This is a genomic window from Streptomyces sp. T39 (genome assembly GCF_008042045.1).
Taxonomy (GTDB): domain Bacteria; phylum Actinomycetota; class Actinomycetes; order Streptomycetales; family Streptomycetaceae; genus Streptomyces.
On sequence record NZ_RDBP01000012.1, the window covers coordinates 2141076 to 2186637 of the forward strand.

Annotated in this window: 42 protein-coding genes and 1 riboswitch; of the genes, 26 read left to right on the plus strand and 16 right to left on the minus strand. The window is 72.7% G+C overall.

Going from position 1 to position 45562, the window contains the following annotated elements:
- Window positions 1-32: 32 nt before the first annotated feature.
- The gene (rocD, locus tag EAO77_RS10750) at window positions 33-1250 is read right to left on the minus strand and encodes an ornithine--oxo-acid transaminase (protein ID WP_147987779.1); all 1218 of its coding nucleotides are present in this window, start codon (window positions 1248-1250) and stop codon (window positions 33-35) included.
- A gap of 94 nt (window positions 1251-1344) precedes the next feature.
- Window positions 1345-1433, plus strand: a riboswitch (ZMP/ZTP riboswitch).
- 40 nt (window positions 1434-1473) lie between these two features.
- Between rocD and glyA the strand changes: the two genes are divergently transcribed.
- The 4 genes from glyA to EAO77_RS10770 all read left to right on the plus strand — a co-directional run bounded on the left by glyA (window position 1474) and on the right by EAO77_RS10770 (window position 5701).
- The gene (glyA, locus tag EAO77_RS10755) at window positions 1474-2742 is read left to right on the plus strand and encodes a serine hydroxymethyltransferase (protein ID WP_147987780.1); all 1269 of its coding nucleotides are present in this window, start codon (window positions 1474-1476) and stop codon (window positions 2740-2742) included.
- Window positions 2743-2874: 132 nt separating this feature from the next.
- Entirely contained in the window at window positions 2875-3885 is a 1011-nt protein-coding gene (gene trpS, locus EAO77_RS10760) for a tryptophan--tRNA ligase (protein ID WP_147989070.1), read from the plus strand.
- A 207-nt stretch (window positions 3886-4092) separates the two neighbouring features.
- A complete protein-coding gene (locus EAO77_RS10765; RefSeq protein WP_147987781.1) occupies window positions 4093-4674 on the plus strand; it encodes a 2'-5' RNA ligase family protein in 582 nt (193 codons plus the stop codon).
- A gap of 76 nt (window positions 4675-4750) precedes the next feature.
- The gene (locus tag EAO77_RS10770; protein WP_147987782.1) at window positions 4751-5701 is read left to right on the plus strand and encodes a YihY/virulence factor BrkB family protein; all 951 of its coding nucleotides are present in this window, start codon (window positions 4751-4753) and stop codon (window positions 5699-5701) included.
- Here EAO77_RS10770 and EAO77_RS10775 read toward each other — a convergent pair.
- On the minus strand, window positions 5649-7091 hold the full coding sequence (locus EAO77_RS10775; protein WP_261993859.1) for a D-alanyl-D-alanine carboxypeptidase: 1443 nt from the start codon (window positions 7089-7091) through the stop codon (window positions 5649-5651). The two genes, EAO77_RS10770 and EAO77_RS10775, sit on opposite strands and share 53 nt — an antisense overlap.
- On the opposite strand from EAO77_RS10775, the gene EAO77_RS39920 reads away from it, so the two are divergent.
- Together EAO77_RS39920 and EAO77_RS10780 are read left to right on the plus strand one after the other, a co-directional pair.
- On the plus strand, window positions 7030-7275 hold the full coding sequence (locus tag EAO77_RS39920) for an SCO4848 family membrane protein (protein WP_261993860.1): 246 nt from the start codon (window positions 7030-7032) through the stop codon (window positions 7273-7275). The two genes, EAO77_RS10775 and EAO77_RS39920, sit on opposite strands and share 62 nt — an antisense overlap.
- A gap of 21 nt (window positions 7276-7296) precedes the next feature.
- Window positions 7297-8796 carry a metallophosphoesterase gene (locus EAO77_RS10780; RefSeq protein ID WP_147987783.1) on the plus strand — a complete coding sequence of 500 codons (1500 nt, stop codon included), beginning with the start codon at window positions 7297-7299 and terminating at the stop codon, window positions 8794-8796.
- Here EAO77_RS10780 and EAO77_RS10785 read toward each other — a convergent pair.
- From EAO77_RS10785 to EAO77_RS10795, 3 genes are all read right to left on the minus strand, one after another.
- The gene (locus EAO77_RS10785; protein ID WP_147989072.1) at window positions 8787-9521 is read right to left on the minus strand and encodes a TetR family transcriptional regulator; all 735 of its coding nucleotides are present in this window, start codon (window positions 9519-9521) and stop codon (window positions 8787-8789) included. The two genes, EAO77_RS10780 and EAO77_RS10785, sit on opposite strands and share 10 nt — an antisense overlap.
- 80 nt (window positions 9522-9601) lie before the next feature.
- Window positions 9602-10015 carry a thiol-disulfide oxidoreductase DCC family protein gene (locus EAO77_RS10790; RefSeq protein WP_410088372.1) on the minus strand — a complete coding sequence of 138 codons (414 nt, stop codon included), beginning with the start codon at window positions 10013-10015 and terminating at the stop codon, window positions 9602-9604.
- Window positions 10012-10458, minus strand: coding sequence for a hypothetical protein (locus EAO77_RS10795; protein ID WP_147987785.1), 447 nt, complete (start codon window positions 10456-10458; stop codon window positions 10012-10014). The genes EAO77_RS10790 and EAO77_RS10795 overlap by 4 nt, the downstream gene beginning before the upstream one ends.
- Window positions 10459-10609: 151 nt before the next feature.
- On the opposite strand from EAO77_RS10795, the gene EAO77_RS10800 reads away from it, so the two are divergent.
- Window positions 10610-11425, plus strand: coding sequence for an alpha/beta fold hydrolase (locus EAO77_RS10800; protein ID WP_147987786.1), 816 nt, complete (start codon window positions 10610-10612; stop codon window positions 11423-11425).
- Between the two features lie 6 nt (window positions 11426-11431).
- Here EAO77_RS10800 and EAO77_RS10805 read toward each other — a convergent pair whose 3' ends face one another.
- From EAO77_RS10805 to EAO77_RS10830, 6 genes are all read right to left on the minus strand, one after another.
- Complete coding sequence (locus EAO77_RS10805) at window positions 11432-12016, minus strand: hypothetical protein (RefSeq protein ID WP_147987787.1); 585 nt, start codon at window positions 12014-12016, stop codon at window positions 11432-11434.
- 154 nt (window positions 12017-12170) lie between these two features.
- Window positions 12171-12929 (minus strand): succinate dehydrogenase iron-sulfur subunit, encoded by a 759-nt coding sequence (locus EAO77_RS10810; protein WP_147987788.1) that lies wholly within the window; start codon window positions 12927-12929, stop codon window positions 12171-12173.
- Complete coding sequence (sdhA, locus tag EAO77_RS10815) at window positions 12929-14683, minus strand: succinate dehydrogenase flavoprotein subunit (RefSeq protein WP_147987789.1); 1755 nt, start codon at window positions 14681-14683, stop codon at window positions 12929-12931. The genes EAO77_RS10810 and sdhA overlap by 1 nt, the downstream gene beginning before the upstream one ends.
- 24 nt (window positions 14684-14707) lie before the next feature.
- The gene (locus EAO77_RS10820) at window positions 14708-15187 is read right to left on the minus strand and encodes a succinate dehydrogenase hydrophobic membrane anchor subunit (RefSeq protein WP_147987790.1); all 480 of its coding nucleotides are present in this window, start codon (window positions 15185-15187) and stop codon (window positions 14708-14710) included.
- Between the two features lie 8 nt (window positions 15188-15195).
- Window positions 15196-15576 (minus strand): succinate dehydrogenase, cytochrome b556 subunit, encoded by a 381-nt coding sequence (gene sdhC / locus EAO77_RS10825; RefSeq protein WP_147987791.1) that lies wholly within the window; start codon window positions 15574-15576, stop codon window positions 15196-15198.
- Window positions 15577-15743: 167 nt separating this feature from the next.
- On the minus strand, window positions 15744-16196 hold the full coding sequence (locus tag EAO77_RS10830) for a 2-oxo-4-hydroxy-4-carboxy-5-ureidoimidazoline decarboxylase (protein ID WP_410088373.1): 453 nt from the start codon (window positions 16194-16196) through the stop codon (window positions 15744-15746).
- Between the two features lie 511 nt (window positions 16197-16707).
- Here EAO77_RS10830 and EAO77_RS10835 point away from each other — a divergent pair.
- The 5 genes from EAO77_RS10835 (at window position 16708) to EAO77_RS10855 (ending at window position 22716) form a co-directional block, all read left to right on the plus strand.
- Complete coding sequence (locus EAO77_RS10835) at window positions 16708-18300, plus strand: beta-N-acetylhexosaminidase (RefSeq protein ID WP_147987793.1); 1593 nt, start codon at window positions 16708-16710, stop codon at window positions 18298-18300.
- 558 nt (window positions 18301-18858) lie between these two features.
- A complete protein-coding gene (locus tag EAO77_RS10840; RefSeq protein ID WP_147987794.1) occupies window positions 18859-19695 on the plus strand; it encodes a DUF4328 domain-containing protein in 837 nt (278 codons plus the stop codon).
- Window positions 19696-19861: 166 nt separating this feature from the next.
- A complete protein-coding gene (locus EAO77_RS10845; RefSeq protein WP_147987795.1) occupies window positions 19862-20422 on the plus strand; it encodes a hypothetical protein in 561 nt (186 codons plus the stop codon).
- Window positions 20423-20689: 267 nt separating this feature from the next.
- Window positions 20690-21295, plus strand: a complete 606-nt coding sequence (gene lepB / locus EAO77_RS10850) for a signal peptidase I (protein WP_147987796.1) — start codon at window positions 20690-20692, stop codon at window positions 21293-21295.
- Between the two features lie 47 nt (window positions 21296-21342).
- Window positions 21343-22716, plus strand: coding sequence for an SMI1/KNR4 family protein (locus tag EAO77_RS10855; RefSeq protein ID WP_147989073.1), 1374 nt, complete (start codon window positions 21343-21345; stop codon window positions 22714-22716).
- Between the two features lie 96 nt (window positions 22717-22812).
- Here EAO77_RS10855 and EAO77_RS10860 read toward each other — a convergent pair whose 3' ends face one another.
- Together EAO77_RS10860 and EAO77_RS10865 are read right to left on the minus strand one after the other, a co-directional pair.
- A complete protein-coding gene (locus EAO77_RS10860) occupies window positions 22813-23091 on the minus strand; it encodes a hypothetical protein (protein WP_147987797.1) in 279 nt (92 codons plus the stop codon).
- A gap of 136 nt (window positions 23092-23227) precedes the next feature.
- Complete coding sequence (locus EAO77_RS10865; RefSeq protein ID WP_147987798.1) at window positions 23228-23722, minus strand: DUF1877 family protein; 495 nt, start codon at window positions 23720-23722, stop codon at window positions 23228-23230.
- 219 nt (window positions 23723-23941) lie between these two features.
- On the opposite strand from EAO77_RS10865, the gene EAO77_RS10870 reads away from it, so the two are divergent.
- The 5 genes from EAO77_RS10870 to EAO77_RS10890 all read left to right on the plus strand — a co-directional run bounded on the left by EAO77_RS10870 (window position 23942) and on the right by EAO77_RS10890 (window position 30674).
- Complete coding sequence (locus tag EAO77_RS10870) at window positions 23942-24832, plus strand: hypothetical protein (protein WP_147987799.1); 891 nt, start codon at window positions 23942-23944, stop codon at window positions 24830-24832.
- A 249-nt stretch (window positions 24833-25081) separates the two neighbouring features.
- Complete coding sequence (locus tag EAO77_RS10875) at window positions 25082-27823, plus strand: cellulose binding domain-containing protein (RefSeq protein WP_410088374.1); 2742 nt, start codon at window positions 25082-25084, stop codon at window positions 27821-27823.
- Between the two features lie 130 nt (window positions 27824-27953).
- A complete protein-coding gene (locus tag EAO77_RS10880) occupies window positions 27954-28517 on the plus strand; it encodes a dihydrofolate reductase family protein (protein WP_147987800.1) in 564 nt (187 codons plus the stop codon).
- Between the two features lie 388 nt (window positions 28518-28905).
- Window positions 28906-29649: an RNA polymerase sigma factor gene (locus tag EAO77_RS10885; RefSeq protein WP_147987801.1), complete on the plus strand. Its 744-nt coding sequence runs from the start codon at window positions 28906-28908 to the stop codon at window positions 29647-29649.
- On the plus strand, window positions 29649-30674 hold the full coding sequence (locus EAO77_RS10890) for a hypothetical protein (RefSeq protein WP_147987802.1): 1026 nt from the start codon (window positions 29649-29651) through the stop codon (window positions 30672-30674). The genes EAO77_RS10885 and EAO77_RS10890 overlap by 1 nt, the downstream gene beginning before the upstream one ends.
- A gap of 520 nt (window positions 30675-31194) precedes the next feature.
- Here the strand turns inward: EAO77_RS10890 and EAO77_RS10895 are convergent.
- Window positions 31195-32079 carry a L,D-transpeptidase family protein gene (locus EAO77_RS10895; RefSeq protein WP_147987803.1) on the minus strand — a complete coding sequence of 295 codons (885 nt, stop codon included), beginning with the start codon at window positions 32077-32079 and terminating at the stop codon, window positions 31195-31197.
- Between the two features lie 178 nt (window positions 32080-32257).
- Here EAO77_RS10895 and EAO77_RS10900 point away from each other — a divergent pair, with 178 nt between their 5' ends.
- Both EAO77_RS10900 and leuE read left to right on the plus strand, forming a co-directional pair.
- Window positions 32258-33838, plus strand: a complete 1581-nt coding sequence (locus tag EAO77_RS10900; protein ID WP_147987804.1) for a methylmalonyl-CoA mutase — start codon at window positions 32258-32260, stop codon at window positions 33836-33838.
- A gap of 101 nt (window positions 33839-33939) precedes the next feature.
- On the plus strand, window positions 33940-34596 hold the full coding sequence (gene leuE / locus EAO77_RS10905) for a leucine efflux protein LeuE (protein ID WP_147987805.1): 657 nt from the start codon (window positions 33940-33942) through the stop codon (window positions 34594-34596).
- Between the two features lie 96 nt (window positions 34597-34692).
- Here the strand turns inward: leuE and EAO77_RS10910 are convergent, their stop codons facing one another.
- Together EAO77_RS10910 and EAO77_RS10915 are read right to left on the minus strand one after the other, a co-directional pair.
- Window positions 34693-36057 (minus strand): polysialyltransferase family glycosyltransferase, encoded by a 1365-nt coding sequence (locus tag EAO77_RS10910; RefSeq protein ID WP_147987806.1) that lies wholly within the window; start codon window positions 36055-36057, stop codon window positions 34693-34695.
- The gene (locus EAO77_RS10915; protein ID WP_147987807.1) at window positions 36057-37040 is read right to left on the minus strand and encodes a glycosyltransferase family 2 protein; all 984 of its coding nucleotides are present in this window, start codon (window positions 37038-37040) and stop codon (window positions 36057-36059) included. Before EAO77_RS10915 ends, EAO77_RS10910 begins: the two co-directional genes overlap by 1 nt.
- 187 nt (window positions 37041-37227) lie before the next feature.
- On the opposite strand from EAO77_RS10915, the gene EAO77_RS10920 reads away from it, so the two are divergent.
- The 7 genes from EAO77_RS10920 to EAO77_RS10945 all read left to right on the plus strand — a co-directional run bounded on the left by EAO77_RS10920 (window position 37228) and on the right by EAO77_RS10945 (window position 45346).
- Window positions 37228-38544 carry a DUF6716 putative glycosyltransferase gene (locus EAO77_RS10920; protein ID WP_147987808.1) on the plus strand — a complete coding sequence of 439 codons (1317 nt, stop codon included), beginning with the start codon at window positions 37228-37230 and terminating at the stop codon, window positions 38542-38544.
- A complete protein-coding gene (locus EAO77_RS39925; protein WP_261993861.1) occupies window positions 38541-38663 on the plus strand; it encodes a hypothetical protein in 123 nt (40 codons plus the stop codon). Before EAO77_RS10920 ends, EAO77_RS39925 begins: the two co-directional genes overlap by 4 nt.
- On the plus strand, window positions 38660-39871 hold the full coding sequence (locus tag EAO77_RS10925) for an acylneuraminate cytidylyltransferase (RefSeq protein WP_147987809.1): 1212 nt from the start codon (window positions 38660-38662) through the stop codon (window positions 39869-39871). Before EAO77_RS39925 ends, EAO77_RS10925 begins: the two co-directional genes overlap by 4 nt.
- A gap of 12 nt (window positions 39872-39883) precedes the next feature.
- Window positions 39884-40807 (plus strand): N-acetylneuraminate synthase family protein, encoded by a 924-nt coding sequence (locus tag EAO77_RS10930; RefSeq protein WP_147987810.1) that lies wholly within the window; start codon window positions 39884-39886, stop codon window positions 40805-40807.
- Between the two features lie 687 nt (window positions 40808-41494).
- Window positions 41495-42523: a hypothetical protein gene (locus EAO77_RS10935; RefSeq protein ID WP_147987811.1), complete on the plus strand. Its 1029-nt coding sequence runs from the start codon at window positions 41495-41497 to the stop codon at window positions 42521-42523.
- A gap of 251 nt (window positions 42524-42774) precedes the next feature.
- Window positions 42775-44049, plus strand: a complete 1275-nt coding sequence (locus EAO77_RS10940) for an amidohydrolase (protein WP_147989075.1) — start codon at window positions 42775-42777, stop codon at window positions 44047-44049.
- Window positions 44050-44293: 244 nt separating this feature from the next.
- Window positions 44294-45346: a BMP family protein gene (locus tag EAO77_RS10945; RefSeq protein WP_147987812.1), complete on the plus strand. Its 1053-nt coding sequence runs from the start codon at window positions 44294-44296 to the stop codon at window positions 45344-45346.
- Window positions 45347-45562 lie beyond the last annotated feature (216 nt).

Genomic DNA, 45562 nt, shown 5'->3' on the forward strand with positions numbered 1-45562 from the left:
GGGCCCCACGCCCCCGGGTGCCCCGCCGGGCCTCACGGCCCGGGCGCCTCCGTCAGCACCGCGCGCAGCCGGTCGAGCCCCCAGTCGAGGTCCTCCTGCGAGATGACCAGCGGGGGCGCGATCCGGAGCGTCGCGCCGTGGGTGTCCTTCGCCAGCACGCCCCGTTCCATCAGCCGCTCCGAGATCTCGCGCCCCGTTCCCCGGGACGGCGCGATGTCGATCCCGGCCCACAGCCCCCGGCCCCGTACCGCGTCCAACGCCCCGCCGCCGACCAGCGCGCCCAGCTCGCGGTGCAGGTGCGCGCCCAGCTCGGCGGCCCGCTGCTGGAACTCGCCGGTGCGCAGCATCGCGATCACCTCCAGCGCCACCGCGCACGCCAGCGGGTTCCCGCCGAAGGTCGAACCGTGCTCGCCGGGCCGGAAGACGCCCAGCACCTCGGACGAGGAGACCACGGCCGACACCGGCACCACGCCGCCGCCCAGCGCCTTGCCGAGCACGTACACGTCCGGGACCACGCCCTCCTGCCGGCACGCGAAGGTGGCGCCGGTGCGGCCGAGGCCCGACTGGATCTCGTCGGCGACGAAGAGCACCCCGTGCTTGCGGGTCAGCTCGCGCACGCCCTGGAGATAGCCGGGCGGCGGCACGATCACCCCGGCCTCGCCCTGCACGGGCTCCAGCAGCACGGCCACGGTGTTCGCCGACAGGGCGTTCTCCAGCGCCGTCAGGTCGCCGAAGGGCACGATCTCGAAGCCGGGCGTGTAGGGGCCGAAGTCCGCCCGGGCGTCGTGATCGGTCGAGAAGCTGACGAGCGTGGTGGTGCGGCCGTGGAAGTTGTTCCCGGCGACGACGATCTTCGCCTGGCCCTGGGGGACGCCCTTGACCCGGTAGCCCCATTTGCGGACGGTCTTGACCGCCGTCTCCACGGCCTCCGCGCCGGTGTTCATCGGCAGCACGGCCTCCATCTCGCACAGCTCGGCGAGCTGGGCGCAGAAGTCCCCGAAGCGGTCGTGGTGGAAGGCGCGGGAGGTGAGGGTGACCCGGTCGAGCTGGGCCTTGGCCGCCGCGATCAGGCGCCGGTTGCCGTGTCCGAAGTTCAGCGCGGAGTAGCCGGCGAGCAGGTCGAGGTAGCGGCGTCCCTCCACGTCGGTCATCCAGGCGCCGTCCGCCGAGGCGACGACGACCGGAAGCGGGTGGTAGGTGTGCGCGGTGTGCGCCTCCGCGGCGGCGAGGGCGGACGTCGTGGTGGACACGGGTGCTCCGATCGTCGGGCGCTGGCCTTCCCTCCATGGTCGCTCGCCATGCGGACGCCTACATCCGCCACACGCCGGGGGGCGCTAGGGTGCTGAAGGGTACGGCGACTGGCGCGCGGGGAATCGACCCCGGGGGAGCCGTACGAGGAAGTGCACGTGGTGCCGTCCGCCTGGGCACCCCGGGACAACGACCGATCGTCACGGACCGTCCCGGAGGACACCCATGACCCTTCCGCTCCCGCACCCCGCCCTCGCCGCCACCGACCCCGAACTCGCCGCCCTCGTCGGCGCCGAGGAACTGCTCCAGGCCGAGACCCTGCGGCTCATCCCGAGCGAGAACTACGTCTCCGCCGCCGTGCTGGAGGCGTCCGGCACGGTCCTGCAGAACAAGTACAGCGAGGGCTACGCGGGCCGCCGCTACTACGAGGGCCAGCAGAACATCGACCAGGTGGAGTCCCTGGCCGTGGCCCGCGCCAAAGCCCTGTTCGGCACCGCCCACGCCAATGTCCAGCCCTACTCCGGCTCCCCGGCCAACCTCGCCGTCTACCTGGCCTTCGCCGAGCCGGGCGACACGGTGATGGGCATGGCACTGCCGATGGGCGGCCACCTCACCCACGGCTGGGGCGTCTCCGCGACCGGCTCCTGGTTCCGCGGCGTGCAGTACGGCGTGCGCCGCGACACCGGCCGGATCGACTTCGACGAGGTGCGCGACCTCGCGCTCCAGGAGCGGCCCAAGGTCATCTTCTGCGGTGGCACCGCGCTGCCCCGCACCATCGACTTCGCCGCCTTCGGCGAGATCGCGCGGGAGGCCGGCGCGGTACTGGTCGCCGACATCGCGCACATCGCCGGCCTCGTCGCCGGCGGTGCCCACCCCTCGCCCGTGCCGCACGTGGACGTCGTCTCCACCACCACCCACAAGACCCTGCGCGGCCCGCGCGGCGCGATGCTGATGGCCCGTGAGGAGCACGCCAGGGCCGTCGACAAGGCCGTCTTCCCCGGCCTCCAGGGCGGCCCGCACAACCAGACCACCGCCGCCATCGCCGTCGCCCTGAAGGAGGCCGCCCAGCCGGCCTTCCGCGACTACGCCCACGCGGTCGTGGCCAACGCCCGGGCCCTCGCCGACGCCCTGCTGGAACGCGGCTACGACCTGGTCTCCGGCGGCACCGACAACCACCTGATCCTGATCGACCTGACCTCGAAGGACGTGCCCGGCAAGGTCGCGGCGAAGGCCCTCGACCGGGCCGGGATCGTCGTCAACTACAACACCGTCCCCTACGACCCCCGCAAGCCGTTCGACCCCTCGGGCATCCGCATCGGCACCCCGTCGCTGACCTCGCGCGGCCTGGGGACCGAGCACATGCCCGCCGTCGCGGAGTGGATCGACCGCGCTGTCCGGGCGGCCGCCGCCGGCGACGAGGAGGCCCTCGCCGCCGTCCGCAAGGAGGTCGCCGGCCTGATGGCCGGCCACCCCGCCCCCGGCCTCCCGGCCTGACCGCGCGCCGGTCCTGTGGTCGCGCACCCGGTGCGCGACCGGAGGACCGGCGTCCGCCGTGCACCTGAGAGAATGATGTGCATGGCCTCTGACCCGACCGTCGCCCACCACCAGCAGGGGAATGGCACCGCCATGCAGCAGCGTCCTCGTGTGCTCTCCGGGATCCAGCCCACCGCCGGCTCGTTCCACCTCGGCAACTACCTCGGTGCCGTCCGCCAGTGGGTGGCGCTCCAGGAGACCCACGACGCCTTCTACATGGTCGTGGACCTGCACGCGATCACGGTCCCGCAGGACCCGGCGGAACTGCGCGCCAACACCCGCCTCGCGGCCGCCCAGCTGCTCGCCGCGGGCCTGGACCCCGAGCGCTGCACCCTCTTCGTGCAGAGCCATGTGCCCGAGCACGCGCAGCTGGCGTGGGTGATGAACTGCTTCACCGGTTTCGGCGAGGCCTCGCGGATGACGCAGTTCAAGGACAAGTCCGCCAGGCAGGGCGCGGACCGCGCCTCGGTCGGCCTGTTCACGTACCCGATCCTCCAGGTCGCCGACATCCTGCTGTACCAGGCGAACGAGGTCCCGGTCGGCGAGGACCAGCGCCAGCACATCGAGCTGACCCGCGACCTCGCGGAGCGGTTCAACGGCCGCTTCGGCGACACCTTCACCGTGCCGCGGCCGCACATCCTGAAGGAGGTCGCCAAGATCTACGACCTCCAGGACCCGGCGATCAAGATGAGCAAGTCGGCCTCCACGCCCAAGGGCCTGATCAACCTGCTCGACGAGCCGAAGGCCACCGCGAAGAAGGTGAGGAGCGCGGTCACCGACACCGGCACCGTGATCCGTTTCGACCCCGCGGAGAAGCCCGGCATCAGCAACCTGCTCTCCATCTACTCCACCCTCACGGGTACGGCCGTCGCCGATCTGGAGCAGAAGTACGAGGGCAAGGGCTACGGTGCGCTCAAGACCGACCTCGCGGACGTGATGGTCGATTTCGTCACACCCTTCCGCACCCGTACGCAGGAATACCTGGACGACACCGAGACGCTGGACTCGATCCTCGCCAAGGGCGCGGAGAAGGCCCGCGCGGTGGCCGCCGAGACGCTGGCCAGCACATACGACAAGGTGGGATTCATCCCCGCGAAGCACTGAAAAGCCACCGGGCGGGCAGGGCGCCCGCACCGGAGCCGCAGCGGGCCGTCACCGCGCCGTCACGGAGCCGTCACGGGCCCGCCCGAGTCGAAGGACCTGTGTCCAAGGACTCTGGCCACGAAGTGGGTGCAGCCGCCACACTGGCGGCTGCACCACCACAACCGACCTCGTACCGGACACCCGGTGCACAGACCCGAGGAGAACGACGTGGGGACCGTAACGCTCGGCGTTTCGATCGCGGTCCCGGAGCCACACGGCAGCCTGCTCCAGGAACGCCGCGCGGGCTTCGGGGACCTGGCCGCGTACGGCATTCCGACCCACGTCACCCTGCTGCCGCCCACCGAGGTCGACTCCGCCGCGCTGCCCGCCGTCCGGGCCCACCTCGCCGCCGTCGCCGCCGCGGGCCGGCCGTTCGCGATGCGCCTGTCGGGCACCGGCACCTTCCGCCCGCTGTCGCCCGTGGTCTTCGTCCAGGTCGTCGAGGGCGGCTCCGCCTGCTCCTGGCTCCAGGAGCGGGTGCGCGACGCCTCCGGGCCGCTGGCGCGCGAGCTGCAGTTCCCGTACCACCCGCACGTCACCGTCGCCCACGGCATCGCCGAGGAGGCCATGGACCGGGCGTACGCGGAGCTGTCCGAGTACACGGCCGCCTGGACGTGCGCGTCCTTCGCGCTGTACGAGCAGGGCACGGACGCGGTGTGGCGCAAGCTGAACACCTACGCGTTCGGCGGCGGCGTCCCGGGCGTCCCGGCGCAGGGCTCCCCGGTCGACGAGCACGCCACCACCCTCTGACCTCCCGCCGCGACGGCCGCGACCGAACGCAGGTGCCGCCGGGGCTGCGCGGTCGGTGACCGGGTAGGCGTAGCGCATGGACTGGCTGATCAGGCTCCCCGTCGTGGGCCCCCTCGTCGAACGGCTGATGCGCACCCACGCCTGGCGCAGCTACGAGACGCTGGAGCGCGCGCACTGGACGCGGCTCGCGGCCGCCATCACGTTCCTGAGCTTCCTCGCGCTCTTCCCGCTGATCACCTTCGCCGCCGCGGTCATCGCGGCCGCCCTCGACAAGAGCGCGGTGGACGAACTCAACGACAAGATCGCCGATCAGATCCCCGGCATCTCGGACCAGCTCGACATCAACTCCCTGGTGGCCAACGCCGGCACCGTCGGCGTCGTCTCCGGTGTGCTGCTGCTGCTCACCGGCGTGGGCTGGGTCGGCGCGATGCGGGACTGCCTGCGGGCGGTCTGGGGGACCGACGACGAGGACGAGGGCAACCCGGTCCTGCGCAAGGCCAAGGACGTCGGGGTGCTCGCCGGGCTCGGCGGCACCGGGCTCGCCACCTTCGCGGTGTCCGCGCTCGGCTCCACCACGGTCGACTGGACGGCGGACCGGCTGGGCCTGGAGGAGGGCGGCATCGGCGGCGTCCTGCTGCGGATCGGCGCCCTCGTCTTCGCCGTGCTGGCGAACTTCCTGATCCTGCTCTACCTGCTCACCCTGCTGCCCGGGGCCCACCCGCCCCGCCGCCGGCTCATGGTGGCCGCGCTGATCGGCGCGGTCGGCTTCGAACTGCTGAAGCTGCTGCTCAGCGGCTATCTCAGCGGGGTCGCCTCCCGCAGCATGTACGGCGCGTTCGGCGTGCCGATCGCCCTGCTGCTGTGGATCAACTTCACGGCCAAGCTGCTGCTGTACTGCGCCGCCTGGACGGCGACGCGGAGCAGCGGCGAGACATCCGACGGGGCGGACGGGGCGGACGCGACGGAGCCGTCCGTCACGGACGCGGGGAACGGCGCATCCGGTCGGGCAGCGGCCAGCGGCGCCTGACGAGGAAGCCGCCGGCGGCCAGCAGCACCAGCACACCGCCCATGACGGCGAGCGCGATGCCCATGCCGCCCGAACCGGCGTGCGCGGCGGCGACCGGCTCGGCGGGCGCGCCCTTGCCCTCCTTCACCGGCTGCGAGCCGCCCGACGACGGCAGCTCGGCCGACTTCGGTGCCACGAGTTCACCCACCGGGGTGACCTTGCCCGCGGCCGCGAACCCCCAGTCGAGCAGCCGTGCCGCCTCCTTGTAGACGGCCTGGCCCTCGTCGGACGACGGGTTCATCACGGTCACCAGCAGCACCCGCCCGCCCCGCTCCGCGACGCCGGTGAAGGTGGAGCCCGCGTGCGTGGTGTTGCCGTTCTTGATCCCGGCGATGCCCTGGTAGGGGGAGACGCCGTCCGCGCCGGTCAGCAGCCGGTTGGTGTTCTGGATCGCGAACGTCTCGCGCGGCTTGCCCTTCTTCTGCTCGCCGGGGAACTGCGCGGTCACCGTGGACGCGTACTCCCGGAAGTCCTTCTTCTGCAGACCGCTGCGGGCGATCAGCGTGAGGTCGTACGCGGAGGACACCTGGCCCGGTTCGTCGTAGCCGTCGGGCGAGACGACCGTGGTGTCGAGGGCCTGGAGCTCGTCGGCGTGCGCCTGCATGTCCTCGACGGTCTTCTCGACGCCGTCGTTCATGGCCGCCAGCACATGGACGGCGTCGTTGCCCGAGCGCAGGAAGACGCCCAGCCACAGGTCGTGGACGCTGTAGGTGTGGTCCTCCTTCACCCCCACCAGGCTGCTGCCCTCCCCGACGCCCGCGAGTTCCGCGTCGGTCACCTTGTGCACGGCGTCCTTCGGCAGCTTGGGCAGCAGGGTGTCGGCGAAGAGCATCTTCAGCGTCGACGCCGGGGGCAGCTTCCAGTGGGCGTTGTGCGCCGCGAGCACCTCGCCGCTCTCGGCGTCGGCGACGATCCACGACCGTCCGCTGACGTCCTTGGGGAGCACCGGCGCACCCGCACCGAGGCTCACCTGCGTACCGGGCTTGCCGAGTTGGGCTCCGCCCACGCCGGACATCCGGGCGGGCGGCTGCGGCTGTTTGCCGGGCTTGTCGTCGTGCACGGCCGCGAAGGCGGGTGCGGCGGTCATCGCGGGCAGCAACGCGGCGGCGAGGACCGCCGGCGCGGCCCTTCGCGCGGCGGACCTGAGGGCAGCAGACAGAGCGGACACGGACGAGAACGTACAGTGCCCGGGCAAAAATATGGAGATCGGCCCGCTGACCCGCCGGGCGCGACGCCGGGACGGCCCACCCCGCAGTACCCGGTCGGAGGACACCCGCGATACTTGGCTCATGAAGCTCAGCCGCCCCGTCTCCTGGTTCCTGCTCGCGTTCGGGGTGTGGAGCTGGTTCATCTGGGTCACTTTCGTCAAAAACCTGTGGCAGGACGGCAGCGGGCTCGCTTTCGACGACGCGGGTGACCCGACCGGGTACTTCTGGGTCCATCTGCTGCTCGCCGTCACGTCCTTTGTTCTGGGGACGGTCGTCGGGGCCATCGGGTTGCGCGGTGTGCGCGCCCTGCGCGATGAGCGCACCTGAGAGGGGTAGGGGAAACCGTCCATGGTGGCTGTCGCCGCACTCGTGATCATTCTGGTCCTCGCCCTGCTCGCCGGGGTGCACTGGTACGTGTGGCGGCGTCTGGTCCGTGACACGACGGTGCCGGGCGGGCGTGCCCGGCGGATCGGCACGGTGGCCCTCTGGGCGCTGCCGGCGCTGTCCTTCGGCGCGCTGCTGTCGGCGCGGGTGGGGGCGCCGTTCTGGGTCGAACAGGTGCTGGCCTGGCCGGGCTACCTGTGGCTCGCGCTCCTGCTGTACGTGGTCCTCGCCCTCGTCGTCGGCGAGGCCGTCCGCCCCCTCCTGACCCGCGCCCTGGCCCGCCGGGCTTCCGCGCGGGGCGCGGGGAACGGGCCGGCGGCGTCCGGCGCCGCCCCCGCGGCGGGGGCGGCCCAGGGCTCCGAGGCGCCGGCCGGCACGACCACCCGCGCACCCGGGGCCGCCGCCCCGGCCGGTGCGGCCCTCGCGGGCGCCACCGGATCGGCTCCCGAGGCCGGCGCCGGGGGCACCACCACCACCGCGCCCGCCCCGGACGGTGCCGCCCGCGAAGGCGCCACCGCTGCCGCGCCGGCGGACGGCGCACCGGCGCCGGACCCCTCGGCCCCCGCGTCGGCGCCTGCCGGCGGCGGCACCACGGCCCCCGACGTCGACGCCCCCGAGGCCGATGCCCCCGCCGCGGTCTCGCGGCGGATGTTCGTCTCGCGGATCGTGGGGGGCGCCGCGGCCGCCGCCGCGGTCGGGACCGTCGGGTACGGCACGTACGGCGTGCTGCGCGGCCCCCGCGTCAAGCGGGTCACCGTGCCGCTGGCCAAGCTGCCCCGGGGCGCCCACGGCTACCGCATCGCGGTCGTGAGCGACGTCCACCTCGGTCCGATCCTGGGGCGCGGCCACACCCAGCGCATCGTCGATGCGATCAACGCGGCCCAGCCCGATCTGGTGGCCGTCGTCGGGGACCTAGTGGACGGCAGCGTCGCCGACCTCGGGCACGCCGCCGAGCCGCTGGCGCAGCTGAAGGCCCGGGACGGGTCGTTCTTCGTGACCGGCAACCACGAGTACTTCTCCGGCGCCGACGAGTGGGTCGACCATGTGCGCGAGCTGGGCCTGAAGCCGCTGCGCAACGAGCGCGTCGAGATCGCCGGCGGCTTCGACCTGGCCGGTGTGGACGACATCGCGGGCGAGGACACGGGCCAGGGCCCCGACTTCGCCAGGGCGCTCGGCGACCGCGACCGGTCCCGTGCGGCGGTGCTCCTGGCCCATCAGCCGGTCGTCATCCACGACGCCGTGGACCACGGCGTGGACCTCCAGCTCTCCGGGCACACCCACGGCGGACAGCTGTGGCCGGGCAACCTGCTGGCCGGCCTGGCCAACCCCACGGTCGCGGGGCTGGAGCGCTACGGGGACACCCAGCTGTACGTCTCCCGGGGCGCCGGCGCCTGGGGCCCGCCGGTGCGGGTCGGCGCGGAGTCCGACATCACCGTGGTGCAGCTGGCGTCGCGTCAGGCCTGAGCGGGTCCGGCCCCGGGGCTCCCGGCCGCGGGGCCGCCGCCGGTCCTCCGGGCGGCCACGGTCTGCGCCATGCCCGGCAGGAAGTCGGTGAACAGCTCGTGCACCTCGCGCACGAGCGGGCGCAGCACGCGGAAGCGGGCGAGCGCGACGCCCCTGCTGGTGAGCCGGGCGCCGCGGACGGCGAGGCGCCGGCTGCGCTCGCTGTCCGCGGAGCGGTCGAACACCCAGTACAGGACGAGCCCCATCTGGGAGAGCCACATCAACTCCGGCAGGATGTCCCGCAGTTCCTCGGCGACCTTGGCCCTGGACCCGGCGAGCACCTCCCGGTGCACGTCGATGGCGGCCTCCCGGGCGTGCGCGGACTCGGGGGAGAAGGGGCTGAGCGGTGACTCCGGGTCGGCGGCGTTCTTGAAGAACTGCGCGGCGAACTCGTGGTACGGCGCGGCGATGTCCAGCCAGGCGGTGAGCACCCCCGCCATCCGGGCCTCGAAGTCGGTCTCCTTCTCCAGCACGGGCCGGACCGCCGCGCGGTGTTCCGCGGCGATCCGGTCGTAGAAGCCCTGGACGAGATGTTCCTTGGAGGCGAAGTAGTAGTACGCGTTCCCGACCGAGACCCCGGCCTCCTTGGCGATGGCCCGCATCGTCGTCCTGTCGTAGCCCCGCTCCTGGAAGAGCCGCAGGGCGGTCTCCAGGATCAGCGTGCGGGTCTGCTCGCTCTTCGGCACCTGCGGCGTCTGCGGTGTCTTCGGCGTCCGCGGTGTCTTCGAGGGGGTGGGGGCCTTCGCATCGGTCACGGTGGACGAGCCTAACGGGGTACGGCGCACTGCTCGTCACAGGGCGTGGCGCCCCGCCCGGGGCCGAGGCGCTCGCGGTACCTGGCCGCCGCGAGCATGGTGGCCCGGACGAAGGGGGCCCCGGCGGGGGTGGCCAGCCAGTGCGCCTTCGACCGGTACTCGGCGAGTGCCCACAGGCAGACGACATAGGCGGCCCGGCCGGTGTACACCTGGCCCCCGTCGCCGATCACGGTGATCTCCCGCAGGGTGCGGTGGTGGTCCAGCTCCGGGTACCGGCGGCGTGCCTCGGCGGAGCCCGCCGGGATCGTCCGCAGGGGCACCAGCTGCGGCCGGCGCATCAGCCAGGCGCGCAGGTGGACGCAGAGGGGGCAGCCGGCGTCGTAGAGGACCGTCAGCTCGCGGACCGCGGTGGTCACGGCGCTCACGCCCCGGCCGGGCCGGTGGCGGGCGGGGTCCAGGGGCCGGTGGCCGACTGCTGCCGGGTCCAGCCCTGGGGGCCGACGGGCGGGGTGAGTTCGCGCTCCATGACACCCCGGCGGCGGATCCGGTTGAGCACCCAGACGTTGCCGAGGTGCATGACGCCGAGGACGAGCAGCACCACGCCGATCTTCACGGAGAGGGCCTCGAAGAGGCCCCGGGCGTCGGCGACGGCGTCGGCCGCCTTGAGGTAGAGGGTGACGAATCCGAGGTTGACCAGGTAGAAGCCGACGACGAGAAGGTGGTTGACGGCGTCGGCGAGGGTCTCGTTCCCCTTGAGGACGTCCGCGAGGAAGATCCTCCCGTTCCGGCTCAGGGTCCGCGCCACCCAGACCGTGAGGGCGACGCTGATCAGCAGGTAGACGACGTATGCGACGACAGTGAGGTCCATGCCCCACCCTCCCTTGAACATGTTCAAAAGCTGACGGTGACGACTGTAGACCTCCTTTTGAACATGTTCAAGTCATCGTGTGACGGTCAACGCACCGCCCCGGGCCGGAAATCGGCGGCGTGACCTGGGCTCCTGGCCTAACCTCTGCCGGATGACCCTCTCTTACGACGAGGCCGGCGACGGCCCCGCAGTCCTGCTGCTCCACGCCGGCGTGTGCGACCGGCGCATGTGGGACCCCCAGTTCGACGCCCTGGCCGCGGCCGGCCACCGTGTGGTGCGCGCCGACCTCCGGGGCTTCGGCGCCACCCCGGTCGCCGAGGAGCCCTACACCAACTCGGGTGACGTGCTCGCCCTGATGGACCGCCTCGGCATCGAACGGGCGGCCCTCGTCGGGGCCTCCTTCGGCGGCCGTGTGGCGCTCTTCACCGCGCTGCGCGCCGCGGAGCGGCTGACCGCGCTGGCGCTGCTGAACGCGCCCCTGCCGGGGCAGGGCGGCTGTGCGAGCCCGGAACTGATCGCGTTCGACCGCCGGGAGACCGAGCTGTTCGAGGCCGGCGACCTCGACGCGGCTGCCGCGCTCAACGTGGAGACCTGGATGGGCCCTGAGGCCGGCGAGGCCACCCGGGCGGCCGTGCACGCCATGCAGCTGCACGCCTTCGAGGTGCAGAGCGCCGCCGAGCGTGCCGTGGAGAAGGAGGGCGCGCGGTACGTGCTCTCCGCCGCGGAGGCGGAAGGCCCCTACGACCTGGCAGGCATCGGCATACCCCTGCTGATCGCGTCCGGCGCCCACGACCTGAGCGACTTCCGGGCCGGCGCGTCCCATCTGGCCGCGGCCGTCCCCGGCGCCCGGCACGTCGAACTCCCCTGGGCCGGCCACCTGCCGAGCCTGGAGCGCCCGGACGAGATCACCGCCCTGCTGAAGGACTTCCTCGCCGGTGCCGTGCGCGGCGACCGTGAGCGGGCGTGAGGGCCCTCACAGGGCGCTGAGCGAGCGGGCGTAGGTGATCCGGCCCATCACCTCGGTGAAGGTCTCGGGCCCCTTCGCGGGGATCATCGCCGCATGGTGGAGGCCGCCGCCGGTCACGGTCACCTGCACGAAGCCCGTCGTCCGCTTCTCGTTGAGGAGCAGGAAGAGCAGACCGAGGCCGCAGGCGGCGACGAACAGGACCGCCAGCACGATCGCGTACACCGGGGTCCGGTTCTCGGTGCGCGACAGGTCCACCGCGTTCCACACGGCGCCCCGCAGCGGCATCGTGCCGGCCGGGGTGACCACCGCGTCCGGCAGGACGGTGATGTCGCCGATGGTGACGAGCGGCTGCCCGCCGGGGGCGGGCGCCGGGCCGGCCCCCTGGGCGGGCACGGGCACCCCCGCGCCCACCGTCGGCTGATAGGCGGCCTGGTGGGCGAGCGGCCCGCCGTGGACCTGGGTGGGGTCGCGCGGGACGCCGTACGCCTGCGTGGGCGGGTGCGCGGAGCCGTGCGGGGGCGTCCCGGAGGGCTCCTCCGGGCCCCAGTTGTACTCGGGCTCCCCTTCCCTGTACGCGCCTGGCTCGGTCATGGTGCTCCCCGTTCTGCTGCCGCGCCTGTCCGTCCCACGATCCTGCCAGGTGCGGACCCGGTCGGTGAAGTCCGCGCCGGACGCACGGAAGGGCCCCGGCTCCTCGCGGGAGCCGGGGCCCTTCCGTGTCGTGCGCGGCCGTGGCCGTCGGGTGTCAGAAGCGGCGCGTGATCAGCGCCCGCTTGACCTCCTGGATCGCCTTGGTGACCTCGATGCCGCGAGGGCAGGCGTCCGTGCAGTTGAACGTGGTGCGGCAGCGCCACACGCCGTCCTTGTCGTTGAGGATCTCCAGGCGCTGCTCCCCGGCCTCGTCACGCGAGTCGAAGATGAAGCGGTGCGCGTTGACGATCGCCGCCGGGCCGAAGTACTGGCCGTCGTTCCAGAACACCGGGCACGAGGACGTGCACGCGGCGCACAGGATGCACTTGGTGGTGTCGTCGAAGCGCTCGCGGTCCTCGGCGGACTGCAGGCGCTCGCGCGTCGGCTCGTTCCCCTTGGTGACCAGGAACGGCATGACGTCCCGGTACGCCTGGAAGAACGGCTCCATGTCCACGACCAGGTCCTTGAGGACCGTCAGGCCCTTTATGGCCTCGACCGTGATCGGCTTCTCCGGGTTGATGTCCTTGATCAGCGTCTTGCAGGCGAGCCTGTTCTTGCCGTTGATCCGCATCGCGTCGGAGCCGCAGATGCCGTGCGCGCAGGAGCGGCGGAAGGTCAGCGTGCCGTCGACGTCCCACTTGATCTTGTGGAGACCGTCGAGCACGCGCTCCTTCGGGTCGATCTCGATCTGGAAGTCCTCCCAGACCGCGTGCTCCGACACCTCGGGGTTGTAGCGGCGGATCCGGAAGGTGACCGTGATGAGGTGGGAGGCCGCTGCTTCCTTCTCCACCTTGTCCATGACGGGGGTAGCCATCAGTACTTACGCTCCATCGGCTGGTAGCGGGTCTGGACGACCGGCTTGTAGTCGAGACGGATCGACTCGGCGCCGTCGTCGCCCACCTCGCGGTACGCCATGGTGTGGCGCATGAAGTTGACGTCGTCGCGGTTGGGGAAGTCCTCGCGGTAGTGACCGCCGCGCGACTCCTTGCGGGCCAGTGCGGAGACGGCCATGACCTCGGCCAGGTCGAGCAGGTTGCCCAGCTCGATGGCCTCCAGCAGGTCCGTGTTGAACCGCTTGCCCTTGTCCTGGACGGACACGTTCTTGTAGCGGGCCCGCAGCTCGGCGATCTTCTCGACGGCCGTCTTGATCGTCTGCTCGGTGCGGAACACCATCACGTTGGCGTCCATCGTCTCCTGGAGCTCCGTGCGGAGTGTGGCCACCCGCTCGTTGCCCGTGGAGTTCCGCAGCCGCTCGACCTGCTCCTCGACCAGCGAGGCCGGGTTCTCGGGCAGCTCGACGTAGTCGTTCTTCGCGGCGTACTCGGCGGCGGCGATGCCGGAGCGGCGTCCGAAGACGTTGATGTCCAGCAGCGAGTTGGTGCCGAGACGGTTGGCGCCGTGCACGGAGACACAGGCGACCTCGCCGGCGGCGTACAGGCCCGGGACGACGGTGGTGTTGTCCGCGAGCACCTCGCCCTCGACGTTGGTCGGGATGCCGCCCATGGCGTAGTGCGCGGTCGGCTGGATCGGGATCGGGTCCGTGTAGGGCTCGATGCCGAGGTAGGTCCGCGCGAACTCGGTGATGTCCGGCAGCTTGGCGTCCAGCTGCTCCGGCGGCAGGTGGGTCAGGTCCAGGTACACGTGGTCGCCCTCGGGGCCGCAGCCGCGGCCCTCGCGGATCTCCGTGTAGATGGAGCGCGAGACGACGTCACGGGACGCGAGGTCCTTCATGACCGGCGCGTACTTCTCCATGAAGCGCTCGCCGTCCTTGTTGCGGAGGATGCCGCCCTCACCACGGGCGCCCTCCGTCAGCAGGATGCCCATGCGCCAGATGCCCGTCGGGTGGAACTGGAAGAACTCCATGTCCTCCAGCGGCAGGCCGCGGCGGTAGCAGGCCGCCTGCCCGTCACCGGTCAGGGTGTGCGCGTTGGAGGTCACCTTGAAGAACTTGCCGGTGCCGCCGGACGCGTAGATCACGGCCTTCGCCTGGAAGACGTGGATCTCGCCGGTGGCCAGCTCGTAGGCGACCACGCCGGCGGACTTCTTGACCCCGTCGACCTCGGTGATCAGCTGGTCCAGGACGTAGAACTCGTTGAAGAACTCCACGCCCTCCTTGACGCAGTTCTGGTACAGCGTCTGGAGGATCATGTGACCGGTGCGGTCCGCGGCGTAGCAGGACCGGCGGACCGGGGCCTCGCCGTGGTTGCGGGAGTGGCCGCCGAAGCGGCGCTGGTCGATGGTGCCGTTCGGGGTCCGGTTGAACGGCAGGCCCATCTTCTCCAGGTCGAGGACGGCGTCGATGGCCTCCTTCGCCAGGATCTCGGCGGCGTCCTGGTCGACCAGGTAGTCACCGCCCTTGACCGTGTCGAAGGTGTGCCACTCCCAGTTGTCCTCCTCCACGTTCGCCAGCGCGGCGGCCATGCCGCCCTGCGCGGCGCCCGTGTGGGACCGGGTGGGGTAGAGCTTCGTCAGCACCGCGGTGCGGCTGCGCTTCGTCGACTCGATGGCGGCGCGCATGCCGGCGCCGCCGGCGCCCACGATGACGGTGTCGTACTTGTGGATCTTCATGGGTGGATTACCTCAGCCCCGTGCCTAGCGGATGTTCGGGTCGAAGGTGAAGATCACCAGCGTGCCCAGAAGGATGGTGAACACCGTGGCGGTGTACAGCAGGCCCTTGAGCCACAGGCGCGTGTGGGGACGCTCCGCGTAGTCGTTGATGACGGTACGGAGGCCGTTGGCGCCGTGCAGCATGGCAAGCCACAGCATCAGCAGGTCCCAGGTCTGCCAGAACGGGGACGCCCAGCGGCCGGCCACGAAGGCGAAGCCGATCTTGGAGACGCCGCCGTCGAGCACCAGCTGGATCAGCAGGTGGCCGATGACCAGGACGACGAGCACCACGCCCGACAGGCGCATGAACAGCCAGGCGGCCATCTCGAAGTTGCCCCGGGTCGACTTCGGGGTCTTCTTGGTGCGCTTGCGCGGTGCCTCGATGTACGGGGCCGGGTTGTCGACGTCGAAGACGCGCTCGCCCTCGACCTCGCCGATCGCGGAAGGGGTTACCTCAGTGGACATCTCTCGCCTCAGCTCCCGAACAGTTCACGAGCGGCGTGGCCGAGCACCGGGTACAGCGCGCCTGCCATCAGCACGACCCAGATGCCCATCACGGTCCAGAGCATCTGCTTCTGGTAGCGGGGGCCCTTGGACCAGAAGTCCACGGCGATGACGCGCAGGCCGTTGAGCGCGTGGAAGAGGATCGCGGCGACGAGGCCGTATTCCAGAAGCGCGACGAGCGGCGTCTTGTAGGTGGCGACGACCTCGTCGTACGCCTCGGGGGAGACGCGGACGAGGGCGGTGTCCAGCACATGTACGAACAGGAAGAAGAAGATGAGGACGCCGGTGACTCGATGAGCCACCCAGCTCCACATTCCTTCCCGGCCGCGGTACAGCGTTCCAGCCGGCACGGAAGAACCCTCCGGGAGCGGGGACTGGGGCCTGCCGGCTTGGGGTGTCGGTCGGGCCCGGCCGGGTACGGTCCACCGGCCCTCGCCATCGTAGCGACGTGTTGTCGGTTCGTTCGCCCGGGGTGCACCGGTGTGATCAAACAGGCAATCAATCAGCCACGGACGGGCTACTGTCCGGGGCCCGAGGCGCCTGTTTCCGGATGGTTGGCCACTACATGTGCCACTCGGGAGCGGGCCAGGGCCCGCAGCTCGTCCGCCGAGACGGATCTCTCCTCGTCCGGTTCGTGGGCGAGTCGCCGCCGGATGCCGGCCAGTACCTGGTCCAGCCACTCCTCGGGGCGGTGCGCGTCGAGGCAGATGACGAACGCATGTCCGAATCTGCTCTCGTAGGCGGCGTGCGCCGCGGCCAGCGCGGTCCGGGCCGCCGGGGGCGCCCCCGGCGCGAGACCCGCCGAGCACTCGTGGGCCAGGGCTTCGTGCACGTCGGCGGGGGTCAGGTCGTATCCGGCCTCGTCGCAGGCGGCGAGCAGGGAGGCCAGGTCGGGGTAGGGCCGGTGCGCCGCGACACGCCGGGCCCACCGGTGGCTGCCGCAGCAGTCGAGCAGGAGCGCCTCGGCCACGGGGGCGGGCGCGGTGTTGAAGGCGGCGAGTCCGGGCAGGCTGCCGGGCCGGGACGGTATGACCTCCGGGAAGAGCGCGCTCCCGGCGTGTCCGCGTGAGACGTGTCGGACGGCCGGCGGTCGCTCGGGGGTACCGGCGGGGGTGTCGCTGGACAGCGGGACTCCTCGAAGGGCCAGCAGGGACGGCTGGGAAGGGAGAGAGGGATGAGCCGTAACGCTATCGATCTGTGTCGAAACCTGTCCGAAGGATGCGCGAATTTCACCCGGACGGGAGAGTTTGGACCCATGTGATGGACGTGGTGGGTGGACTCTGGAGGGAGTGTTTCACCCTGGTTTCGCCCTTGAGGGGGCGTTTCCTCCGATCCGGGCCCGACCGGCGCCGCCCGCCCGGGCACCTCCGGCTCCGGCCCGCCGGACCGCACCCGGCCCGGCACCCCGCGGGGCCGCGCCCCGACGACGCCATCTCGCCCGGCCGGCCGACAGGCCGGACCGGACCACGGAAGGTTCGCCCATGACCCGGCGCTCACGCAGGACGCACGCCACCGGCGCGATAGCCGCCGCCCTCGCCGTCTTCTCGGTCACCCTGGCCGGCTGCTCCGACGACTCCCCGCAGGACCCGGGCAGCGCCGCGCCCGACCAGGCGGCCCCCACCACCCCCAGCCCGACGCGCAGCTACCCCCTCTCGCAGCCGCCCGCCACCGTCCCCGCCGTGCGCGAGCACGACGCCGCGCGCGGCCCCGGCTGGAAGGCCGCGGCGGGCGGCGCGGTCGTCGTCGCCAAGGGCAGCGAGGAGCTCGCCGACGAGGGCCGCCTGATCGCGCAGGAGCTGAAGCTCGACTACCGCGGCACGAACACCGCCCGGTCGGGTGACGTGGAACTCGCGCTCTCCTCCGGCGGCGGGGCGCCCGAGTCCTACACCGTGACCACCCGCGACGGCCGGGTCCGCATCACCGGCCCCGACGAGGCGGGCGTCTTCTACGGCACCCGCACCCTCAAGCAGTCCGTCGCCTCCTCCGGCGCCATGCCGGAGGGCGTCGTGCGCGACCGGCCGGCCCGCCCCCAGCGCGGCTTCAACCTGGACATCGCGCGCAAGCACTTCACCGCGGACTGGATCGAGGCCCGGATGCGGGAGATGGCCGACCTCAAGCTCAACCAGCTCGGGCTGCACTTCTCCGACGACCAGGCGTGGCGCATCGAATCCACCTCGCACCCCGAGATCGTCACCGATCCGCATCTGACGACGGCGGAGGTGAAGCGCATCCTGGCCCTCGGTGAACGCCTGCACATCGACGTCTTCGGCGAGATCGACTCGCCCGGACACCTCGGCGCCGTGATGCGCGCCTACCCGCAGCTCCAGCTGCGCAACGTGCAGGGCGTGCCGCGGCAGGGCGCGATCGACATCTCGAAGCCGCAGTCGGCGGAGCTCGTCGACGACCTGCTGCGCGAGTACACGGGCCTCTTCGGCGGCCGGTGGTTCCACATCGGGGCCGACGAGTACCAGGCGCTGACCGTCAGCGACCCCGCGGCCTCCTACCCGCAACTCGCGAGCGCGGCCCGGGAGAAGTACGGCCCGGACGCCGGCGTCCAGGACCTGACCGAGGGCTGGATGAACGACCGCGCGGCCGTGGTGCGCGCAGCGAAGCAGACGCCGAAGGCGTGGAACGACGGCTTCTTCACCGGCGGCACCGTCACCGCCGCGAAGGACATCGAGGTCGAGTACTGGACGGGCAAGGAGATCGGCGCCCGCCCGCCCGTGGAGTACCTCGCCGAGGGGCGCAAGCTGGTGAACCTCAACGACGAGTACCTCTACTACGTGCTCGGCGAGCCCAACCAGTTCACGTACCCGACCGGCCGGCGCATCTACGAGGAGTGGACGCCGCTGGTGCTGCGCGGCACCACGCCCGTCGCGGCGAGGTACTCGGACCAGATCCTCGGCGGCCGGTTCGCCGTCTGGTGCGACCTCGCGAACTCCCAGACCCAGGCGCAGGTGGCCGAAGGCGTCCGCCGCCCCCTCCAGGCCGTCTCCCAGAAGCTCTGGGACGAGCGGGAGCCGGCGCTGTCCTGGGCGCAGTTCCAGGCGGTGGCGGACCGGGCGACCTCCTGAGGCGGGCGGCCGGCGCCGGGGGAGCCGGGGCGCCGCGTGGTCGGCGGCGGTTCACGGGCGGCCCCGCCCCTCGGGACGTACCGGCCGCCGGACGGGTCATCCCGTCCTGACCTGGCCTTTCCACTGGACGGCGGCGGTCGCGCGGACATAGGGTCCGCGCGACCGCCGCCGTCCGTGCGCGGCCGTGTACCCGTGTCGCACCGCTGGGGGGCGGTCGCGACCCTCTGCATCCGTTCCCTGGGGGGTTCGTTCGTCATGCCGTGTTCACGCTGCCAGGAGAGACCCGCGACCGAGGGCGGGCCCCTCTGCGCGGACTGCCGCGCCGCCGCTCCCGAGCCCGCGGCACAGCCGGAGACCGTTGCGCCGGATGCCGCGCCGGCTGCGGTGCCCGCCGCGCCCGAGAGGGCTGCTCACACTGCCGACGCCGCCGCGCCCGGGGCCGCGCCGCCGTCCCTCGCCAAGCCCGCCGCGCCCGCGGAGCCCGCCGTGCCTGCCAAGCCCGCCGTGCCTGCGGAGCCCGCCGTGCCTGCCAAGCCCGCCGTGCCTGCGGAGCCCGCCGTGCCTGCCAAGCCCGCCGTGCCCGCGGAGCCCGCAGCTCCCGCGGAGCCCGCCGTGCCGGTGACGCCGCCTCGTGCGGCGTCCGCCACGCCGAACCTCAGCCCCGTCGTCGTCCGGCCCGCCGCACCCGGGACCTACCGGACGCTGCGCTCCCCGGTCGGACTCGGCCGCGCAGCGGTGATCCTGCTGATCGTCGTCGCCGTCACCGACCTCGCGGCCGCGCTCGCCGCGTTCAACCTCCGCCGCGTGGTGACCGCCATGTCCGACGGCGGCTTCCTCGCCGTGTCGCAGGAGGACGCCGACTTCGCCGACATGCTGATCACTGCCACCTCCGTGGCTCAGATCCTGGCCCTGCCGGCGACGGTGACCGTCTTCATCATCTGGTTCCACCGCGTCCGCTCCAACGCGGGGCTCTTCGCCGGAGACCGCTTCACCCGCGGCACCGGCTGGGCGATCGGCGGCTGGTTCGTCCCCTTCGCCGGCCTCTGGATCCCGCGCGGCATCGCCGCCGAGACCTGGCGCGCCAGCCGCACCGACCCCTACGCGGCGGGCGATCACGAGCGCGGCACCCTGGTGAACGTCTGGTGGGGCCTGTTCGTCGCGTCCTGGCTCGTCACGCGGTACACGGACCGGCGCTACGACCGGGCGGAGTCGCTCCACGAGATCGTGTCCGCCGCCGACGGCATCGTCGTCGCCTGCCTCCTGGACATCGTGGCGGCGGTCGTCGCGGCCCTCTTCGTCCACCGCCTGACGCGCATGCAGCACACCAAGGCCATGAGCGCGGTCGCGTTCCCGGCCCCGGCCGGCGACGACGGCGTCAGGGGGCGCGCGCACTGACGAGCGCCGGCGGGCGGACGACGAGCACCGTGCAGGCAGAGCCGACGAGACGGGCCTCCACTTGCGCCGACGGTAACGTTCCGGCCACGGAGTGACGCATTCGAGCCACCTGGCGCAGAACGAACAGGTACAAGGGTGTGATTCGTCCCGGACGGAAGGCGTGCGCATGACCTCGAAGAGCCTGACGGAACTCCTCGCTGAGGCCGACGCGCGCGGGCTGGCCGCGAGCGGGCTCGGGTGCCTGGACCGGTGCCTGCCGCTGATCGCGCAGGACGACGACGCGCTGCGGCCGCTCTGGGCGGGACTCGCCGGTGGCGAGGAGGGCTGGGCCGGCGAACTCACCGCAGCGCGGCAGGCGCTGGAGGACACGGCGCTCGCAGACGAGGACGCCGCCCTGGTGCGCGCGATGCTCGCCGCGGCACCCTCCGACTGGGCCCCCGACGCCCTGCGCGCCTGGGCCGACGGGTGTTCGGCGTCGGCACTGGAGGTGCACCGGCGCTTCGACGTCGGCGACTGCGACCCCGGCCTCCTCGCGCGCTGCCGCGACAAGGGCCCGGAGGGCGTCGGACCGATGGTGGCCGGGGAACTGCGGCGCCAGACGCAGATCCTGGAGGTCCTCGCCGAGCCGCCCGGCGGCAACGGCCTGCGCCACGCCCTGGAGATCACCACCGAGGGCCGCCGCGTCCTGCGCGCCGTCGTCTCCCGCCGGGCCCGCGTGACGGGCTGACGCCCGCCCCGGGTCCACCGGACACCCGTGCCCGCCCCGTTCCGGGAGCGCCGTGCCGCGCGGAGCCCGCTCCGTGCACGCGAAGGCCCTGTTTGTCCGCCAGGTTGACGTGGTCTCAGCTGACCGTCCGATAATCCGCTGCCACCGGCGCGACCTGGCCTCCTGCCTGCTCGCGTGGTGTGGCACAGCCATGAACGGGCCGGCTGCGACAGGGCGTCCTCGACACCCGTCCCCCGGCTCCTCACCGAACGACGGAGCGGACACACCATGAGAGCGGTCTTCCGGGTACTGGGGGCGATGGGGCTGGTCCTGGCGGTGGGGGCCCTCTGGTACGTCGTCTCCGGGCACACGACGGCCACCGTCGCGGGCGAGTCCATGCGACCGACGTACACGCCCGGTGAGCGCGTCCTCCTGGAGCGCGTCGAACCGGGCGAGGTCCGGCGGGGCGATGTGGTGCTGCACGCGTCGCCCGAGTGGTACGGCGGACTGCCGGCGGTCCGGCGCGTCATCGGCGTCGGCGGCGACCGGATCGCGCAGCGGCCGGGGGAGCCGGTGACCCTGAACGGCAAGCCGCTGGCCGAGCCCTACGTCAAGGACGGCGACCCCTCGGGCACCGGGACCCCCGAGTACGACGTGACGGTTCCCGAGGGACGGCTGTTCCTGCTCGGCGACCACCGGGCCAACTCCAACGACTCCCGGTACTTCCTCACCGACCGGTCCGGCACCGTCCCCGAGGACGAGGTCCGGGCCCGCGCGCTCGACGACCGCTCCGGCCTCGTCGCGGCGGGGCTCACGGCCCTGCTCGGACTCGTCCTCGTCGGCGGCGCGCTCGCGACGGAGATCGCCGGGCGGCGCCGCCTGCCCGTCGGATGACGACCAGGTCTCTGCCGGACACCGCACACGACATCACGGAGGAAGAGTTGTCCTCGGTCCACGACCTCACCACCTGGGAGCCGTTGCTGCGGCTCATGCTCCGGGACAACGCCGGACGGCTCGCCACGCCCGGCGGATACGTGGCGGGGAAGGTCGGCCGCGGTTCCTGGAGCGTGCCGGTGGCCCGTCCGGCATTCCAGCTCGGGCGGGCGGCGCTGGTGAGCGACATGCAGGACGAATGGGACGCGGTCGCAGCGGTGCGAGACGTCCTGGAGGAGGAGGGGGTCGACGAGGTCTCCTTCGTCATGGAGTCGCCCGCCCCCGGTGCGGTCCGCGTCCACTTCATCGACCTCGGCCCCGCCGTCGAGTCCGGTGTCGCCCAGCACATCGGAGCGCTCCTCCTGGTCGAGGGTGCCGTCCCCGAGCCCTGGCGCCGGCTGCCGGACCCGTCACCGGACGCGGTGCCCGCGCCGACCGCCGACCCCGCACTGCTGGGGCGCACGCTCCGCGAGCGGCTGCCGGACGCGATCGGCGCCACCGGCGACGAGATCGCGGCGACGGAATCCCGGCTGGGGATCACGCTGCCCGAGGAGCTGAAGGCGCTCTACCGGGTCGTCCGGGCCCGCTGGGAGGACCTCGGCGAGGACTACGGCGCGGCGACGCGCATGACGAAGGCGGTCGGCTGCGAACTCCTCGCACTGGACGAGGTGTACGTCGCGGACAACGCCTCCCGCCCGGCCCCGTGGAAGTACGGGTCGATGGACGCCGTCGAGACCCGGTCCGGCGCGGCCGTACAGGGACTCGTCGGCTCGCCCGGCTGGATCGTCTTCGGGGACACCGGCGGCGGCGACCGGATCGCCGTCGACCTGACCCCCGGGCCGGGCGGACACCTCGGGCAGGTCATCGTGATGAGCCACGAGGAGAACATCGGCGCGGGCCTCGTCGCCGACTCCCTCACCGACCTGGTGCTCGACCGGCGCGCCGAGGACGGCCGCGGCGCGGGGACCCGCCCCGGGAAGCCGGCCGTGGCCTGGGTGAACCGCAGCTCCATCCCCAGCGTGGAGGCAGCCGCCCACCCCGGGCTGGAGGCCCTGAGCATCGGTGTGTGGGAGGACGATCCGGTCAGCCTCGAACCGCTCTTCGGCCTTCCGCGCCTGCGCACCCTGACCGCCTACCCGGGCGTCCTCGCCGACCCGCTGGAGATCGCCCGCCTCGGCGGGCTGGAGTTCCTGGACCTGACTCCGGAGGACTGGCGCGTCCTGCTCGACGCGGACGCCGTGCCGCGCGGGCTCCTGGCCGCCGCCATCGAGGTCCACGGCGAGCGGAACCCCCTGGAGATCGCGGAACTCGCCGACGAGATCCTCGCGTTGTGGGACCGGCCGCCGATCACCCGCACGGTGATCGAGGCCGACCTCGGGTAGCCGCCGCTAGACGAAGGACGTCCAGGCGGGAGCCGAGACCGTGACGACCGGGCCGTCGGGCGAGCTGCCCGCATCGGCCGGAGCCCGGCACGAGGCTCAGGGCGCCGACGTACCCGGCGACGCCGCCGGATCACCGGGCGCGTCCATGTCCGGCAGGTAGGCGTCCGGTACGTGGACGGACGGGGCGGGCCGGTCCGGGGCAGGGCGTTCCTCCACGGCGAAGGGGCCCGAGCGGGTCTGCAGCATCACCAGCACGATCACGGTGACGACGACGCTCAGGACGATCAGCACCATCCCCAGCGGGTTGTCCGCGTTGTAGACGTAGCGGTTCGTGCCCCACCTGCTGCGCTTGAGCACGGGCTCGTTCCAGTCCATCGTCTCCGCCCCCTTCGTTCCTCGTCCACCCGACGCTATGCGCCCCGCCGGGTGCTCCGCAGGGTCCCGGCCGGGCAGTCGGCGGCGGTGCGCGGCTGCCGGTGCCGGGCAGTGAACCGGACGGTCACGTCACGCCCTAGTACCGGAACGCCTTGACCACGGCGTGCCGCCGGTCCGCCGCGCCGCGGTAGAAGGCGCGCAGGTCCCTGTGGTGCAGTTCGAAGATCTTCTTGACGTCGGCCTCCTCCCACCTCGCGAACGGCGCGCGGAATGTCGTGCCGGCGCCGTCCCAGAAGGCGTCGAAGGCGATGCCGTCCAGGAAGGCCGCCGCATCCGTCGTTCCCTCGGGGGAGAGGACGGCGAACGGCGGCCGCTCCTCCTCCGGGTGCCTCACCACCTCGCCGCCGAAGACGATCAGTCCGTACGCACCGCCGGCGGTGTCCGGGCCTCCTGCGGCGGTCGCGTAGAAGTCGTCGATCAGCCCGAAGTCCTTCTCGACCGCCGTGGCGATCCCCGCGGCGCGCTCCTCGGCCAGCGCGTCCCAGGCCGTCCCCATGAACGTCGTCAGCCCCTCGAAATCCTGCGGAACCTCCTCGGCCGGCACGGCGCGCAGATGCATGTGGTACGACACGTTCCCCCCGGGCTCCGGGCGGCGGGCCGTCGTCCGGCCACCGCTCGGCGGGAACCTACCGTCCGCCACCGACAGGACCTGTCCTGAGGCCGCGGACCGCGGGAACGGCGCCCGCCCGAGCCCCACGTGTGCCGATTCGTGGAGATTGTCCGCCGGGGCGAGCGGCGGACCCTGGCTGTTGTACAGTCCGGCCCCCGTCACGACGTAAGGAACCACTCCATGCGCACTCGCCCCGGGGGCATCGCCGCGTTCGCCGTCCTCCTGTCCCTCGCTCTCCCCGGCTGCGGCGCACCGGCGGAGGAACCGGCGGGGGCGGGAGGCGCGGCCGCGACCCCCGTGCCGGCGGAGGTGTCCCGGACGAACGAGCCGGCCCCCGAACCGGAGTCGGCGGAGGACTTCCTCGACCTCGCCGAGAAGGCGATGGACGGGGAGTCCGGCTGGAGCTTCTCCGTGCGGGGCGAGGAAGGGCTGACGCTCCAGGGGCGGAAGAGCGCGGCGACCTACCGGGGCGCGGTCGAACGTGCCGTCGGCCGGGCGGCACTGCACACCCAGGGCGTCAGCACCGGCAGCAAGGGCCGGAAGAGGACCGAGGAACTCTATGTCGTCGGCGAGACCGGCTGTCTGAAGGAGGGCGCGGCGGACTGGAAGCCCGTGTCGCCCGCCGACCCCGAGACGCGGAACAAGGCCGACGACCCGCTCGCGGTCCTCGCGGAGTTCCGGTCCTACGCGCAGGCCGCCGGCGGCGACGTCGAGGTGACGACCGGCGCCGGCGGCGCAGACGCGGTCGAACTCCGGGTCGCCAGCGGCGAGCGGAAGCTGAGCGAGGTCCGGGGGAGGGCCTGGGCTCAGAAGGCCCGGCGCGAACTCGCCCCGACGGCCGGGCAACTCCGCGAGGCCGGCATCCCGGTCGAGGAGCGGCAGTTGACGCTCTCCGGCCTGGAGGAGGTCCTGGTCCTGGACGCCGCGACGTACCGGATCAGGAGCCACCGCCTCGACTTCGGTTTCCTGATTCCGCACAGCGGCGGGTCCATCGCCTTCGAACAGCAGGTGACGCACGAGAACCAGGGCCCGTACGAGGGCGCGATCGAACTCCCCGCGGGTGCGTGCTGACGCGTCGGGCCGGCTGTCCGTCAGAGCGCCGACGCCCCCAGCCCATGCCCGTACGGAAGCCCTCCGTACGGGCGGGACGGCTCCCCACGCAACGGAGTTGACGCCTCCAGTCATCCGATGAGTGGCGCACGGCTCTTCTCCCTCACCCGCCGCGCCGCTACCATCGACCACGCCACATGGGAGCGCTCCCATCTCCAAGTCACCCGCACACCGCCTCCGTTGGCGGTCCCGCTCGGAGAGGACTCTTCCGTGCGCCTACGCGCCAGACCAGCCGCCGTCCTGGTGGCGGCCCTCACCATGACGGCGGGGCTGTTCACCGCCGGCCCCGCCTCCGCGGCGCGCCCCGCGCCGCACCCGCCCGCCGCCCCGAAGACGGTCGAGACCGTCGAGGCATCCGATGTGTCGTCGCCGAAGGCGGCCGCAGCCGACCCCTCCTACACCTGGAAGAACGTCCGGATCGACGGCGGCGGCTTCGTGCCCGGCATCGTCTTCAACCGGACCGAGAAGAACCTCGCCTACGCCCGCACCGACATCGGCGGGGCCTACCGCTGGGACGAGTCCGGCAAGCAGTGGAAGCCGCTGCTGGACTGGGTCGACTGGGACCGCTGGGGCTGGACCGGCGTCGCCAGCATCGCCTCCGACCCCGTGCAGCCCGCCAAGGTGTACGCCGCGGTCGGCACGTACACCAACGACTGGGACCCGACCAACGGCGCGATCCTGCGCTCCGCGGACCGCGGCGCGACCTGGCAGGCCACCCAGCTCCCCTTCAAGCTGGGCGGCAACATGCCCGGCCGCGGCATGGGCGAACGCCTCGCGGTCGACCCGAACAAGAACTCCGTCCTCTACTTCGGCGCGCCCAGCGGCCACGGCCTGTGGCGCTCCACCGACTCGGGCGTCACCTGGTCCGAGGTGACGTCCTTCCCCAACCCGGGCGACTACGCGCAGGATCCGTCCGACACCAGCGGCTACGGCAACGACATCCAGGGCGTCGTCTGGGTCACCTTCGACGAGCGCTCCTCGGCCGCCGGCAGTGTCACCAAGGACATCTACGTCGGCGTCGCCGACAAGGAGAACGCCGTCTACCGCTCGACGGACGGCGGCGCCACCTGGTCCCGCGTCGCCGGGCAGCCGACGGGGTACCTCGCCCACAAGGGCGTCCTGGACTCCGGGACCGGCCAGCTGTTCGTGACCCTCAGCGACACCGGCGGCCCGTACGACGGCGGCAAGGGCCGCGTCTACCGCTACACCACCGCGACCGGCGTGTGGACCGACGTCAGCCCGGTCGCCGAGGCCGACACGTACTACGGCTTCAGCGGACTGAGCGTCGACCGGCAGAAGCCGGGCACCCTGATGGCCACCGCCTACAGCTCCTGGTTCCCGGACACGCAGATCTTCCGGTCCACCGACAGCGGCGCGACCTGGAAGCAGGCGTGGGAGTACAACGGCTACCCGAACCGGGTCAACCACTACACCCAGGACGTCTCCTCGGTGCCGTGGCTGACCTGGGGCGGCAACCCGTCCCCGCCGGAGACCGCGCCGAAGCTCGGCTGGATGACGGAGGCGCTGGAGATCGACCCGTTCGACTCCGACCGGATGATGTACGGGACCGGCGCCACGATCTACGGCACCGAGAACCTCACGACCTGGGACACCGGCGGCACCTTCGCCATCGAGCCCATGATCAAGGGGCTGGAGGAGACGGCCGTCAACGACCTGGCGAGCCCGCCCTCCGGTGCCCCGCTGCTCAGCGGCATGCTCGACCTCGGCGGCTTCCGCCACACCAGCCTCGACGCCGTGCCGTCGATGATGTTCCGCACCCCGAACATGAGCGGCACCACCAGCCTCGACTTCGCGGAGGCGAGCCCGAACACCGTGGTGCGGGTCGGCCACGGCGACACCACCCAGAACATCGGCTTCTCCACGGACAACGGTGCCAACTGGTTCCAGGGCTCCCAGCCCTCCGGCGTGACCGGTGGCGGCACGGTGGCCGCCGCTGCCGACGGCAGCGCCTTCGTGTGGAGCCCGGCCGGCACGGGCGTGCACCGCACCACCGGCTTCGGCACCTCCTGGACGGCGTCCACCGGCATCCCGGCGGACGCGATCGTCGAGTCGGACCGCAAGAACCCGCGGAAGTTCTACGGCTTCAAGGCCGGCACCTTCTACGTCTCCACGGACGGCGGCGCGACCTTCACCGCCAGGGCGACCGGCCTCCCGGCCGAGGGGAACGTCCGCTTCAAGGCCGTCCCGGGCATCGAGGGCGACATCTGGCTCGCCGGCGGCAAGGAGAACGGCACCTACGGGCTGTGGCACTCCACCGACTCGGGCACCACCTTCACCAAGGTCACCGGCGTCCAGGAGGCGGACGCCGTCGGTTTCGGGAAGGCGGCCGCGGGCGCCTCGTACCAGACCCTCTTCATCAGCGCCCGGATCGACGGCGAGCGCGGCATCTTCCGCTCCACCGACAAGGGCGCGAGCTGGATCCGCATCAACGACGACGCCCACCAGTGGGGCTGGACGGGCGCGGCGATCACCGGTGACCCGCGGGTCTTCGGGCGCGTCTACATCGCGACCAACGGCCGGGGCATCATCTACGGCGAGTCCTCCGACAGCGGCACCGACCCGACGGACCCGACGGACCCGACGGACCCGACCGATCCCACCGACCCGACCGCCGTCTGCGCGGTGACCTACAAGATCACCAACCAGTGGTCGGGCGGCTTCCAGGCGGACGTCACCCTCACCAACAAGGGCACCACGGCCCTCAGCGGCTGGCAGCTGTCGTGGTCGTTCCCGCAGGGCCAGAGGATCACCCAGATCTGGAACGCGGCACACCAGCAGAGCGGCACCGAGGTCACCGTCTCCAACGCGGCCTGGAACGGCGGCGTGGCACCCGGGGGGACGGCGAGCTTCGGCTTCACCGGAAGCTGGTCGGGCGCCAACGGCGCCCCGGCGGCCTTCACCCTCGGCGGCAAGGGCTGCACCACCGGCTGACCGGATCGGGAGCACCGGCAGCGGTACCGGCGGGCCGCCGCGCTTCGGCGCGGCGGCCCGTCAGACTGTCGGGGAAGGCCGCCAGGGCCGGCGGTCCGGCCGCCGGACCCGCCACCGAGGAGGACCCGCGATGCGCAGCGTGACCTATTCGATGAACGTCTCGCTCGACGGCTGCATCGCCGGCCCGGACGGCGGCTTGGACTGGTCGGGGCCCGACGCGGACGTCTTCCGCTGGTGGATCGACGACATCCGGTCGGTCGGCGTCCACCTGATGGGCCGACGGCTGTACGAGACGATGCTGTACTGGGAGACCGCCGACCGGGACCCCTCGCTCGGCGCCCCCGAGCGCGAATGGACCGCGCTCTGGAAGGCGCTCCCCAAGGTGGTGTTCTCCAGGACGCTCCGGGAGGTGGAGGGCCGTGCCCGGCTTGCCTCCGGCGGCGTGGCGGAGGAGATCGAGCGGTTGCGGGCCGAGCCGGGTGAGGGCGAGATCGCGATCGGGGGCGCGACCCTCGCCGCCGAGGCGGCCGAGGCGGGGCTGATCGACGAGTACCGGGCCATGGTCTACCCGGTGCTGATCGGCGGCGGCATCCCGTTCTTCCCCCGGAGCGAGCGCCGGGTGGATCTCGAACTCCTCGAGACCCGCACCTTCAACTCCAGGGTCGTGTACTTGCGCCACCGCGTGGTGCGGTAGGACGTGTCGCGAAGGCCCTGCCGGGCCCACCGGACGCCCGGCGCACGGGGCCGGGCGTCTCGAAAGCATCACGGATTGCCTACGGTTCGCCGCAGCACCCCGCACATCCGCACCTTCGTGACCACACTCGTCGTGGCGATCATGAAGGACGACCGGGGCCGCCACCCCCCACAGGAGAGGCCCCGGTCGTCGTTCGGACGGGGTGACAGTGGCACCCCGTACTCCTCTCAGCGCCGTGCATGCGTTTTCTGTCACACCGCACCGCGTTGTTAGGTTGTTGCCGGTTGTACTAGGCATGGACGCGCACCCGGAAAAGGCCGTAGCGTGCTGGTTCGCGCAGGGTGGCGCGGCAGTGGTGACCAGCTGTGATGCAGACAGGTATGAGGTAGTGCTGGGGGACGACGCGGAGCTGACCACCGCGGTGCTCGCGGCTCAGGACGGGGACGAGGACGCCTTCCGTACTGTGTACCGCGCCGTGCACCCGCGGCTGATCGGCTATGTACGCACCCTCGTCGGCGATGCGGACGCCGAGGACGTCGCCTCCGAGGCATGGCTCCAGATATCCCGGGACCTGGACCGCTTCAGCGGCGACGCCGACCGCTTCCGCGGCTGGGCCGCCCGGATCGCCCGCAACCGCGCGCTGGACCACATACGGATGCGCGGCCGCCGACCGGCCGTCGGCGGCGACGAGACCGAACTGACCGGGAAGCCCTCCGACTCGGACACCGTCGCCGAGGCGATGGAGTCCATCAGTACCGGCAGCACCATGGCGCTGATAGCCCAGCTCCCGCAGGACCAGGCCGAGGCCGTCGTGCTCCGCGTGGTCGTCGGTCTGGACGCCAAGAGCGCGGCGCAGACCCTCGGCAAGCGGCCCGGCGCCGTACGCACCGCCGCCCACCGGGGACTCAAGCGGCTCGCCGAGCTGCTGGAGAGCGCGCACGGCGCGCCGGTGCCGGTGACCCCGCCCGGCCCCCCGGAACCCCGGCTCGTGGACGGCCCGCCGGCCGGTGACGGCGGTGAACAGCAGGCCGGCGACCTCAACGGACTCCCCCCACAACGCGCCCGCAGCACCGGAGCCCCCACCTCCGCCGGTGTGACGCATTCGCGTACGCGGACGCAGAAGGACATGTGATGGCGGACGAGCGCTACGAGTGGCTTGACAGGGACGCGGCGGAACAGCTGCTGCGTGGCGAACCTGTCGGGGCCGCCGACGAGCACGCCCGTGCGCAGGCGGCCCGGCTGAGCGCCGCACTCCGCGGCGCGGCCGCGTACCGCCACCGCGCCGACGACGGCGAACTGCCCGGCGAGGCGGCCGCCCTGGCGGCCTTCCGCAAGGCGAGGGCCGACACGGCGGATCCGGCGGGCGCCTCGCTCGGCACCATGACCGTCACCCGCGACCACGCACCCGCCCGCGGACTGCGCTTCGGCCGCCCGCTCCGGTTCGGGATCGCGGCGGCGCTCGCGGGCTGTGCGCTCGGCGGCGTCGCGGTCGCGGCGGGCACCGGCGTGCTGCCCACCCCGTTCCACCGTGACCGCACCCCGGCGCCCGCGTCCTCCGTGACGTCGGCCGCGACACCCGGCCCGCTGGAGACGAAGAGCCCGGACGGGCAGCGCGGCGACGGGTTCTCGCTGCCCCCGGCCCCGGTCGGCCCGCCGCCGTCCCCGCCCGCGGCGAGCGGCGGACCCACGCAGGGCTCGCCCGGTGACGGCACCGCCCCCGCCACTCCCGAGGGACCGGGCCGTGACGAGGACACCGGCCCCACGACGCCCGGTTCGTCCCCCGGCAAGGAAACCGACGTACGGCGCAGGATCGTCGAGACGTGCCAGGCGTACCGCAGCGGCCGGATCGACGCCGAGCGCCGCAAGCGGCTGGAGGAACTGGCCGACGGGCCCGACGGGGTGAAGAAGTTCTGCGACCGGGTGCTCGCCGCCGGCTCGTCCGGAGACGGCTGGGGCGACGGCGGCCAGGGCGGCGACGGCTCGTCCGGCGACGGCGACCGTGGTTCCGGTGGCGGGGACTCCAGAAGCGGCTCGGGGAAGGACGGCAGCGGTCTCGTCCCGCCCGTGTCCTTCCGCCCCGCGCCCGAGGCCGTCCCCTCCCGTCCGGTGGACTCCGTGCGGGCCCTGGCGTCGGCCGTGACCGCGCCCCTGCTCTGATCCCTGGGCACTCGCCTCGGCGTTCCGGCGTTCCGGCGTCCCCGTCCCTCCCCGGTCGCGCCCTGTCGTGCCGGGCATCGCGCCGTTCCACGCCCCGGCACGGCCTGCGCCGGGCGGCCGAGTGCGGGTGTGCGCCGGGCGGACGTGCGCGCGGGTGTGCGCCGCAGGGGTGCGGGCGGGGAACCCGGAGACGGGAGAAAGGGCGCGGGCGGGACCGGGGGAACGTGTCCCGCCCGCGCCGGGTGCGCTGAGCCGCAGGTACGGGGGGAACCCCGGCTCTTCGCGCGGCCGATGACCAGTCGGCACTTCATACTGCGCCAGTCGACCGGAAAACGTCACACCTGCCGTGACGGCCCGCGTGTCCCCGGCGGATTTACAGGTCGGATCGTTTCTGCGCGACCCGTGCGTCAGCCCGTGCGGCTACCCGCCCCGCCGCCCGCCGTCCGCCCCGCCGCCCGGCGGACGGACGACGGGCGGGCACGGCGCGCGGACCACCACGCCGTGCCCGCCCGTCGGCGGCTCACCAGTAGATGACGACCTTGTCGCCGGTGCGCACCTGGTCGAAGAGGGCCGCGACGGCGGCCTTGTCCCGGACGTTCACACAGCCGTGCGACGCGCCGTTGTAGCCGCGGGCCGCGAAGTCGGAGGAGTAGTGGACCGCCTGGCCGCCGCTGAAGAACATCGCGTACGGCATGGGAGTGTCGTAGATCGTCGACACGTGGTCGCGGGACTTCCAGCCGACCTTGAACTCGCCCTCACGGGTCGGCGTGTACTGCGAGCCGAACCGGACGTCCATCGTCGACAGCACCTTGCCGTCGATCATCCACGACAGCGTGCGCGTGGTCTTGCTGATGCACATCACGCGGCCTTCCATGCACCGCGGGTCGAGCTTCGCCTTCGGCTTCTCGACGTCCTTGCCGTCGAGCTCCGCACGCGTCGGCTTCGTCGTCATGCCCAGCAGCTTCTGCCAGGTCACCTCGTCCGTGCTGCCGGTCGCGGGCAGCTGCCGCTTGCCCTGGAAGCCCTTGACCGCCGTGGTGGTGACCGGTCCGTACGAGCCCGTCGGCTTGTCGTCGAACCAGCCGATCTGCGCCAGCCGCGCCTGGAGCTCCTTCACCTGCTCGCCCTTCGCGCCGGGCGCCATGAGCACCTTCGCGGGCGGGGCGGAGGAGGACGCGGACGGCGAGGGCGACGCCGACTCCGACGGCGAGGCGGATTCCGACGGCTCGGCCGGCTCCGACGGCGACGCCTCCGGCCCGGGCTGCGAGGTCGTGGGCGCGGCGCTCGGCTTGGCGTCCGTGCCGGCGTCGGTCGCCGCCTGCGCCGTACAGCCGGCGGTCACCGCGGCCACGGTGAGCGCGGCGGCCGCCGCCAGCGTTCTGACCGCGATGTTCTTCCTGAGCATGATCGTCCCCCTTTTTGGTCCTGTGCCTGAAGAGACAGATTTTGCAACGGCCGGGTTGCACGGTCCCGAGCATCATGGGGGTAACAGTTGGGGGACGAGAACGACACGACGCGACGTCCCCGGTCTGTGACACGGGCGTCACGGAGCGGCCGTCGGCTGATCGCGGAGGCACAGGCGGATGACACGTGAGTCCGAGTCGGGGCTGCCGATCGAGCCGGTCTACGGGCCGGACACCGCGGCCGGACGGGACCAGGCCGCACAGCTGGGCGAGCCGGGCGCCTTCCCGTTCACCCGCGGCGTGTACCCCACGATGTACACCGGCCGGCCCTGGACGATGCGGCAGTACGCGGGGTTCGGCACGGCGGTGGAGTCCAACGCCCGCTACAAGGAGCTCATCGCCCACGGCACGACGGGCCTCTCCGTGGCCTTCGACCTTCCGACGCAGATGGGCCACGACTCCGACGCGCCGATCGCGCACGGCGAGGTGGGCAAGGTCGGGGTGGCGGTCGACTCGGTCGACGACATGCGGGTGCTGTTCGACGGGATCCCGCTGGACCGGGTGTCGACGTCGATGACGATCAACGCCCCGGCGGCGCTGCTGCTGCTGATGTACCAGCTGGTGGCGGAGGAGCAGGGCGTGCCGGCGGCGAAGCTGACCGGCACCGTCCAGAACGACGTGCTCAAGGAGTACATCGCCCGGGGGACGTACATCTTCCCGCCCAAGCCGTCGCTGCGGCTGGTCGCGGACATCTTCCGCTACTGCCGGACCGGGATGCCGAAGTGGAACACGATCTCCATCTCGGGCTACCACATGGCGGAGGCCGGAGCCTCGCCCGTGCAGGAGATCGCCTTCACGCTCGCGGACGGCATCGAGTACGTGCGCACCGCCGTGGCCGCGGGCATGGACGTCGACGACTTCGCGCCCCGGCTGTCCTTCTTCTTCGTGGCGCGCACGACGCTGCTGGAGGAGGTGGCGAAGTTCCGCGCGGCCCGGCGGATCTGGGCACGGGTGATGCGGGACGAGTTCGGCGCTCGGGACCCGAAGTCGTGGATGCTGCGCTTCCACACCCAGACCGCCGGGGTGCAGCTCACGGCGCAGCAGCCGGAGGTGAACCTGGTGCGGGTCGCGGTGCAGGGGCTCGCGGCGGTGCTCGGCGGCACCCAGTCGCTGCACACCAACTCCTTCGACGAGGCCATCGCGCTGCCGACGGACAAGTCGGCCCGGCTCGCGCTGCGCACGCAACAGGTGCTGGCGTACGAGACGGACGTGACGGCCACGGTGGACCCGTTCGCCGGCTCGTACGTGGTGGAGGCGATGACCGACGACGTGGAGGCGGCGGCGCTGGCGCTGATGCGGCGGGTGGAGGACATGGGCGGGGCGGTGGCCGCCATCGAGCGGGGCTTCCAGAAGGAGGAGATCGAACGCAACGCCTACCGGATCGCCCGGGAGACGGACGCGGGGGAGCGGGTGGTCGTCGGCGTCAACCGCTTCGCCCTCGACACCGAGGAGCCCTACGAGCCCCTGCGCGTCGATCCCGCCATCGAGGCCCAGCAGGCCGAACGCCTCGCCCGGCTGCGCGCGGACCGCGACGGGCGGGCGGTGGAGCGGGCGCTGACCGCCCTGAAGGAGGCGGCCGCCGGCACGGACAACGTCCTGCCCCCGATGAAGGAGGCACTGCGGGCGCGGGCCACCGTCGGCGAGGTGTGCGGTGCCCTGCGCGAGGTGTGGGGGAGCTACGTGCCCACGGACGCGTACTGACGGACCGGTCCGGCGCACCGGCCCGGGAGGAATCGGAGCGGAAGCCTCCGGAAGTGAGACGGCTGTGCAGGCGCTCGAATCCCTGTGCGACACTCCCGCTCATGCTGGGTGTCACCGATCTGCCGACCTACCTCGTCGGCCTCGTCCTCATCATTCTGCTGCCGGGGCCGAACTCGCTCTACGTGCTCTCCGTCGCCGCCCGTAAGGGCACACGCACCGGATACAAGGCGGCCGCCGGTGTCTTCACCGGCGACACGGTCCTGATGACCCTGGCCGCACTCGGCGCGGCCTCGCTGCTCCAGACCACGCCGGTGCTCTTCATGATCGTGAAGTACGCGGGCGCGGGCTATCTGACCTGGATGGCGATCGGCATGCTGCGCGCCGCCCGGAGCATGTGGCGCTCCCGCGGCGAGGCGCGGGCCGAGGCGGGCGACACCGGACAGCCCGCGGGCCCCGCGGAGAACCCCTACCGCCGCGCCCTGATCATCAGCCTCTTCAACCCGAAGGCGATCCTCTTCCTGATCTCCTTCTTCGTGCAGTTCGTCGACCCGGCCTACGCCTACCCGGCGCTCTCGTTCGTCGTCCTCGGCGGGCTGCTCCAGCTGGGCAGCTTCCTCTACCTGACCACGCTGATCTTCAGCGGCACCCGCCTCGCCGCCGCCTTCCGGCGCCGCAGGAGGCTGTCGGCGGGCGCGACATCGGCCGCGGGTGCGCTCTTCCTCGGCTTCGCGGTGAAGCTGTCGCTCAGCAGCGCGTGAGACGACGCCCCGCGAAGGCGCGGGGCGGCGGCACGGCACCGGGCCGGCGGGTCCACCCGCCGGCCCGGTGCCGTCAGCCTCACCCGCGGACCGCACTCACCGCAGCACCGCCCGCTTGAGATGCCGCGCACGCCGCACCACCCGCCGCACCGCCTCGTTGCGCGGCACCGGGAGCCCTCCCGGCAGGCCGAGCACGGTCAGCCGGCGGCGCTTGAAGTAGCGCAGCGTGCGGGAGTTCAGCGAAGCGGCCAGGAAACGCTCGGCCGCCGGCCGCAGGTCCGGACGGATCTGCGGCTGCATCGCGAAACCGACCGCCTCCAGCAGACCCGTCAGATACGCGTCCGGCGGACCCGGCACGACGGGCGTCCCGGTCTCCAGGTCCGGCACCAGGGCGTCGACGACGGTCAGCGGGACGCGGTTGCTGTTCTGGTAGGGCGTGAGCCGGTCGAGCAGCGGCTCCGTGCCCAGCCGGGCGACCGGGATCCCGTGGAAGGCGGCGGCCGTGAACAGCCCGGTGGAGAAACACCCCGCCACCAGCGACGGACGCAGCTGCCGGTAGAGCACCTCCGCGAGCAGCGGCCGCTCCACCACCGTCAGTTCGACGCCCAGCTCCCGCGCCTCCTCCTCCAGGGTGCGGTTCCAGGAGGCCGGGGCCGTGGGGTGCGGCTTGAAGACCACCCGGCGGTGTCCGTGGGAGGCCACCCCGCGCAGCATCCGCACATGCAGCTGCTCCTCCTCGTCGCGCGTGATGATGTCGAGCGCGGCCAGGTACTGGCCGAGGATCACCGCCGGCCCGTCCCCGGCACCCGCCGGGCCGCCCGGCTCACCGGGCGCGGTACCCGCCGCCACCCCCGGCACCGCGTCCGGGACCGCGTCGGACAGCTCGGCGACCACCTTGACGAACGCTTCGGTGGGCACGACCTCCGGCACGGCGCCGAACTCCGCCAGCAGCAGGGGCCGCAGCCCCGGCACCAGGTCCAGGTGGAGCAGCCGGCGCACCCGCTCGCCCACCAGCGGATCGATCTTGTTGCGGGTGGGGCCGTAGCTCATCAGCCCGTCCGCGTACACGCACAGGGCCGCGTCCGGGAAGAGCTGGGCGACCGCGAGCGCCGGAACCACCTGCACCGACTCCACGGCCAGTTCGACCCGGTCGTCGCCCAGGTCCCACAGCCCGCGCAGGTACCTCTCCCACAGCGGGACGTCGTCGGGACGCGGCGACCAGCCGCCCGGATGGAACGGCGCGATGGCCCCGTTCCACGAGATCACCCCGTCGAAGCGGTCGCGCAGCCGCTCGAAGCCGGGCATCTCGTCCAGCGCCGGCGTGGTCTCGGGCGTGGCCGCGTTGTTGCTGACGAGCAGCAGCCGCCGGTCCGCGGCGGCGAAGCAGCCGCTGTCGAGCGCGGCGGCGACCGTGGCGGCGCCGTAGAGGGAGGAGGCGAAGAAGATCTGGGTGGTGGGCATCAGGCCGCCGCCTCCACGCTCATCGGGGCGGGACGGCGACGCAGCCGGCGCAGCCGGGAAGCGCGCTCGACGTCCATGGAGGCGAGCGCGTCGTCGAGCACCGCCTGCGGCATCCGCCGCAGCGCCGCGGCGCTCATGGCGCGCAGTTTCCGTGCCACCTGCGGTTCGAACCGTTCGATGGAGCCCAGATGATGGGAAATGACGGCGCAATAGGTGCGGACCGCCTTCGGAAGCAGTTTCTCCGCGTCCCGGTCCGCCGCCGTCTCGTCGAGGACCTGATCGAAAGCACGGATGAAATCGAGCTGGCGGATGTCGCCGATCTGCGTCAGGGAGGAGGCGACACCACGCCGGTAGAAGATTCCCAGCCGGCTGATCACCGCGAAGGACTCGGCGTCCCGGTGCAGCCGCCAGATCCACGGCCGGTCCTCCGCGGTGCGCAGTCCGTGCGTGAAATGCAGCAGCCCCTGGTCGGCCAGCCTGCGGTGGTACATCCCGGCCCATGCGAACGGATAGTCGACGCCCGTCGAACGGTCCGCCGGCAGGATCCAGTCCCGCGGCCGCAGCACCTCCCCGCGCGGGCCCACCGGCACCCGGTGCACACTGCGCGCCCGCGCGGTGCACTGCACATGATCGGTGCGCACGAAGTCGCAGCCCAGCTCCTCCAACGGGGCCAGCAGCCCCTCGAAGTGACCCGGCGCCAGCCAGTCGTCGCCGTCGAGGAAGGCGATGTACTCGCCGCGGGCCGCGTCCAGACCGGTGTTGCGCGCGGTGGCCAGCCCCCCGTTCCTTTCGTGCCGGATGAGCCGCGCCCCCGGAATCTGCCGCTCGGCCCGTTCCAGGATCTGAGGCGTCCCGTCCGTCGAGCAGTCGTCGACGAAAAGGAACTCGAAGTCCTCCCGGGCATTCGCCCGCAGGCTTCTGAGTGTGTCGGGGGCGTATGTCTGCACGTTGAAGAACGGCACGATGACGGAGAGCTTGACCACCCGCACGACGCTAGGCGGCGGCTCGTCATTCGCGCTGACGCACAGCGGTATGGCAGGTGAACGCTGGGCGTCGGGGCCCTTAACCGGTCCGGCACCCGGTCCTTTCCCCCGTTCGTAGGTGCGCTGTTAACCCGCTGTTGCAGTCGAGTTGGGCCGTGAAACCACATGCCTTCCTAGCGTCCTCGACGTGCCAACACGTACCAACGAGGCCGTACGGGCAGCCGTACTCGCCGACTCCGACACCCGGTGGAAATGGGGTGCGCTGACCGCACGCCGGATCACCCCCAGCACCTCCGTGGAGCTGAGCGGTTTCCTGCTGCGCGGCCGCGCCACCCCCACCCCGCGCCAGCTCGCCGAGGTCGGCGTCGCCGCCGACGACCTGCGCGAGGTGACCGGGAACGGATTCCTGCGCGAGATCGCGGACGGCTCCTACGACATCGTCGTCCTCGCCCTCGTCGGCGGAGGCGTGCAGGCGATGCTCCACGGCCTCGCCGCCCTCGGCCTCGCCCGCCGGCCCGTCGTCGTCACCGGATACGTCGGCGTCGTCTACGAGAAGCTCTCCGACGGACTGCTGCTGCGGCACGGCGCCGATGTCGTCCTCGCCAACTCCCGCCACGACGCCGAGCGCTTCCGCGCGGTCTACCGCGGGGTCGGTGCCGACCCCGCCGCCGTCACCGAGGCCGCGCTGCCCTTCCTCGGCGGGGCGCCCCACAGCCCCGAGGAGGGCCGCGACACCGTCGTGTTCGCCGCCCAGCCCTCCGTGCCGGACAGCCGCGCCGACCGCACCTACCTGCTGCGCCGGCTCGTCGAGCACGCCCGGCTCCACCCGGGCCGCGAGGTGCTGCTCAAGCTCCGCTCCCGGCCGGGTGAGCACACCACGCACCTGGAGGAACTGCCCTACCAGAAGCTGGCGCAGAAGCTGCCCGGCGGCCTGCCGCCCAACTTCCGCCTGGTGTACGGGAACATGGGCGAGGTCCTGGACCGCACCGACCTGCTGGTCACCGTCTCCTCGACCGCCGCGCTCGAATCCCTGCACCGGTCGATCCCCACCGCGGTCCTCACCGACCTCGGTGTCCGCGAGCCGCTCGGCAACCACCACTTCCTCGGCTCGGGCCTGCTCACCTCCTGGGACCGGCTCGACGGCGGCCACCGGCCCGTCCCGGACCCCGACTGGCTCGCGCGCCAGGGCGTCGCCGCCGACGGGGCGTACGAGAGGGCCTTCGACGAGGCCCGCCACCGGGTCGCCGAACTGCTGCTCGCCGCCGAACGGCCGCCCCTCGCCCCGTACTACACGCCGGCCACCGCCCCCGGCTACCTGCCGCCGCTCCTCGCCCGCCACCACCTCGCGCCCGACGGCACCCCGCTGCCGGGCACCGCCCCCGCGGCCGCGCCCACCGGCATCCGGCGCGTGGTGCGCGAGGCGGTCCGCGAGGCAGCCCGCGGCGCCTACCGCCACGGTGTGCAGCGCGTCGCCCCGGTGATCCGGCGGATGGGCGAGCTGTGACGACCGCCGGCCCCGCGCACCCGCGCGCCGTCCCGGCCGCCGGCGTCCGTCACCCGGCCGCCCACGGCACCGCCGTCGTCCACGCCGTCCCCGTCGTCCCCGCACTGGAGCCCCGATGAACGTACTCGCCGTGATCCCCGCCCGGGGCGGCTCGAAGGGCGTCCCCGCCAAGAACCTGGCACCCGTCGCCGGGGTGCCGCTCGTCGGCCGGGCCGTGCGCGCCTGCCTCGACGCCCCGCTGGTGACGCACGTCGCCGTCTCCACCGACGACGCCGACATCGCCGCCGCCGCCCGCGCGGCGGGCGCCGACGTCGTCCTGCGGCCCGCCGCCATCGCCGGCGACACCGCCACCAGCGAGTCGGCCGTCCTCCACGCCATGGACACCCACGAGACGGTCCACGGCACCCCCGTCGACGTCGTCCTGCTCGTCCAGTGCACCAGCCCCTTCCTGACCCGCGACGACGTCGACGGCGTGGCCCGCGCCGTCGCCGAGGACGGCGCCGACACCGCCGTCACCGTCGCCCCGTTCCACGGCTTCGTCTGGCGCGAGGACGACGCGGCGGACGGCGCCGGGGAGGGCGTCAACCACGACCGGTCCTTCCGGCCCCGCCGCCAGGACCGCCCCCAGGACTTCCTGGAGACCGGAGCCGCCTACGCGATGGACGCGGCCGGCTTCCGGGAGGCGGGTCACCGCTTCTTCGGCCGCACCGCGCTCGTGCGCACCGACCCCGCCCGGGTGCTGGAGGTCGACGACCCGCACGACCTCGCCCGGGCCCGGGCGCTCGCGCCGCTGCTCGACACCGCCGCGCTGCCCACCCACGAGGACGTCGACGCCGTCGTCCTCGACTTCGACGGCACCCAGACCGACGACCGCGTCCTCATCGACGCCGACGGCCGCGAGATCGTCGCCGTGCACCGCGGCGACGGACTCGGCGTGGCACGGCTGCGCGGGGCCGGGCTGGAACTGCTGATCCTGTCCACCGAGCAGAACCCCGTCGTCGCCGCCCGCGCCCGCAAGCTCCAGGTCCCCGTCCTGCACGGCATCGACCGCAAGGACATCGCCCTGAAGCAGTGGTGCGACGAACGCGGCATCGCCCCCGAGCGGGTGCTCTACGTCGGCAACGACGTCAACGACCTCCCGTGCTTCCACCTCGCCGGCTGGCCCGTGGCCGTGGCGAGCGCGCACGACTCCGTACGGGCCGCCGCGCGTGCCGTCACCGCCACGCCCGGAGGCGAGGGCGCGATCCGCGAGATCGCCGCCTGGCTCCTCGGCCCGCACCTCGACACCCCTGAGACCGCCCGCACGTCCCCCTCCTCCGAGAAGTAAGGAAACACCCCCATGAGCACCACCCGTCTGCGCACCTTCGGCACCAAGACCGCGGGCCCCGGCCGGCCCGTCTACATCACCGGCGAGATCGGCATCAACCACAACGGTGACCTGGACAACGCGTTCAAGCTGATCGACGCCGCCGCGGACGCCGGCTGCGACGCGGTCAAGTTCCAGAAGCGCACCCCCGAGATCTGCACCCCGCGCGACCAGTGGGACATCGAGCGCGACACGCCGTGGGGCCGGATGACGTACATCGACTACCGCCACCGGGTCGAGTTCGGCGAGGACGAGTACCGCGCGATCGACGAGTACTGCCGCCGCCGCGGCATCGACTGGTTCGCCTCCCCGTGGGACACCGAGGCCGTCGCCTTCCTGGAGAAGTTCGACGTCCCCGCCCACAAGGTCGCCTCCGCGTCCCTCACCGACGACGAGCTGCTGCGCGCCCTGCGCGCGACCGGGCGCACCGTCATCCTCTCCACCGGCATGTCGACGCCGAAGCAGATCCGCCACGCCGTCGAGGTCCTCGGCAGCGAGAACATCCTGCTCTGCCACGCCACCTCGACGTACCCGGCGAAGGCCGAGGAGCTCAACCTGCGCGTCATCAACACGCTCCAGGCCGAGTACCCCAACGTCCCGATCGGCTACTCCGGCCACGAGACCGGCCTCCAGACCACCCTCGCCGCCGTCGCCCTCGGCGCCACGTTCGTCGAGCGCCACATCACCCTGGACCGTGCCATGTGGGGCTCCGACCAGGCCGCCTCGGTCGAGCCCCAGGGCCTCGCCCGCCTGGTGCGCGACATCCGCGTGGTCGAGGAGTCCCTCGGCGACGGCGTGAAGAAGGTCTACGACAGCGAGCTCGGCCCGATGAAGAAGCTCCGCCGCTTCGCGGGCGTCGTCGCCGAGGCGGGCGACCGCGAACCGGCCACCGTCTGACCCCGGCCCCCCGGGGGCCGGTCACCCGGCCCCCGCCCGTCCGGGCACACCCGCGCGCCGCACGCGCCAGGGCGCACCGCACGCAGCGCACGGGCCCCACGCACGGCGTGGCGCACCCCGTGCCGCCAGGCGCACCGCACGACCCCGCCGCAGGTTGCGGCCCCGCACCCGCCAGGGTGCATCGCACCACATGCCGCGTGGCGCGCCCCGCGCCGCCAGGCGCACCGCACCACCCGCGCCGCCGAGCGCAGCCCCGCCCCCAGCGGGGGCACCACTGCGCGTGCGGCAGGCGCACCGACCTGCGCTCCCCCCGGGGCGCACGTACTCCCGCCGTGAGGCGCGACCGCACCCGCCAGAGTGCACCGGCCCCACGCGCCGCGAGGCGCACCCCGTGCCGCCAGGCACAGGAACGACCCGCACCGCACCACCCGCGCCGCCAGGCGCGACCCCGCACCCGCCAGGGYGCACCGCACCACCCGCCCCCCGGGGCGCACCGCACCACCCGCGCCGCCAGGCGCGACCCCGCACCCGCCAGGGTGCACCGGCCCCACGCGCCGCGGGGCGCACCGCGCCATCCCGCGCCGCCAGGCGCGACCCCGCACCCGCCAGGGCGCACCGCACCACCCCCCCGCCCGACGCGCGCCCGCCAGGGCGCCCACCCCCTCAGGAATCACGAGGTGAATCCCAGTGAATCTCGCCTTCGTCGAGAGCCCGGTCCAGCTTCTGAACACCCTGGAGTGGGCCTACGCCGAGGGGACCCCGGCCGACTCGCTGACCGTGGTCGTCCTGTCTCCCACCGACCCCATGTCGCGCGGCCAGCTGCGGCGGATGGCGGAGCTCGCCCGTGACGAGGGGTTCGCCGTCCGCTGGCAGGAGGCGCGGGGCGGTGCCGGTGCGCCGCTGCGGACGGTCCGGGAGCTCGGGCCGATGCTGCGCACGGCCGAGCGGATCGTCATAGGCGACCCGTTCTCCCGCTACGTCCAGCTGCTGCTGACGCTCGTCGGCGGCCGGGACCTGACCGTGGTGGACGACGGCACGGCCACCATGGAGTTCGTCGCCCAGATCGCGCGGGGCGAGCAGCTGGTGCGCTGGCACCGGCGCGGCGGCCGGCGCGGGCCGCGCGAACTGGTGCTCGCGCCCGTCACGTTCGCGGCCCGCAAGCGGCTCACCCCGGCGCCCGGCCGCCCGGTCGAGGTCTTCACCTCGATGCCGGTCGAGCCGCCGCCCGGTGTCGAGGTGACCCCGAACGAGTACGCCTGGACCCGTGCGCGCTTCGGGCCGCCCCTGCTCACCCGGGGAGCCGACATGGTCGGCACCTCGCTCGTGGAGACGGGTGTCGTCGGCCCGGAGCAGTACCTCGACGCCGTCGAGGGACTGGCCCGCACCCACGGGGCCACCCGTTACTTCGCGCACCGCAGGGAGAGCCCGGACAAACTGCACCGGCTCGCCTCCGTGACGGGACTGGAGATCGTCCGGCCGGACCTCCCGCTGGAGCTGATCGCCCGCCGCGGCCCGATCGGCGAGTCCGTCCTCAGCTTCCCGTCGACGGTCGTCCACACCCTGCCGCTCGCGCTCGCCGGCACCGGGATCACGGTCGCGGTGTGCGACATCGCACCCGAATGGCTCAGGGAGACCGCCTCGCCGCGGGCCCGGGGCTTCCTGGCCGTCGTCACCGGCACGGCACGCGGCGTGCACCGGCTGGCCGCACCCGCTTGAAGGGACGGCGCGTGAACCGGGGCGTGAAACACACCACGGCCTGCGGCCCGGCTCCGCACCCGGATCGGGCCTCCGCGACCGCACCCACGGCCCCGCACCACCACCCCCGGAAAAAGGGACTGAGTTTACCCATCACCCACCGCGACCATGCCCCTGCGTGAGCGCTTTCTTCGCCTATGAGGATGATCTTTTGTTGATCGCAAGACAGCCGACCCGCTCGGGGGCATAACCTTCACTGGGTGAACCAGTTGATGTCCCGCGAGTCCGAAGAAGCCGAACGACCCGGCGCAGACGAGCTGCCCGGCACGAGCGACGTGCCGGGCGACGACACCGTGCCCGGCAGGCTGACCGAGCCGCTGCGTTCGGAGCTCATCGCCTTCCGGCGTGACCTCCACATGCACCCCGAGCTCGGGAACCAGGAATTCCGTACGACGGCGGCCATCAAGGCGCGCCTGGAGGCGGCCGGTCTGCAGCCGCGCGTACTCGCCATGGGCACCGGACTCGTCTGTGACATCGGCACCGGTTCCCCCGAGGCCCAGGGCCGCCCGCTGTTCGCGATCCGCGCCGACATCGACGCCCTGCCCATCCCGGACACCAAGACCGGCGTCCCCTACCGGTCCACCGTGCCCGACCGGGCCCACGCCTGCGGGCACGACGTGCACACCACCGCCGCGCTCGGCGCCGGGATCGTGCTGGCCGACCTCGACCGCAGGGGCCTGCTGACCCAGCCGGTGCGGCTGATCTTCCAGCCGGCCGAGGAGGTCCTGCCCGGCGGCGCGACCGACGGGATCCTCGACGGCGTCCTCGACGGCGTCGGCATGATCATCGCCGTGCACTGCGACCCCAAGGTCGACGCCGGCCGCATCGGCCTGCGCGCCGGGCCGATCACCTCTGCCTGCGACCGCCTGGAGGTCACGCTCGACGGCCCGGGGGGCCACACCGCGCGTCCTCATCTGACGACGGACATGGTCACCGCCGCCGCCCGGGTCGCCACCGACGTCCCGGCGCTGCTCGCGCGGCGGGTCGACGCCCGCTCGGGTCTCTCGGTCACCTGGGGCCGCATCGAATCGGGACACGCCCCCAACGTCATCCCCCAGCACGCCGAACTGTCCGGCACCGTGCGCTGCCTCGACCTGGAGGCGTGGCGCGAGGCGCCCGACCTGGTGCACGCGGCGATCGACGAGATCGCCACCCTGCACCGGGCCAAGTCCCAGATCGACTACGTCCGCGGCGTCCCGCCGGTCGTCAACGACCCGGGCGTCACCGAGCTGCTGCGCGACGCGCACGCGGCGCGGCGCGGACCGTATGCGATCGAGGACACCGAACAGAGCCTCGGCGGCGAGGACTTCTCCTGGTACCTGGAGCACGTCCCGGGCGCGATGGCCCGTCTCGGCGTGCGCCCGCCGGGCGACACGAGGACCCGCGACCTGCACCGCGGCGACTTCGACGTCGACGAGGAGGCCATCACCGCGGGCGTGGAGCTGTTCACGGCCGCCGCGCTGATCGACGGCCGCAGGCGGTACTGACCTCCGGGAGCGCGCCCTCTCCGCCGCGACCCGCCGAGGCGTCGGCCGCCGCGACGCGCCCGACACGCCGGGGCGCGGCGGAGAGGTGACCGCACGTGGCACGCCGTGCAAGGTGCGTGGCTTGTTCGCGACGATCCGATAACGACTGATGAACGGGTCTTTAACTGACATCTACGCGCGTTACGATCGCCGCGAACCCAGCGCCGGAAGTGGCGCTTTCGGTCAGGTTTTAAGGAGCCTCCCAGTGCGCCGGATCACCAGGATCGCCACCGCGGGCATCGCGTCCGCGGCTCTCGCACTGTCTGTCACCGCGTGTGGCAGCGACTCGTCGTCCGGCTCTTCGAGCTCGGACGACAACGGCGGCAAGGCCGCCATCGCCTATGACATCGGTGGGCGAGGCGACCAGTCGTTCAACGACGCCGCCTACGCCGGTCTGGTCAAGGCGGAGAAGGAACTCGACGTCAAGGGCACCGAGGCGGAGCCCAGCGAGGGCGAGGGCGACCCCGACAAGGTCCAGCGCCTCACCTCGCTCGCCCGTGCCGACAACAACCCGGTGATCGGCGTCGGCTTCGCCTACGCGCCGGCGGTCGCCGAGGTCGCCCCGAAGTTCAAGGACACCACCTTCGGCATCGTCGACGACACGTCGAAGACCGGACCGAACATCGCCAACCTGGTGTTCAACGAGGAGCAGGGCTCCTACCTGGCCGGCGTCGCCGCCGCCAAGGTGACCAAGACCAACACGGTCGGCTTCATCGGCGGTGTCGAGACCCCGCTGATCAAGAAGTTCGAGGCCGGCTTCGTCCAGGGCGTCAAGGACACCAAGGCGGGCGTCAACGTCAAGGTCCAGTACCTGACGCAGCCGCCGGACTTCGGTGGCTTCTCCAAGCCCGACCTCGGCAAGGCCGCCGCGCAGGGCCAGCTCGACGCGGGCGCCGACGTGATCTACGCCGCCGCCGGTCTCGCCGGTGCGGGCGCCATCGAGGCCACCGCCAAGGCGGGCAAGTGGGCCATCGGCGTCGACTCGGACCAGTACAACCAGAAGGGTCTGGCCGCCTACAAGGACCGGATCCTGACCTCGGTCACCAAGAACGTCTCCGGTGCCGTGTTCAACCTGATCAAGTCGGTCCAGGACGGCAAGCCGCAGACCGGTGAGATCCGCTACGGCCTCGAGGACGACGGCGTCGCGCTGGCCAAGTCGAACCCGGCCTTCACCTCGATGACCGACGTCATCACCGCGGTGGACAAGGCCAAGGAAGAGATCATCGCCGGCACGATCCAGGTCAAGACCGCGCCGTAAGGCGGTCTCGCACCGGACTCCCCGGAGCGCCTCGCGTCATCCGGAGGCCGTACGGAAACCGGGCCCGGTGGGCGGCGGACAACCGCCGCCCACCGGGCCCGGACCGAAGTTCTGGCCACCGGTTTCTGTCATTCGGCATTGCTACGCGCGTAGACACCTCTCCGGCGCGATAACTTCGCCCCGCCCCCTGCCCGCCGAGCCACCCTGCCCTCCTGC

Excerpts from the sequence above, each read along its gene's own strand:
- glyA (WP_147987780.1), top strand. The coding sequence starts at position 1,474 with ATGACCCTTCCGCTCCCGCACCCCGCCCTCGCCGCCACCGACCCCGAA.
- trpS (WP_147989070.1), top strand. The coding sequence starts at position 2,875 with ATGCAGCAGCGTCCTCGTGTGCTCTCCGGGATCCAGCCCACCGCCGGC.
- EAO77_RS10770 (WP_147987782.1), top strand. The coding sequence starts at position 4,751 with ATGGACTGGCTGATCAGGCTCCCCGTCGTGGGCCCCCTCGTCGAACGG.
- EAO77_RS39920 (WP_261993860.1), top strand. The coding sequence starts at position 7,030 with ATGAAGCTCAGCCGCCCCGTCTCCTGGTTCCTGCTCGCGTTCGGGGTG.
- EAO77_RS10775 (WP_261993859.1), bottom strand. The coding sequence starts at position 7,091 with ATGAACCAGCTCCACACCCCGAACGCGAGCAGGAACCAGGAGACGGGG.
- EAO77_RS10780 (WP_147987783.1), top strand. The coding sequence starts at position 7,297 with ATGGTGGCTGTCGCCGCACTCGTGATCATTCTGGTCCTCGCCCTGCTC.
- EAO77_RS10795 (WP_147987785.1), bottom strand. The coding sequence starts at position 10,458 with ATGGACCTCACTGTCGTCGCATACGTCGTCTACCTGCTGATCAGCGTC.
- EAO77_RS10800 (WP_147987786.1), top strand. The coding sequence starts at position 10,610 with ATGACCCTCTCTTACGACGAGGCCGGCGACGGCCCCGCAGTCCTGCTG.
- EAO77_RS10805 (WP_147987787.1), bottom strand. The coding sequence starts at position 12,016 with ATGACCGAGCCAGGCGCGTACAGGGAAGGGGAGCCCGAGTACAACTGG.
- EAO77_RS10810 (WP_147987788.1), bottom strand. The coding sequence starts at position 12,929 with ATGGCTACCCCCGTCATGGACAAGGTGGAGAAGGAAGCAGCGGCCTCC.
- sdhA (WP_147987789.1), bottom strand. The coding sequence starts at position 14,683 with ATGAAGATCCACAAGTACGACACCGTCATCGTGGGCGCCGGCGGCGCC.
- EAO77_RS10820 (WP_147987790.1), bottom strand. The coding sequence starts at position 15,187 with ATGTCCACTGAGGTAACCCCTTCCGCGATCGGCGAGGTCGAGGGCGAG.
- EAO77_RS10835 (WP_147987793.1), top strand. The coding sequence starts at position 16,708 with ATGACCCGGCGCTCACGCAGGACGCACGCCACCGGCGCGATAGCCGCC.
- EAO77_RS10845 (WP_147987795.1), top strand. The coding sequence starts at position 19,862 with ATGACCTCGAAGAGCCTGACGGAACTCCTCGCTGAGGCCGACGCGCGC.
- lepB (WP_147987796.1), top strand. The coding sequence starts at position 20,690 with ATGAGAGCGGTCTTCCGGGTACTGGGGGCGATGGGGCTGGTCCTGGCG.
- EAO77_RS10860 (WP_147987797.1), bottom strand. The coding sequence starts at position 23,091 with ATGGACTGGAACGAGCCCGTGCTCAAGCGCAGCAGGTGGGGCACGAAC.
- EAO77_RS10870 (WP_147987799.1), top strand. The coding sequence starts at position 23,942 with ATGCGCACTCGCCCCGGGGGCATCGCCGCGTTCGCCGTCCTCCTGTCC.
- EAO77_RS10880 (WP_147987800.1), top strand. The coding sequence starts at position 27,954 with ATGCGCAGCGTGACCTATTCGATGAACGTCTCGCTCGACGGCTGCATC.
- EAO77_RS10890 (WP_147987802.1), top strand. The coding sequence starts at position 29,649 with ATGGCGGACGAGCGCTACGAGTGGCTTGACAGGGACGCGGCGGAACAG.
- EAO77_RS10895 (WP_147987803.1), bottom strand. The coding sequence starts at position 32,079 with ATGCTCAGGAAGAACATCGCGGTCAGAACGCTGGCGGCGGCCGCCGCG.
- EAO77_RS10900 (WP_147987804.1), top strand. The coding sequence starts at position 32,258 with ATGACACGTGAGTCCGAGTCGGGGCTGCCGATCGAGCCGGTCTACGGG.
- leuE (WP_147987805.1), top strand. The coding sequence starts at position 33,940 with ATGCTGGGTGTCACCGATCTGCCGACCTACCTCGTCGGCCTCGTCCTC.
- EAO77_RS10910 (WP_147987806.1), bottom strand. The coding sequence starts at position 36,057 with ATGCCCACCACCCAGATCTTCTTCGCCTCCTCCCTCTACGGCGCCGCC.
- EAO77_RS10925 (WP_147987809.1), top strand. The coding sequence starts at position 38,660 with ATGAACGTACTCGCCGTGATCCCCGCCCGGGGCGGCTCGAAGGGCGTC.
- EAO77_RS10930 (WP_147987810.1), top strand. The coding sequence starts at position 39,884 with ATGAGCACCACCCGTCTGCGCACCTTCGGCACCAAGACCGCGGGCCCC.
- EAO77_RS10940 (WP_147989075.1), top strand. The coding sequence starts at position 42,775 with ATGTCCCGCGAGTCCGAAGAAGCCGAACGACCCGGCGCAGACGAGCTG.